Source organism: Brevibacterium sp. LAARM2_SD2 (assembly GCF_057364785.1).
This window is the reverse complement of sequence record NZ_JBNFOM010000011.1, coordinates 1-57,671: the sequence shown is the minus strand read 5'-3', so window position 1 is coordinate 57,671 and position 57,671 is coordinate 1. Positions and strand designations below refer to the sequence as shown.

The 57,671-nt window shown below is 68.6% G+C and carries 45 protein-coding genes and 3 pseudogenes (1 of these 48 running past the window's edge); 26 read left to right on the top strand and 22 right to left on the bottom strand.

Annotated elements, in window-relative coordinates:
* Both AC2W7K_RS08900 and AC2W7K_RS08895 read left to right on the top strand, forming a co-directional pair.
* A protein-coding gene (locus AC2W7K_RS08900; RefSeq protein WP_486006019.1) for a DUF3418 domain-containing protein crosses the window boundary here: on the top strand, positions 1 to 119 show its final stretch. The gene continues 208 nt to the left of window position 1, outside the view; 119 of the gene's 327 nt are visible here — the last part of the coding sequence; its start codon lies beyond the left edge, outside the window; it ends in the stop codon at positions 117 to 119.
* A 239-nt stretch (positions 120 to 358) separates the two neighbouring features.
* The gene (locus AC2W7K_RS08895) at positions 359 to 1,396 is read left to right on the top strand and encodes a protein kinase domain-containing protein (protein ID WP_198498277.1); all 1,038 of its coding nucleotides are present in this window, start codon (positions 359 to 361) and stop codon (positions 1,394 to 1,396) included.
* A gap of 285 nt (positions 1,397 to 1,681) precedes the next feature.
* Here the strand turns inward: AC2W7K_RS08895 and AC2W7K_RS08890 are convergent, their stop codons facing one another.
* Positions 1,682 to 2,062: a hypothetical protein gene (locus AC2W7K_RS08890; RefSeq protein WP_198498278.1), complete on the bottom strand. Its 381-nt coding sequence runs from the start codon at positions 2,060 to 2,062 to the stop codon at positions 1,682 to 1,684.
* A gap of 103 nt (positions 2,063 to 2,165) precedes the next feature.
* Here AC2W7K_RS08890 and AC2W7K_RS08885 point away from each other — a divergent pair.
* From AC2W7K_RS08885 to AC2W7K_RS08860, 6 genes and pseudogenes are all read left to right on the top strand, one after another.
* Positions 2,166 to 3,757, top strand: a pseudogene (locus tag AC2W7K_RS08885) (peptide chain release factor 3).
* A gap of 124 nt (positions 3,758 to 3,881) precedes the next feature.
* Positions 3,882 to 4,967: an inositol-3-phosphate synthase gene (locus AC2W7K_RS08880; protein WP_198498280.1), complete on the top strand. Its 1,086-nt coding sequence runs from the start codon at positions 3,882 to 3,884 to the stop codon at positions 4,965 to 4,967.
* A gap of 366 nt (positions 4,968 to 5,333) precedes the next feature.
* Complete coding sequence (locus tag AC2W7K_RS08875; RefSeq protein WP_198498281.1) at positions 5,334 to 6,917, top strand: AbgT family transporter; 1,584 nt, start codon at positions 5,334 to 5,336, stop codon at positions 6,915 to 6,917.
* A gap of 241 nt (positions 6,918 to 7,158) precedes the next feature.
* Complete coding sequence (locus tag AC2W7K_RS08870) at positions 7,159 to 7,944, top strand: Bax inhibitor-1/YccA family protein (protein ID WP_198500924.1); 786 nt, start codon at positions 7,159 to 7,161, stop codon at positions 7,942 to 7,944.
* A 36-nt stretch (positions 7,945 to 7,980) separates the two neighbouring features.
* Positions 7,981 to 8,310, top strand: a complete 330-nt coding sequence (locus AC2W7K_RS08865) for a hypothetical protein (protein ID WP_198498282.1) — start codon at positions 7,981 to 7,983, stop codon at positions 8,308 to 8,310.
* 3 nt (positions 8,311 to 8,313) lie between these two features.
* Positions 8,314 to 9,936, top strand: coding sequence for a molybdopterin-dependent oxidoreductase (locus AC2W7K_RS08860; protein WP_198498283.1), 1,623 nt, complete (start codon positions 8,314 to 8,316; stop codon positions 9,934 to 9,936).
* Between the two features lie 4 nt (positions 9,937 to 9,940).
* On the opposite strand, the gene AC2W7K_RS08855 is transcribed toward AC2W7K_RS08860, so the two are convergent.
* Complete coding sequence (locus AC2W7K_RS08855; protein ID WP_198498284.1) at positions 9,941 to 11,968, bottom strand: acetoacetate--CoA ligase; 2,028 nt, start codon at positions 11,966 to 11,968, stop codon at positions 9,941 to 9,943.
* Positions 11,969 to 12,100: 132 nt separating this feature from the next.
* Between AC2W7K_RS08855 and AC2W7K_RS08850 the strand changes: the two genes are divergently transcribed.
* From AC2W7K_RS08850 to AC2W7K_RS08835, 4 genes are all read left to right on the top strand, one after another.
* Positions 12,101 to 12,385, top strand: a complete 285-nt coding sequence (locus AC2W7K_RS08850) for a hypothetical protein (RefSeq protein WP_198501039.1) — start codon at positions 12,101 to 12,103, stop codon at positions 12,383 to 12,385.
* Positions 12,382 to 13,920, top strand: a complete 1,539-nt coding sequence (locus AC2W7K_RS08845) for a sodium/proline symporter (RefSeq protein ID WP_198498285.1) — start codon at positions 12,382 to 12,384, stop codon at positions 13,918 to 13,920. Before AC2W7K_RS08850 ends, AC2W7K_RS08845 begins: the two co-directional genes overlap by 4 nt.
* Positions 13,921 to 14,376: 456 nt before the next feature.
* On the top strand, positions 14,377 to 14,562 hold the full coding sequence (locus tag AC2W7K_RS08840) for a hypothetical protein (protein WP_486006018.1): 186 nt from the start codon (positions 14,377 to 14,379) through the stop codon (positions 14,560 to 14,562).
* Between the two features lie 157 nt (positions 14,563 to 14,719).
* Positions 14,720 to 15,868, top strand: a complete 1,149-nt coding sequence (locus AC2W7K_RS08835; RefSeq protein WP_198498287.1) for an AAA family ATPase — start codon at positions 14,720 to 14,722, stop codon at positions 15,866 to 15,868.
* A gap of 81 nt (positions 15,869 to 15,949) precedes the next feature.
* Here the strand turns inward: AC2W7K_RS08835 and AC2W7K_RS08830 are convergent, their stop codons facing one another.
* Positions 15,950 to 16,360, bottom strand: coding sequence for a VOC family protein (locus AC2W7K_RS08830; protein WP_232623537.1), 411 nt, complete (start codon positions 16,358 to 16,360; stop codon positions 15,950 to 15,952).
* Positions 16,361 to 16,474: 114 nt separating this feature from the next.
* On the opposite strand from AC2W7K_RS08830, the gene AC2W7K_RS08825 reads away from it, so the two are divergent.
* Positions 16,475 to 17,311: a helix-turn-helix domain-containing protein gene (locus AC2W7K_RS08825; RefSeq protein ID WP_232623538.1), complete on the top strand. Its 837-nt coding sequence runs from the start codon at positions 16,475 to 16,477 to the stop codon at positions 17,309 to 17,311.
* A gap of 2 nt (positions 17,312 to 17,313) precedes the next feature.
* Here AC2W7K_RS08825 and AC2W7K_RS08820 read toward each other — a convergent pair whose 3' ends face one another.
* Positions 17,314 to 18,876, bottom strand: a complete 1,563-nt coding sequence (locus tag AC2W7K_RS08820) for a malate:quinone oxidoreductase (protein WP_198498289.1) — start codon at positions 18,874 to 18,876, stop codon at positions 17,314 to 17,316.
* A gap of 108 nt (positions 18,877 to 18,984) precedes the next feature.
* Between AC2W7K_RS08820 and AC2W7K_RS08815 the strand changes: the two genes are divergently transcribed.
* Positions 18,985 to 19,905, top strand: a complete 921-nt coding sequence (locus AC2W7K_RS08815) for a LysR family transcriptional regulator (protein ID WP_344251334.1) — start codon at positions 18,985 to 18,987, stop codon at positions 19,903 to 19,905.
* Here the strand turns inward: AC2W7K_RS08815 and AC2W7K_RS08810 are convergent.
* Positions 19,902 to 20,822: a LysR family transcriptional regulator gene (locus AC2W7K_RS08810; RefSeq protein WP_198498291.1), complete on the bottom strand. Its 921-nt coding sequence runs from the start codon at positions 20,820 to 20,822 to the stop codon at positions 19,902 to 19,904. The two genes, AC2W7K_RS08815 and AC2W7K_RS08810, sit on opposite strands and share 4 nt — an antisense overlap.
* Positions 20,823 to 20,989: 167 nt before the next feature.
* On the opposite strand from AC2W7K_RS08810, the gene AC2W7K_RS08805 reads away from it, so the two are divergent.
* The 5 genes from AC2W7K_RS08805 (at position 20,990) to AC2W7K_RS08785 (ending at position 27,702) form a co-directional block, all read left to right on the top strand.
* Complete coding sequence (locus AC2W7K_RS08805; protein WP_344251333.1) at positions 20,990 to 22,153, top strand: PrpF domain-containing protein; 1,164 nt, start codon at positions 20,990 to 20,992, stop codon at positions 22,151 to 22,153.
* 183 nt (positions 22,154 to 22,336) lie between these two features.
* The gene (locus AC2W7K_RS08800) at positions 22,337 to 23,704 is read left to right on the top strand and encodes an SLC13 family permease (protein ID WP_198498293.1); all 1,368 of its coding nucleotides are present in this window, start codon (positions 22,337 to 22,339) and stop codon (positions 23,702 to 23,704) included.
* Between the two features lie 226 nt (positions 23,705 to 23,930).
* Entirely contained in the window at positions 23,931 to 25,064 is a 1,134-nt protein-coding gene (locus AC2W7K_RS08795) for a metallophosphoesterase family protein (RefSeq protein ID WP_198498294.1), read from the top strand.
* The gene (locus AC2W7K_RS08790; protein WP_486006017.1) at positions 25,061 to 25,288 is read left to right on the top strand and encodes an ATP-binding protein; all 228 of its coding nucleotides are present in this window, start codon (positions 25,061 to 25,063) and stop codon (positions 25,286 to 25,288) included. The genes AC2W7K_RS08795 and AC2W7K_RS08790 overlap by 4 nt, the downstream gene beginning before the upstream one ends.
* Before the next feature lie 17 nt (positions 25,289 to 25,305).
* Complete coding sequence (locus AC2W7K_RS08785) at positions 25,306 to 27,702, top strand: AAA family ATPase (RefSeq protein ID WP_486006016.1); 2,397 nt, start codon at positions 25,306 to 25,308, stop codon at positions 27,700 to 27,702.
* 49 nt (positions 27,703 to 27,751) lie between these two features.
* On the opposite strand, the gene AC2W7K_RS08780 is transcribed toward AC2W7K_RS08785, so the two are convergent.
* From AC2W7K_RS08780 to xsc, 6 genes are all read right to left on the bottom strand, one after another.
* Positions 27,752 to 29,491, bottom strand: coding sequence for a class I adenylate-forming enzyme family protein (locus AC2W7K_RS08780; protein ID WP_198498296.1), 1,740 nt, complete (start codon positions 29,489 to 29,491; stop codon positions 27,752 to 27,754).
* Positions 29,492 to 29,671: 180 nt separating this feature from the next.
* A complete protein-coding gene (locus tag AC2W7K_RS08775) occupies positions 29,672 to 30,838 on the bottom strand; it encodes an acyl-CoA dehydrogenase family protein (protein WP_198498297.1) in 1,167 nt (388 codons plus the stop codon).
* Between the two features lie 144 nt (positions 30,839 to 30,982).
* Entirely contained in the window at positions 30,983 to 31,909 is a 927-nt protein-coding gene (locus AC2W7K_RS08770; protein ID WP_198498298.1) for a CobW family GTP-binding protein, read from the bottom strand.
* Positions 31,909 to 33,507: an amidohydrolase gene (locus AC2W7K_RS08765; protein WP_486006015.1), complete on the bottom strand. Its 1,599-nt coding sequence runs from the start codon at positions 33,505 to 33,507 to the stop codon at positions 31,909 to 31,911. The genes AC2W7K_RS08770 and AC2W7K_RS08765 overlap by 1 nt, the downstream gene beginning before the upstream one ends.
* 66 nt (positions 33,508 to 33,573) lie before the next feature.
* The gene (locus AC2W7K_RS08760) at positions 33,574 to 35,040 is read right to left on the bottom strand and encodes a sodium:solute symporter family protein (RefSeq protein WP_198498300.1); all 1,467 of its coding nucleotides are present in this window, start codon (positions 35,038 to 35,040) and stop codon (positions 33,574 to 33,576) included.
* Positions 35,041 to 35,100: 60 nt separating this feature from the next.
* The gene (gene xsc / locus AC2W7K_RS08755; protein ID WP_198498301.1) at positions 35,101 to 36,921 is read right to left on the bottom strand and encodes a sulfoacetaldehyde acetyltransferase; all 1,821 of its coding nucleotides are present in this window, start codon (positions 36,919 to 36,921) and stop codon (positions 35,101 to 35,103) included.
* A 145-nt stretch (positions 36,922 to 37,066) separates the two neighbouring features.
* Between xsc and AC2W7K_RS08750 the strand changes: the two genes are divergently transcribed.
* The 3 genes from AC2W7K_RS08750 to AC2W7K_RS08740 all read left to right on the top strand — a co-directional run bounded on the left by AC2W7K_RS08750 (position 37,067) and on the right by AC2W7K_RS08740 (position 40,752).
* Positions 37,067 to 37,915 (top strand): IclR family transcriptional regulator, encoded by an 849-nt coding sequence (locus AC2W7K_RS08750; protein WP_232623539.1) that lies wholly within the window; start codon positions 37,067 to 37,069, stop codon positions 37,913 to 37,915.
* A 103-nt stretch (positions 37,916 to 38,018) separates the two neighbouring features.
* On the top strand, positions 38,019 to 38,996 hold the full coding sequence (locus AC2W7K_RS08745) for an AAA family ATPase (RefSeq protein WP_198498302.1): 978 nt from the start codon (positions 38,019 to 38,021) through the stop codon (positions 38,994 to 38,996).
* 1 nt (position 38,997) lies between these two features.
* Positions 38,998 to 40,752 (top strand): cobaltochelatase CobT-related protein, encoded by a 1,755-nt coding sequence (locus AC2W7K_RS08740; RefSeq protein ID WP_486006014.1) that lies wholly within the window; start codon positions 38,998 to 39,000, stop codon positions 40,750 to 40,752.
* 53 nt (positions 40,753 to 40,805) lie between these two features.
* On the opposite strand, the gene AC2W7K_RS08735 is transcribed toward AC2W7K_RS08740, so the two are convergent.
* The 7 genes from AC2W7K_RS08735 to AC2W7K_RS08705 form a co-directional block, all read right to left on the bottom strand.
* Positions 40,806 to 42,392, bottom strand: coding sequence for an APC family permease (locus AC2W7K_RS08735; RefSeq protein WP_198498304.1), 1,587 nt, complete (start codon positions 42,390 to 42,392; stop codon positions 40,806 to 40,808).
* 16 nt (positions 42,393 to 42,408) lie between these two features.
* Positions 42,409 to 43,575 carry a phosphotransacetylase gene (locus AC2W7K_RS08730; protein WP_232623540.1) on the bottom strand — a complete coding sequence of 389 codons (1,167 nt, stop codon included), beginning with the start codon at positions 43,573 to 43,575 and terminating at the stop codon, positions 42,409 to 42,411.
* Positions 43,576 to 43,582: 7 nt separating this feature from the next.
* Positions 43,583 to 44,956 carry an aspartate aminotransferase family protein gene (locus tag AC2W7K_RS08725; RefSeq protein WP_232623541.1) on the bottom strand — a complete coding sequence of 458 codons (1,374 nt, stop codon included), beginning with the start codon at positions 44,954 to 44,956 and terminating at the stop codon, positions 43,583 to 43,585.
* Positions 44,957 to 45,127: 171 nt separating this feature from the next.
* A complete protein-coding gene (gene pdxR, locus AC2W7K_RS08720) occupies positions 45,128 to 46,645 on the bottom strand; it encodes a MocR-like pyridoxine biosynthesis transcription factor PdxR (protein WP_198498306.1) in 1,518 nt (505 codons plus the stop codon).
* A gap of 1 nt (position 46,646) precedes the next feature.
* On the bottom strand, positions 46,647 to 47,531 hold the full coding sequence (locus AC2W7K_RS08715; RefSeq protein WP_198498307.1) for a universal stress protein: 885 nt from the start codon (positions 47,529 to 47,531) through the stop codon (positions 46,647 to 46,649).
* A gap of 331 nt (positions 47,532 to 47,862) precedes the next feature.
* On the bottom strand, positions 47,863 to 48,705 hold the full coding sequence (locus AC2W7K_RS08710; protein ID WP_198498308.1) for a fumarylacetoacetate hydrolase family protein: 843 nt from the start codon (positions 48,703 to 48,705) through the stop codon (positions 47,863 to 47,865).
* A gap of 58 nt (positions 48,706 to 48,763) precedes the next feature.
* Positions 48,764 to 49,642: a VOC family protein gene (locus AC2W7K_RS08705; RefSeq protein ID WP_198498309.1), complete on the bottom strand. Its 879-nt coding sequence runs from the start codon at positions 49,640 to 49,642 to the stop codon at positions 48,764 to 48,766.
* Positions 49,643 to 49,739: 97 nt separating this feature from the next.
* Here AC2W7K_RS08705 and AC2W7K_RS08700 point away from each other — a divergent pair, with 97 nt between their 5' ends.
* Entirely contained in the window at positions 49,740 to 50,459 is a 720-nt protein-coding gene (locus AC2W7K_RS08700; protein WP_198498310.1) for a FadR/GntR family transcriptional regulator, read from the top strand.
* Here AC2W7K_RS08700 and AC2W7K_RS08695 read toward each other — a convergent pair.
* The gene (locus AC2W7K_RS08695; protein WP_486006013.1) at positions 50,449 to 51,459 is read right to left on the bottom strand and encodes an AraC-like ligand-binding domain-containing protein; all 1,011 of its coding nucleotides are present in this window, start codon (positions 51,457 to 51,459) and stop codon (positions 50,449 to 50,451) included. The two genes, AC2W7K_RS08700 and AC2W7K_RS08695, sit on opposite strands and share 11 nt — an antisense overlap.
* Positions 51,460 to 51,611: 152 nt before the next feature.
* Here AC2W7K_RS08695 and AC2W7K_RS08690 point away from each other — a divergent pair, with 152 nt between their 5' ends.
* The 3 genes and pseudogenes from AC2W7K_RS08690 (at position 51,612) to AC2W7K_RS08680 (ending at position 55,439) form a co-directional block, all read left to right on the top strand.
* Positions 51,612 to 53,441 carry an FAD-dependent oxidoreductase gene (locus AC2W7K_RS08690; protein ID WP_198498312.1) on the top strand — a complete coding sequence of 610 codons (1,830 nt, stop codon included), beginning with the start codon at positions 51,612 to 51,614 and terminating at the stop codon, positions 53,439 to 53,441.
* Positions 53,438 to 54,463 (top strand): annotated as a pseudogene (locus tag AC2W7K_RS08685) (maleylacetate reductase); the annotation flags it as partial. The gene AC2W7K_RS08690 and the pseudogene AC2W7K_RS08685, both read left to right, overlap by 4 nt.
* Before the next feature lie 69 nt (positions 54,464 to 54,532).
* A pseudogene (locus AC2W7K_RS08680) lies at positions 54,533 to 55,439 on the top strand (dioxygenase family protein).
* Between the two features lie 70 nt (positions 55,440 to 55,509).
* On the opposite strand, the gene AC2W7K_RS08675 reads toward AC2W7K_RS08680, so the two are convergent.
* From AC2W7K_RS08675 to AC2W7K_RS08665, 3 genes are all read right to left on the bottom strand, one after another.
* Positions 55,510 to 56,232 (bottom strand): DeoR/GlpR family DNA-binding transcription regulator, encoded by a 723-nt coding sequence (locus tag AC2W7K_RS08675; RefSeq protein WP_198498313.1) that lies wholly within the window; start codon positions 56,230 to 56,232, stop codon positions 55,510 to 55,512.
* Complete coding sequence (gene pdxA, locus AC2W7K_RS08670; RefSeq protein ID WP_344251329.1) at positions 56,232 to 57,278, bottom strand: 4-hydroxythreonine-4-phosphate dehydrogenase PdxA; 1,047 nt, start codon at positions 57,276 to 57,278, stop codon at positions 56,232 to 56,234. The genes AC2W7K_RS08675 and pdxA overlap by 1 nt, the downstream gene beginning before the upstream one ends.
* Before the next feature lie 44 nt (positions 57,279 to 57,322).
* Positions 57,323 to 57,671 (bottom strand): nucleotide-binding domain containing protein (locus AC2W7K_RS08665; protein WP_486006012.1); only part of this gene is annotated, 349 nt, incomplete at its 5' end.

The window sequence follows — 57,671 nt, the reverse complement described above, 5'->3', positions numbered from 1 at the left end:
AGTGGCGAGCGGTGCTCGTCCAGCTCGAGGAGCTGCGCGTCAGCCTCTACGCGAACGGCTTGGGCACCCCGCAGCCGGTCTCGGAGAAGCGCATCGCGAAGGCCCTGGCCCTGCTGTAGCCGGTCGCCGTTCGTCGTTCGCGGGTCGGCCTCAGTGAGCGACGGCGCTTCGGTGGTCGTGCGTCTCGGGGTCCTCTGGCCCCGGTGCGAGCGACCCATCCCGCACGTGGAGTTGCACACACACCGCGTGCACGGGGTGTGTGTCGTGCTCCGGGTAGTTCTCGCGAAGCTGCGCGGTGTGTGCGGAGCTCAGCGGTGTGCATCGCGCGCCGAGGTGGGTGTGGCGTTAGAGTGAAGTCGTGAGCGATCGTTTGACTCGAGCGAAGGCAATCGCCGATGAACTGGCTGCGCTGGACGACGAGGAAACGATGGACCTCCTCTACGGTTCACGAGTGGTCGGTGTCGGCATCGGAGGCACGACAAGGGTTGCGCAGTTTCGAGGGTCGAAGGTTTTCATCAAGCAGATGCCGCTCACCGCTGAGCAGAATCTCGCTCCCACTGCGACACGGAGCTGGCTCGATCTGCCTGTCACCAGTCACTACGGTCTCGTCAGTCCTTCGCACGGCGTCGGAAGAGAGCTGGCTGCTCATCAGCTCACCTCTGCTTGGGTGTGGGAACGCGAGGCCGACTTCTTCCCGCTGCTGCTGGACTGGCGCATTGCGGATGTCACTTGCGATGTCGACTTCAGTGAGTTCGATGTCGCAGAGGTCCGTCAACGGTGGGGGAGATATTGGCCGAAGATCCGAAGAGAGATCGATTCCCTCCGAGCGTCACGCAGCAGCCTGCTGCTCGTGCTCGAATATGTTCCAGAGACGTTGGCATCGTGGCTGCGCAGCAGCGTCGCCTCCCGGCGAGCAGGAACCATATTCTCCGACGCCGTCGCCCAAATCCTCGAGGCGACGACGTGGATGAAGTCGCGACATTTCCAGCACTTCGATCTGCATCCGGGCAACATTCTGGTTCGCGATGGCACGCTGCTATTCAGCGATTTCGGATTGGCTCTTCACTCATCCTTCGTTCTCAGCTCCGCAGAAGAGAACGCGATGTCCGCGCATGGCGACTTTGATCGTGACACCGCCCTCATGCACCTGTTCCACTGGCTGCTCTATGAAATGGGATTTGAATCGCGGGAGCAGAGGTTGAAGCTTCTGCGGTCATTTGCGAACGGTTCTCGGCAGATCGTGCCCGACCCGGTGCGCGAGGCGCTCGGCGACAGCGCGGGGCTCCTGATGGACCATGCACACACTGTTGTCGCCATGACGGACATGTACGACGCTCTGGTCGTCGATGTGACCGCGACAGACTACGGCCGAACGACCCGGGCGACGCGCTGGTGAAGCCGCAGGTGGCCTGTTGCGTCGGTGCGATCGACCCATCACGCACGTGGAGTTGCATGCACACCGCGTGCACGGGGTGCGTGTCGTGCTCAGGGTAGTTCTCGTGAAGCCGCGCGGTGTGTGTGGTGCTCAGCGGTGTGCATCGCGCGCCGAGGCGGGAGTGGAGCTCCGGGTGGCGTGTGACGCTTCGGGTAGTGCGCAGTGCGCCGCAGGCGTCCGGACGCCGCCGGGGTCCGAGCGCCGCAACGATCCCGACGTCGCGAGGCCTCCGGCGGTCCGCCGGAGCTACATCGGGGCGGGGTTGCCGGTGAGGTATCCGGCGAACAGCCACCACAGGGGCAGTGCCGCGGCGACGAGGAGCGCTGCGGCCGCCCAGGAGATCCGCCAGCGCCAGGTGCGGCGGCGCGAACCGATGAAGAGGAACGCGATCCACAGCAGCACGCAGAGGGCACCCGAGAGGCTGAGGAAGACGATTCCGACGACGTCCCACCCTGTGGTGCCGAGATCGAACATGAACTTCGCGATCTGCGCGATCGACAGGGAGAAGAGCACCGCCAGCGCGAGCAGCGGGACTCCGAGGACGCCGGCGATGATGAGCGGGGAGGCCTTGAGCCACCGCTCCTTCGGCTCCGACCGGCCGGCGTAGTCAACGTATTCCTCAGTCATCGCCACTCAGCCTAAGCGGACTCTCCGAAAGGAGCCTGGGATCACGGTCGACTGTGACTGATCGGACAGGGACTCCCAGCCCGATCGGCGGTAGGATATTTTGGTGACTTCTGGCCAATATTCTGACAAAGAGATCCGCACGCAGGCGGCGCGTCGCCGCACCTTCGCAGTGATCTCGCACCCGGACGCCGGCAAATCGACGACCACCGAGGCGCTCGCCCTCCACGCGAAGGCGATCGGTCAGGCCGGAGCCACCCACGGCAAGGCGGGCCGCCGCGCGACCGTCTCCGACTGGATGCAGATGGAGCAGGACCGCGGCATCTCGATCTCCTCGGCCGCCCTCCAGTTCGAGTATCGCGACGCGGTCTTCAACCTCGTCGACACCCCCGGCCACGCGGACTTCTCCGAGGACACCTACCGCGTCCTCTCCGCCGTCGACTGCGCGGTCATGCTCATCGACGCCGCGAAGGGCCTCGAGTCGCAGACGATGAAGCTCTTCGAAGTCTGCGCCCACCGCAACATCCCGATCATCACCGTCGTCAACAAGTGGGACCGCCCGGGCCTCGACCCGCTCGCCCTCATGGACGAGTCCACGAGCGCACCGGCCTCCTGCCGACGCCGATCACCTGGCCGGTCGGCCATTCCGGTGACTTCCGCGGCGTCCTCGACCGTGTCACCGGCGAGTACACGAAGTACACGCGCACCGACGGCGGCGCGACGATCGCCGGTGAGGAGACCCTGTCGGCAGACGCCGCCGCTGAGCTCGAAGGCGATGCGTGGACGACGGCGGTCGACGAATCCGAGCTCCTCGACATGGAGGACCAGAACCACGACCAGGCGACGTTCCTCGCCGGCAAGTCGACGCCGGTGATGTTCGCCTCGGCGGTGCTCAACTTCGGCATCCACAAGCTCCTCGACATGCTCGTCGATCTCGCTCCGGCCGCCGAGGCGCGCGAGGACAAGGACGACAACCCCCGTGACGTCGACGCCCCCTTCTCCGGGTTCGTCTTCAAGGTGCAGGCCGGCATGGATTCCAACCACCGCGACCGTCTCGCCTACATCCGGGTGTGCTCGGGCGTGTTCGAACGCGGCAGCGTGCTCACACATTCGGCCACCGGCAAGCCGTTCGCGACGAAGTACGCGCAGCAGGTCTTCGGCCGTGACCGCGACGTCGTCGACGAAGCGTTCCCCGGGGATGTCGTCGGCCTCGTCAACGCCAGCGCGCTGCGCGTCGGCGATTCGCTCTACCTCGACAAGAAGGTCGAGTTCCCCGGCATCCCGACGTTCTCGCCCGAGCACTTCATGGTCATCCGCGCCAAGGACTCCTCGAAGTACAAGCAGTTCCGGCGCGGCATCGAACAGCTCGACCACGAAGGCGTCATCCAGGTGCTGCGCTCGGACCTGCGCGGCGACCAGGCACCGGTCCTCGGGGCCGTCGGTCCGATGCAGTTCGAAGTCGCCGAGGACCGGATGAACAACGAGTTCAACGCCCCGTGCTCGCTCGAACGCCTCAACTTCTCCCTCGCCCGGCGCACCACCCCTGAGTGCGTGCCGACCCTGGCCCGGGAGCGCAACGTCGAGGTGCTCAGCCGCTCCGACGGCGAGCTGCTCGCGCTGTTCTCCGACCGCTGGCGCCTGCAGGGTGTGCAGAAGAACCACCCCGACCTCGTGCTCGAACCGCTCGTCGTCAGCTGACGAGGCCCCGGCGCGGACGGGTGCTCCGCGGTTTTGACGTGATCACTAAGATGGATATTCGGGTTCGCGCGCACGCGCAGCAGCCCGGACTGCGGGGAGACCCGAGAGGACAGAAGGAGAGTTCGTGGGAACGAAGAAGATTCGAGTCGCCATCGCCGGTCTCGGCAACTGTGCGTCGTCGCTGATCCAGGGTGTCGAGTACTACCGGGATGCTGCCCCCGGCACGAAGGTTCCCGGACTCATGCACGTGGAATTCGGCGACTATCACGTCGGTGATCTCGACTTCGTCGCCGCGTTCGACGTCGACGGCAAGAAGGTCGGCACCGACATCGCCGAGGCGATCACCGCGAGTGAGAACAACACGATCACCATCGCCGAGGTGCCCCCGACCGGTGTGACCGTCCAGCGCGGTCCCACGCTCGACGGCCTCGGACAGTACTACCGCGAGACGATCGTCGAGTCCGACACCGACCCCGTCGATGTCGCCCAGGCCCTGCGCGACGCCGAGGCCGACGTCCTCGTCTGCTACCTGCCCGTCGGCTCCCAGGAAGCCACCGAGTACTACGCCCAGGCCGCGATCGACGCGAAGGTTGCCTTCGTCAACGCCCTGCCCGTCTTCATCGCCGGGACGAAGGAATGGGACGAGAAGTTCCGCGCCGCCGGGGTGCCGATCGTCGGTGACGACATCAAGTCCCAGATCGGTGCGACGATCACCCACCGCGTCATGGCGAAGCTCTTCGAGGACCGCGGCGTCGTCCTCGACCGGACCTACCAGCTCAACGTCGGCGGCAACATGGACTTCAAGAACATGCTCGAACGCCAGCGCCTCGAGTCGAAGAAGATCTCGAAGACCCAGGCCGTGACCTCGAACACCCAGGCCGAGCTCTCCGCCCGCGACGTCCACATCGGCCCCAGCGACTACGTCGAATGGCTCGATGACCGCAAGTGGGCGTTCGTCCGCCTCGAGGGCCGCAACTTCGGCGACGCCCCCGTCTCCCTCGAATACAAGCTCGAGGTCTGGGACTCCCCGAACTCCGCCGGCGTCATCATCGACGCCGTGCGCGCCGCGAAGATCGGCCTCGACCGCGGTGTCGGCGGTGCGCTGATCTCAGCCTCGTCGTACTTCATGAAGTCCCCGCCGGAGCAGAAGAGCGACGACGCGGCGCATGAGGCCGTCGAAGCCTTCATCCGCGGAGACATCGAGCGCTGACCGTCCCGGCGCCGCACCGCGTCGCGTCGTACAGCACGGATGCCGGCTACCCCGCCAGGGTGGCCGGCATCCGTGCATCTGCTCGACAGCGTCCGACATCCGGCGCCCGGCGTCCCGCCCGCTCCGGCACGACGCCTGGCGCCCGACGTCCCCACCGTCTCCCGCACGACGCCTGGCGCCCGACGTCCCCACCTCCTCCGGCACGACCCCGGCCGAGCGGGCGGATCCGACCGCATGCGTCCCGGCAGTCAACCGAATCCTGGTATCTTGTCTCAGTGACTGCGCTCACAGGATGACGTCATCCGCCGAGTGCAGTCGGCCGCAGAGTGCCGCCGCGCGCACCGCCGACCCGAACCAGGAGACACCATGTCGACGAGAACAGCCGACACCGACACCCAGGCGCAGAGCCCCGACCGACTGAGCTGGCTGATGCGCGTGCTCGTCGTCATCGAGAAGGCCGGCAACAAGCTGCCGCATCCCTTCTGGCTCTTCCTCTCCCTCGCCGTCGTCGTCATGATCCTCTCGGCGATCTTCTCGGCCACCGGGCTCAGCGCCGTCAACCCGGCCACGGGGGAGACGGTGTCGGTGACGAACCTCTTCACGACGGAATCCCTGCGGGAGATCGTCGGCGGGGCCGTGATGAACTTCGTGACGTTCCCGCCCCTCGGGCTCGTCATCATCGTCCTCCTCGGCGTCGCCGTGGCCGAACAGTCCGGTCTCATCCCGGCGATGCTGCGCGGCACGATCGCCGGGGCCTCGCCGAAGTGGATCACCTTCATCGTCGCCCTCGCCGGCACCGCCTCGTCGATCGCCTCCGACGCCTCATACATGATCATGATCCCGCTCGGCGGACTCGCGTTCCGGGCCGTGGGCCGCAACCCGCTGCTCGGCTGCATCGTCGCCTACGCAGCGACCTCCGGCGGGTACTCGGCCGCACCGATGGTCAACGCGATGGACACCGTCCTCGGTGGTCTCTCCACCTCGGCGGCGCAGATCATCGACCCCGAATACGTCGTCAGCCCCGTCGCGAACTTCTACTTCAACTTCGTCTCGATGTTCGTCGTCGCCGGTGCCATCACCCTCGTCACCGAACTCCTCCTGTCCAAGCGCGCCGACGCGATGGTCCTCGACGAGCCCGATGAGAACGATCCGGACGTCTTCGACGTCAAGATGGCACTCGACGCCAAGGAGAAGCGCGGCGTCCTCTTCGCCGTCATCACGATCGTCGTCTGCGCGGTCATCCTCTTCCTCCTCGCCCTGCCCGCCGATTCGTTCCTCCGCGACGAAGCCGGCGGCTTCGGACCCGAATCCGGCCTCATGGCCGGCATCGCCGCGATCATCGGCTTCGGCTTCTTCATCGTCGGCATCGTCTACGGGTACGCGACCGGGTCGATCACGAAGGTCTCCGACATCCCGGAGATGATGGGCAAGGGGCTGCTGCCGTTCGTGCCCGTCATCGTCCTCTTCTTCGCCGCCAGCCAGTTCCTCGCCCTCTTCAAGATGTCGAGCCTCGGTGAGATCCTCGCGATCCGGGGAGCCGACCTCTTCGGCTCGCTCGAGACGAGCACCTTCGTCATCCTGCTCGGCGGCTGGCTGCTCGTCGCCCTCGGCGCGCTCTTCCTCACCTCCGGGTCGGGTCTGTGGACGCTCATGGCCCCGGTCCTCGTGCCGATGTTCATGCTCCTGTCGATCTCCCCGGAGACGACGCAGGCGCTCTACCGGATCGGCGATTCGACGACGAACATCATCTCCCCGATGTCGCCGTACTTCGTCGTCGTCCTCGGCTTCATCCAGCGGTACAAGAAGGACGCGGGCATCGGCACGCTGCTGTCGTTCACGATCCCGCTCTCGTTCACGATGTTCCTCTTCTGGGGTCTGCTCTTCTTCATCTGGTGGTTCACCGGCATCCCGTGGGGTCCCGGCGCGGCCATGGACTACTCGATGAACTGAGCCCCCACCTCGCCGAGGCGGTCCACCGCAGCCATTCGCGCGCCGGGGACGGCCGGGCGTCGTACCGGCAGCGGAATACCCGGGTCGGCAGAAGTGTTGCAATCATGCAACGCTCTGTCCCCGGACCCCGCAGTCCTCAGTGACCGTCCAGGTGATCCGGCTAGACTGGCAAGCGACGTTCGACTCGCCAGACGGCGAGACCACTACTCAGATCGAAAGGATCTCGACCGTGAGTAACCCCATGATGGACCGCACCATCAGAGAAGGCGTCCAAGCCGGACGCAACCAGCAGCCGGTCATGTCCGACCAGCAGCTCAACGACCTGTTCAACCAGCCGGCAGCGCAGGAGCGCAACACCGGTCGTCCCGTCGACGACCGGGCGATGACGTACGACGACGTCATGATGAAGACGGGCATCCTCTTCGCGATCCTCCTCGCCGGCGCCGTCCTCGGATGGTTCGTGCCCGTGCTCGCCTTCCCGGCGATGCTCATCGGCCTCGTCCTCGGTCTCGTCAACGCGTTCAAGCGCGAACCGAACAAGGGCCTCATCATCGGCTACGCCGCGTTCCAGGGCGTGTTCCTCGGCGGCATCTCCGCGATCTTCGAAGCCCAGTGGGACGGCATCGTCCTCCAGGCCGTGCTCGCGACGCTGTCCGTCTTCGGTGTCATGCTCGCCCTCTTCAAGTTCAAGGGTGTGCGCTACGGCTCGAAGATGATGAAGTTCATGCTCATCGCCGTCGGCGGCTACGCCGTGTTCTCGCTCATCAACTTCGGCTTCGCCCTCTTCACCGGCACCGGCGGCGCCCGCTCGATCGAGATCTTCGGCATCCCGCTGGGCATCGTCATCGGCATCGTCGCGACCGTGCTCGCCGCGATGACCCTGATCATGGACTTCCAGATGATCGAGGAAGGCGTCAAGCAGCGCATTCCCGAGCGCTTCTCGTGGCTGTGCGCGTTCTCGCTCATGACCACGCTCGTCTGGCTCTACATCGAAATCCTGCGCCTCCTCTCCTACTTCAGGAACTGAGGCCTGCGCGCCGAATCCGGCGCGTAGGATGAGCACATGAACGACACGACGGCGGACCTCGACACCGAGGTCCGCCGTCTGCGTATCCGCATCATCGGCCTCACCCCCACCCAGCTCGTGCAGGTCGGGGAGTCCGCGGCGGGGACGCGGAGGCAGACCATCGCCGAGGCGCTCGCGGAGTTCTCGCGGATCGGCTCGGCGGGGCGCCCGGTGCCCGATATCGGCGACCACAGTCTCGCCGATCAGGTCGTCGTCCTCATCGACACCGGGATCGCCGCCGCGAAGACCCTGCCGCCCGCACGGGGGCAGGAGATGCTCGAGCGTCTCCACACCGCCGCCGTCGACCTCCGTCGGAACCTGGCCTAGACCATGGCCGGCCGCCGCACGCTCGTCTTCGCCACCGCCGGCGCGGTCGCCGCCCTCGTCTACTTCGGCGCCTCCGAGTTCCTCGCCGGGGTGCTCTCGACCGCCTCGGCGCCGCTGCTCGTCTTCGGGCAGACGCTCATCCCGCTCATGCCGACGGTGCTCATCAAGGCCGCCATCGCGGTGTTCGGGACGCATGACAAACTCGCCCTCATCATCACGATCGCCGCCGTCGGCGTCATCGTCGGCGGCCTCATCGGTCTGCTCGGGCGCACCCGGCGGGGACTCTCACTCGTCCTCCTCGCCGGTCTCGGGGTCCTCCCGATCGTGCTGCTCTTCACGACGGGCGGAACGCTGCTCGACTTCGCTCCCGCGCTCGGCGGCGTGCTGCTCGGCTGCGCCGTCTACCTCGGGCTGCTGCGCCTCGGCGCTCCGGAGCCGGCCCTGGTCGCGGCCGCGCCGGAGCAGACGCACCTCGTCGGGGTCGGTCCCGGCGGGACCGGTCTGTCCGACGCGGTTCCACCTGCCGGCGCCCCGCCGACCGACGCCGGGCCGGATCGGCGGATGTTCTTCGGCATCGCCGCGGGTCTGAGCGCCCTCGGCATCGCCGCGATCGCCGCCGGGCAGTCGGCGGCGGTGCTCGCACGGAATGCGGCAGGCACGGTCACCCGGCTCGTCCTGCCGCGCCCGGCCTCCTCGGCGCCTCCGGTCCCGGACGGTGCCGAGCTCGACATCGAGGACCTCGCGCCGATCGTCACCCCGAATGCGGAGTTCTACCGCATCGACACGGCCCTCGTCCCGCCCGCGGTCGCCGCGGATTCGTGGTCGCTGCGCATCCACGGCATGGTCGACCGGGAGGTGACGGTGACGATGGAGGAGCTCCTCGGCCTCCCGCTCGAAGAGCACTATGTGACGCTGACCTGCGTGTCGAACGAGGTCGGCGGCGACCTCATCGGGAACGCGAAATGGCTGGGCTACCCGATCCGCGAACTCCTCGCCCGGGCCGGTCCGCAGGCAGGCGCGGACATGGTGCTGTCGGGATCCGATGACGGCTTCACCGCCTCGACGCCGCTCGAGGTCCTCACCGACGACCGCGCCGCCCTGCTGGCCGTGGGGATGAATGGTGAGCCCCTGCCGCGCGACCACGGCTTTCCCGCCCGCCTCGTCGTGCCCGGGCTCTACGGGTTCGTGTCTGCGACGAAATGGGTGACGAGTCTCGAGGTCACTCGGTTCGCCGACAAGCAGGCGTACTGGACGACGCGCGGCTGGTCGACCCACGGACCCGTGCTCGTGGCCTCCCGCGTCGACGTGCCCCGGGCCGGGTCGACCGTGGCGGCACAGGACGGGCGAGTCGTGACCGCGGGCATGGCGTGGGCGCAGCATTCCGGGATCGAGCAGGTGCAGGTGCGCATCGACAACGGCGACTGGAACACCGCCGAACTCAGCGAGGAGCTCACCGTCGACACGTGGCGGCAGTGGCGGTTCGTCTTCACCGGAGTCGCACCCGGGTCGCACACGGTGACTGTGCGGGCGACGGACAAGGACGGCAACGTCCAGATCTCCGACCGCAGGCCGGCGATCCCCGGCAGTGCGACGGGTCTGCACGACCGGGACTTCCGCGTCGACTAGGACATCAGCCGGTGGGGTGGCGCTGCGCGACGTCGCGGGCGACGTCGACGTACCAGTCGACGATCGTCGGGTCGACCGCGGTCGTGCGATTGACGGCCGCCGGATCACCGCCCTGGATGACGCGTTTGATCGGCACCTCCATCGTCTTGCCCGTCCGCGTCTTCGGGATGCCGGGGGCCGCGATGATCTCATCGGGCACGTAGCGCGGGGACAGGCGGGAGCGGATCGCCTCGGTGATCGCGGATCTCAGGTCAGCGTCGACCTCCGTGCCCGGGTCGGGCACGACGAACAGCGGCATGAAGTACCCGCCGCCGGGCAGTTCGGCACCGAGGACCATCGATTCGGCGACACCGGGCACCTGATCGACGACGTGGGTGATGTCGGCCGAGCCCATGCGGATGCCGCCCCGATTGATCGTCGCGTCCGACCGGCCGTGGATGACGTATCCGCCGCCGGGGATCTTCGTCGCCCAATCGCCCTGCCGCCACAGGCCCGCGAAGTCGTCGAAGTACGCCGCCCGGTACTTCGACCCGTCCGGGTCGTTCCAGAACATCACGGGCATCGAGGGCATCGGGGCGGCGATGACGAGCTCGCCGACCTCTCCCTCGACGCTCTGCCCGTCGCCGTCGACGATGCGGGCGTCGACGCCGAGGTAGGGGCCCTGCAGCTCGCCGAGCCACACGGCACCGAGCGGGTTCGACCCGAGGATGCCCGAGGCGACGTCCGTGCCGCCGGAGTCGGAGCCGACGAGCATGTCGGCTCTGATCGCCTCGTACGCCCACGTCCAGGTCTCCGCCGGCAGGGGAGAGCCGGTCGAGATGATCGTGCGCAGGGATGTGAAGTCGAGGTCGTCCTTCGGCACCGCCCCGGCGCGGGCACCGATCGAGAGGACCGCGGCCCCCGCGCAGAAGAGGGTCGCACGCTCCGCGCTGCAGATCGCCAGATGTCGATCCGGTCGCTGCCAGGTCGGGGCGCCGTCGTAGGTGATGATCGTCGCCCCGCGCATCATCGCGTCGATCATGAGGTTCCAGACCATCCACGTCGTCGAGACCGCGAAGTGGACGCGGTCGCCGGGGCGGACGTCGTACTGGAGGGCATTGGCCTTGAGCGATTCGAGGACGACCCCGCCGTGGGAGTGGACGATGCCCTTGGGCCGGCCGGTCGTGCCGGAGGAGTAGAGCACCCAGAGCGGATGGGAGAAGTCGACCCGCTCGTACTGCGGCTGCGCCTCCTCGGCGATGATCTCGCTCCAGCGTGCGCTCGGCACCGTGAGGGAGGCGGCATCTGCGTCGCTGCCGGTGACTCCGCTGGCTTCGTGGTCGCCGGCAGCCTGCTGTGTGAGGGTGTCGACGAGGATGTGGTGGCGCACGGTCGGCAGGGCCTCGAGGACGGCCGGCAGCTGGGCCAGCTGGTCGCGGTGGGTGCCGCCGAACTCATGGGAGTCGACGGTGAAGAGGACGCGCGGTTCGATCTGGGCGAAGCGGTCGGCGATGCCGTCGACCCCGAAGTCGGTGTTGACGACCGACCAGATCGCGCCGAGGCTCGCCGTCGCGAGCAGGGCGACCGGGGTCTGGACGATGGCGGGCAGCACCGCGCACACGGTGTCGCCGGGACCGACGCCGAGGCGGCGCAGATGGGCGGCGAGCGAGGCGACTTGGGCGCGCAGCTGCGCCCACGTCAGGGTCTCCCGAGCACCGGTTTCGTGGAGGCCGACGACCGCCTCGGCGTCCGGGGTCGCCTCGGCCTGCCGGAGCAGGTTCTCCGCGTAGTTGAGGGCGGCGCCGGGGAACCAGCGGGTCGCGGAGATCGAATCGCCCTCCCGGACGGGACCGGTGCCGCGCTCGCCGATGACGTCGAAGTGGGACCAGATGGCCTCCCAGAACTCATCGAGGTGGGAGACGCTCCATGCGTGGAGGTCGGCGTAGTCGCGCGTCTGAACCCCGTGGGTGTCGGCGAGCCGGGCCATGAACGCCCGGAGCTGCGAGCCCTCGATGCGCTGCGGGCTCGGCTGCCAGAGTTCGGTCCTGTCCATGCGTGACTCCCATCGGTCGGTGAAGACGGTCGTGCACGGTCCCCGACCGCAGAGGCCGTCGCACCGCGCTGAGCTCGTCCTATCTTGTCACGACGAGGGGGCGGGTGAGACGCATGCTCGGGTTGCGCGGTAGTGTCGCAGACACAGACGCGCAGCGCGGAGCACGGTCTCCACCTGCTGCGCTCCGTCCCGCATCACAAAGAGGTGGTTCTCGTGTTCGGTCTGCCGACGACGACCGTCGTCATCATCTTCGGCATCCCCGCGCTCTGGGTGATCTACACCCTCGTCTTCGTGTTCCTCTCACGCCGCTGGGGTGCTGAGGACGCTGCCGACGGCGCACCCGGTCCCCTCACCGACGGACCGGGCGGACCCACCGGCACGGTCACCCCGACGCATGGATCCGGAGACCGGTCATGAATATCGAGACGTGGTTCCTCATCATCTACTTCATCGCCATGGCCGGAATCGGCGTGTGGACGATGCGGATCGGGTCCCAGGGTTCGGAGGGGTACCTCCTCGGTGGACGCAGCCTGGGACCGGCGGTCACGGCTCTGCGACTCCAGTCCTCATCGATGTCGGGGTACATGTTCCTCGGCGCCGGGTCCCTCGGCTACACGCAGGGGTACTTCTCGCTGTGGTACGCGATGGGGGACATCGGCGGCGGGGTGCTCAACCTCTCGATCCTCGGCCGGCGGATGCGCAAGCTCTCCCAGATCCTCGGGTCGCTGACGTCGATCGGCTATCTCGAACAGAGGTACCCGTCGAAGTGGATCCGGGCGATCGCCGCCCCCATCGCCCTGTTCTGCATCTTCTTCTACGTCATGAGCCAGTTCATCGCCGGCGGTCGCGGCCTCGAGATGGTCACTGGGATTCCGTACGCGTGGGCCCTCCTCGTCGCCGTCGGCGTCATCGTCTTCTACACCTTCCTCGGCGGGTACCTCGCGGTCGCCTATACGGACTTCGTCCAGGCGATCATCATGTGCGTGGGCATGGTGTGGATCCTCATCGGCACGCTCCAGGCCGTCGGCGGGTTCACCGCCGGCAATGAGGCGGTCGGCGAGATCAACCCGAATCTGCTCACGATGTGGGGCCCCGGCGGCTACGCCGATGTCCAATGGGGCGTCATCGTCGGCGCTGTGCTCGTCTTCTCGATCGGGTACATGGGGTGGCCGCACGTCAACGTCAGCCACATGGCGATGAAGAAGCCGTCGGTGGCAAGGGCCGCGAGCCTCTACGCGACCGGATTCAACCTGCTCTTCATCCCTGCGCCCTACATCGTCGGCATCATGGCGCTCATCATCCTGCCGGGCCTCGACAATCCGGAACTCGCCGTGTTCCAGGTCGCCGACGCCGTGCTGCCGAGCTTCGCCGTCGGCATCGTCATGGCAGGCATCATGGCCGCGATCATGTCGACCGCTGATGCCCTTTTGCTGCAGTCCGGGACGATCGCCAGTCAGGACCTCTTCCAGCGCTTCATCAAACGGGACATGAGCGAGCGTGCCTCCGTGTGGGTCTCACGCTTCACAGTCCTCATCCTCGCCGCGGGCGGCTACGTTGTGGCGGTGGGCGATCCGCCCGCAGTCGCCGAGGTGGTCATCTTCTCCACGACCGTGCTCGGTGCCGCGTTCGTCCCCGTCTACGTCGCCGCCGCGTGGTGGAGGAAGGCCAATGTGCCCGGGGCGATCGCCTCGATGGTCGCAGGGACTGTGTCCTCGGTGGGGTGGCAGCTCAGCGGACTCGTCGACGTCACCGGCATCGACCCGATGGGTGTCGGGATCGTGACCTCGACGCTGGCGATCATCGTCGTCTCCCTGGCCACGCAGCGGTCTCATCCGGTGCCTGCGCACATCGTCGAAGAGCTCGAGGAGACCGCGAAGATCGGTCCGATTCCCGCACGGATGCTCACCGGGCAGAACGCTGCGCTCTCCTCCCAGGTGCCCAAGGATGCGTGATCCGATGTCGTCTGCCGACTCCGCCGACCGGCCACCCGACACTGGGTGGCGGCCCGATCTCGATGAGGTCAGGTCCGACGCGCCCGAGTCGGGTGACGGTCGTCGGTCCGCTCGAATCCTCCGGCTGACGGCCCCGGTCACCGCCGCCGAGGCGGTCGCGGTGTTCCGGCGCAAGCTCCCGGGTGCTGAGGCTGAGGCCAGAGCCGTGGCCCACCCGTTCTGGTCGATTGCGATCGACGTGCGGACTCGAGGCGTTTTCTCTCGGCAGGGAAAGTCAGCCCACGGTGGCACCGTCCACGTCCTCGTCAACGCCACGACGGGGAGCGCCGCAATTGCCGACTTCAGTCCGCGGACCGAACCGTTGACGAGTTCGGATCGGCACAGCGCTTCAGCCTGGGCCCACCTCTCGGAGACGACGCTGGTCGGACCGACGCCGAGCGCGCGGCGCGCAACCTGGTGCGCACCAGCGTGACGCGGACCGTCAAGCTGGGCATGCGCATCGACCTCGAACAGGCGGGACAGGCCAAGTTCGTGCTCAAGCCGAATTTGGTGGTCACAGGCGCGAACTCGACGCACAGCGCGACGTTTCTCGTCGATGGTCTCGACGGGTCGCACTACATCGTGCGGGTTGCGAAGCGGTGATCGCGGGAGCGCTGATCGTCGCGACGCTCACCGGTAGTGAGGTGCGCGGAATCGGGAGCACCCGTGATGTCGGCATATACCTACGGCAAATACGGAATATACGGTAATGTACGGTCGAGAGTGAAGACCGCATCGTCACACGCACCTGGGGGTCCCGATGACCATTGTCATCCCGCCGTCGTCGGCGGCCAACGAGGAGTCGCCGTATCGGCCCGGATTCGGCACGACACCGCCTGTGGCGGTCGGTCGCCAACCGGAGGTCAACGCGTTCGCGCGGGCGCTCGATCAGCGCGGCGGCACGGGACGGACCGTGTTCGTCACCGGTCAGCGCGGTGTCGGCAAGACGGTGCTGCTCAACATCTTCGAAGACGTCGCGGAGTCACGGCAGTGGCTGACCGTCCGGGAGCAGGCGTCGCCGGGATTCGTCGACCGGCTCACGCAGGCCCGACTGCCCGAAGTGCTCGAGGCCCACGACGCCCATGAGACGACGAAGTCGAAGATCGTCGGCTTCACGCTGCCCGGCGGCGCCGGAGGTCTGACCACCCGGACGGAGACGACGAGCGCGCTGCAGCCGGACTTCCGGCACCACCTCATGTCCGTCCTCGAGATCCTCGATGCCCACGGCACCGGGCTCGTCATCGCCCTCGACGAGGTGCACCGGTCGAACATCGACGAGTTCCGGGCCGTCACCGACGCCGTGGCGTACGCGATGTCCCAGGAGGCGCCGCTCGCGTTCGTCGCCGCGGGGCTGCCGGCGAGCATCGACACGATCGTCAACGACGAGGTCTCGACCTTCCTCCGCCGGGCCGACCGGATCAACCTCGGCAGCTTCTCCGCTGAGGACACGAAGCTCGCTCTCCGGCTTCCCGCGGAGGAAGCGGGGAAGGGCTTCGACGAGGCGGCCCTCGACCTCGGGGCGCAAGTCTCGCTCGGCTACCCGTACATGGTCCAGATCATCGGGGATCTGGCCTGGCGCGCGGCGGGAGAGGCTGACCGCATCGCCCGCACCGACGTCGAATCGGTCGTCGACGAGGCCAAGCAGATCCTCATCCAGCAGATCTACGAACCGACGCTCGCCGCACTGACGCCCGGGGCGCGGAAGTACCTGGCGGCGATGGCCGACGACGAGGACATCTCGCACACCGGGGAGATCGCCGACCGCCTCGGCGCGAAGAAGCAGACCGCCAACGACTACCGCCGCATGCTCCTCGCCCACGGGGTCATCGAGGCGCCGGCGCACGGGGTCGTGCGCATCGTCATTCCGCACTTCCGGGAGTACGTGCGCGACCGCACCGGGGACCGCTGACCGCCGGGGCCCGCATCGGGCCCTCGATGTGCCGGCCGGTGCGAGCACCTGGTGATGCCCCGTCACCGAGGCGGCCGGCACTCAGCCCCAGGCCTTGGCGTCCGTGACGCAGAACGGATGACCGGCGGGGTCGAGGAGGACGACCCACGTGTCCCCGGGCTGCGGATCGGCCCGGGTGGCACCGAGCTCGACGATCTTCGCGGCCGCCGCCTCGACGTCGTCGGCGGCGAGGTCGAAGTGGAACTGCTTGCGTCCGTCGTCGGGCCAGTCCGGTCGCTGGTAGTCGGGGATCGTCCCGATGCCGAGCGCATTCGAAGGTCCGGTGAGCATCGCGTAGTTCTCGTCGGAATAGGAGATCGGCCAGCCGAGGACCGCCGACCAGAATTCGCCGAGTGACGCGGCGTCCGGAGCGTCGAGGGTGACCATCGCGAGCGCCGCGACGGGGGCCTGGGAGGTGTCGGTCGGGGTCGAGTTCGTCTCTGTGTCAGTCATGTCTGCCATTCTTGTGTCATGGACGACGGCGTCGCTAGGAAAAATCCGCCAAGTGCGCGTCCGGCGCGCTCGCGTGCGGCCGCGACCCGACCGCCGGATCACTGGCTGGGACGGGTGCTGCGTCCGAGGGAGCTCCTCGACCACGCGCGCTACGCCTCCGCGGTGCCCGACGAGGCGCTCAGCCCCTGGGTGGAGCGCTACTGGTCGGTGACCTGGGACCTCGGGCCGGGGGAGCGGTACCGTGCGACGACGGTGTCGGAACCGGCGATCAACCTCACCTCCGAGTGGGGTCGGCTGCGGCGGGCCGACACACCGGGGCCGGGGATGTGGGTGACCGGTCCGGTGACGCGCACGCGCTTCGACGTCGGACTGTCCGGCACCGGTGGGGTCGTCGGAGTGAAGTTCCGCCTCGGTGGGACGCTCGCCTTCGCCCGGGAGCGACCGGCGAGCATCCGCGACACGACGGTCCCCGCGGCACAGTGGTTTCCCAGCATCGATGAGGACCTTGAGGTGCCGCAGGATCTTCGGTCTGCCGCCGAGGTGCTCGACCGCTGGCTGCTCGCGCGCGCTCCCGTGCTCACCGACGGGTACTCCCGGGTGCGTCGCGCGCTCGCCCTCATGGCCGACCCCGCGACGACGAACCTCGGCAGGCTCGCCGCGGGTATGGCGATGAGCGAGCGCAGCCTGCAGCGTCTCTTCCTCGACCACTGCGGGGTCGGCGTCAAGCGGATCCTCATCAGGGCGCGGGTCAGCGACGCGGTGGCCGCGCTCGATCGCGGTTGGGACGGACCGCTCGGTGACCTGGCGAACGAGTTGGGCTGGTTCGACCAGTCGCACTTCACCACCGACTTCCTCCGCCACACCGGCTGCCGGCCCGCCGAGTACGCGGCGGCGTCCCCGCGTCACGCACCACAGTCTGAGGTCGGCAGAGGTGAGGAGGTCCGCCCGTGAGCTCAGCGCTCTGACCCGACCGCCCGCGACGGCGACCCCAACCCGAGCGCCCGATTCGTGGCGGCAGTGCTCGACGCCACCGCCTCGGCGTCCCAGGAATCTCGGTCGAGATCGGGAATCGCCCGTCCCATCGTCGCCTTCCACCGGCGGTGCCATGCGGCCGGGAACGCGCGGCGAAGCAGGTCGACCATGATCGGCACCGCCGTCGACGCGCCGGGCGAGGCGCCGAGGAGGCCGGCGATCGACCCGTCGGCGGTCACGACGAGCTCGGTGCCCTGCTGGAGCACACCGATCCGCTGCGGGTCCGGGGTGACGAGCTGGGCGCGCTGGCCGGCGGGGACGAGCTCCCACTCGTTCTGCCTCGCCCGCGGATAGTAGCGGCGCACCTGCGCGAACTTCCGCGCCGGACTCGCGGCGAGCTGCCCGATGAGGTATCGGACGAGGCCGAGGTTCTGCAGACCGGCAGCGGCGATGACAGGGAGGTTGTCGGGACGCAGCGTCGTGAAGAAGTCACTGAGCCGGCCGTTCTTCAGCAGTTTCGTGCTGAAGGTCGCGAACGGTCCGAACAGCAGGTGCTCCTCGCCGTCGATGATGCGCTTGTCGAGGTGCGGCACGGACATCGGCGGGGCGCCGACTTCGGCCTGACCGTAGACCTTCGCGTCGTGGCGGCGGACGACGGCCGGCGTCGAACAGCGGTAGAACGCGGCCCCAACCGGCAGCACCGCATACCCTCTGACCTCGGGGATCCTCGCCTTCTGCAACAGGCGCAGAGCGTACCCGCCGGCCCCGACGAACACCGTGCCGGCGCGCAGCGAGAAGCGACGCGAACCTCCATCGGAGTCCGTCGGGCGCGCAGTGCCCGTGACGACCCAGCCATCGCCGTCGCGACGCAGCCCGGTGACCTCGTGCCCGGTGAGCACCTCGCTCGCCGCGTCGTCGCGGTCCCGCTCAGTCCCACCGGCCCCGGTGATCACCGTCGTCAGCGCCGTCGTCAGCGCTCCGAAGTCGATGTCAGTGCCCCGCGGTGACCGGGCCGCGGCCATCGGCTCGTCCCCGACCCCTCTGCCGTCCATCGTCAGCGGCGCCCAGTCGGCGATGACCGCGGGGTCCTCGGTGTACTCCATGTCGGCGAAGAGGGGATCGGTGCGCAGCGTCGCCACGCGCGTGCGCAGGTAGTCGACGTCGCGGCGGCCGAAGACGAGATTGACGTGGGCCGCGGAGTGGATGAAGTCCCGCGGATCGATGAGACCCGCCTCGGCGAGGGAGGACCACCACTGGCGGCTGAGCTGGAACTGCTCGGCGATCGCCGCGGGCCTAGTGCCGTCCTGCGGATCGGGCATGTAGTTGAGCTCGCAGAAGCCTGAGTGCCCGGTCCCGGCGTTGTTCCACGGATCGCTGCTCTCCGCGGCGATGTCGGAGGCTTTCTCGAGCATGACGATGCGCCACGTCGGTTCGAGGACGGCGAGCATCGATCCGAGTGTCGCGGACATGATGCCGCCGCCGATGAGGACGACGTCGGCAGCGGCGAGATCGGCGGTCGAGTCCGACCGTGGGCGGGTGGTCATCGTGGTCTCCTCATGGTCGAGTGTGAGAACGGGCGGTGGGTTCTCCTCCACGATGCGCTCCGGCAGAATCATCCGTCCAATGAGCAGATCGATGGGTATGATCCGAATATGGATGAATTGGTCGATGCGCTCGTCCCGCAGCTGCGGGCCCTCGTCGAACTCGCCGATCAGGACGGCCATATGACCGATGCCGCTGCCGCGCTCGGGGTTCCCCAGTCGACGATGAGCCGGCGCATCCACGGTCTCGAGCGCCACCTCGGCGTGCCGCTCATCGTGCCCGCGGGGCGCGCGGTCGTCCTCACTGAGCAGGCGCGGACCCTTGTCGCAGAGATCCGCGGGCCCCTGGCGGAGATCGGAGGGGCTGTCACCGACCTCGCCGAGGCGGCCGATCCCGACCGCGGCGTCATCCGGTTCGGCTTCCCGCTGACGATGGGCGCCGGGGTCATCCCCGACCTGCTCGCGGCCTTCAGCGCCGAGCATCCCGGCATCCGCCTCGACCTCAAGCAGGCCCACGGCGCCGTTCTCGTCGACGATCTGCGCGGTGGACTGCTCGACGCTGCGATCATCATTCCGCCGCCGCGGCAGCTGCCCCATGTGGTGCTCGCGAATCAGCTCATCGTCGCTGTCGTCCCGGCCGGACACCGCCTGGCGCACCGGAGCACCGTGTCGCTGACCGAGCTGGCCGAGGAGCGCTTCATCGCGAATCCCGAGTCCTACAACCTCCGCACCCTCACCGATGCGTGGTGCCTGCAGGCCGGCTTCGCACCCCAGGTGAAGACCGAGGTCACCGAGTTCTCGACGATCCGCGAGTTCGTCAGCAGGGGCATGGGCGTGGCTCTCCTGCCGCGCAGCGTCCGCCCCGTCGACGGCCTCGCCGAGGTGGCCCTGCGCGGTTCCGGCTATGTGCGCGAGGTCGCCCTCGTCACCGCGGTGCGCCGACCCAGTCGGGTCGTCCAACGGCTCCACGACTTCATCGTCGACCGCGCAGGGGAGTGGACGGCCGCCGACGGGATCCGCGCGAGCTCCTAGCTGCGCCACTCCTTCGACCCGCTCACCGCGCGGAACGAGCGGACGAGAGCGAGCGTCGCCGGAGACTGAACGCGTTCAGCGAGCTTGGCGAGCAGGATCCGCCGCGGAGCCGGGTTGCCGCGCAGGGCGACGACCTTGACGTCGGGCCCATGCGAGCGCACAGCCAGGCGCGGGGCGATCGCGACGCCGAGCCCGGCGGCGACCATTCCGAGGAGCTCGGGGTAGTCATAGGCCTCGAAGACGACGCGCGGCTCGAACCCGGCGTCTCGGCAGATCCGACTGAGCACCGAGGCGACCGGATGCGACGAGCGGGTGATCCACGGATCGCTCGCCACCTCCTCGAGCTCGACGATGCGGCGGCGCGCGAGTCGGTGGGTGGCCGGCAGCAGAAGCATCGTCGGCTCCTGGACCAGCGTCGTCTGGACGGGGATGTCGGCGCTGATCGGCGCCCACGGATAGTCCCACAGCGTCGCGAGGTCGACCTCCCGCCGCTCGAGCGCCTCGGCGATCCGGTCGAGTCGGTAGCTCTTGACGGTCACCTCGATGTCGGGATGGAGGTCATGGAAGTGGAGGAGGACCTTCGGCATGATCGAGGCGGCGAACGTCGGGAACGTCGCGATCCTCACCTCACCGCGATCGAGCTGCGCGAACGCCGCCATATCGTTCTTCGCCGCGGCGAGCGCATTGTCGATCGTCATCGCATGCGCGCAGAGCTTGATGCCGGCGTCGGTGAGCCGCATGCCCTTGGGGTGCCGGACGACGAGCGGAAGCCCGACCTCGCGTTCGAGTTTGCTCATCTGCTGGGAGACCGCCGAGGTCGACAGGGCCAGCTCGTCGGCGGCCGCGGAGAGGCTGCCTGTCCGATAGACGAGAAGCAGGAGGAGGAGCCGGTCGACGTTGTACGGCGCTGAACTCATGGTTTAAGCGTAGCTTAGATCAAGTGAACTAAGTATTGATTGAACTTAATCAGCACCCGTGACACCTTGATTCCCATGCACCGCTGCAGTCCCCGCACTGCAGACGAACAGCCGAACAGACAGTTGCCGGCACCGCAGCCGGGTCAAGACGAATCGAGGACATCCAGGTGGACAGCCAACTCCACGGACAGTGGTACCGAGGCGGCACATCGAAGTGCTGGCTCTTCTCCGGCGACGAGATGCCGGCCGACCGCGCGCAGATCGCACTCGCCCTCACCGCGGCCTTCGGCTCCGGTGACGACCGCCAGCTCAACGGCATCGGCGGGGCCTCCTCGACGACGTCGAAGGCGGCGATCATCTCGCCCTCGGCGATCCCCGGCATCGACATCAGCTACCTCTTCGCGCAGGTCGGCATCGGGGCGACCGCCGTCGAATTCACCTCGAACTGCGGCAACTGCGCCTCCGCCGTCGCGCTCTACGCGATCCAGAACGGACTCGTCCGCCCCACCGGGGACCGCACGAGCGTGCGCATGATCAACGAGAACACCCGGTCGGTGCTCGTCGCCGAGGTGGCCACCCCCGACCGCCGGATCCCCACCGACGGACTCGAGACCATTCCCGGCAGCGCGATGCCGGGCGTGCCCGTCAACGTCTTCTTCGAGAACGTCGACGGCGTCTCGACCGGGGAGCTCCTGCCGCTCGGCCAGGCGACGTCGAGGCTCGACGTCGGCACCCGCACGGTGACGGTCAGTGCGATCGACGCCGGGGCGCCGGCCTGCTTCATCGCGGCAGAATCGCTGGGGATGACCGGCATCGAGACCCTGCCCGAGGTGCGTCTGCGCCTGCCGGAGCTGCTCGCCGTGCGCACCGCGGCCTCCCCGGCGATGGGGCTGAGCATCGAAGGAGAGGAGGCGAGTCCGGCCGTGCCGAAGATCGGCATCGTCGCCGCCCCGCAGGACTACGTGACGACGACGGGGGAGCGGATCGCCGCCGGCGACTGCGACATCCTCGTGCGGATGGTCTCGATGTTCGATCCGCACCCGGCGATCGGCATCACCTCGGCGATCGCCATCGCCCGCGACGCCTTCGTCGAGGGCAGCCTCGTCCACGACATCCTCGGCGCCGACCACCCCGCGCACGACACCCCCACCGACGACGACCAGGAGGTGAGCATCCGCATCGGCACCCCGGCCGGTGTCGTCACCTGCCGCGTCCAGCTCGACGCAGACGGCCGAGTCACGCGCCTCGGCGTGCGGCGCGTGGCCCGGCGGATCGCCAACGCGGCCATCGACCTGCCCGACGTCGACATCGCCCTGCCGCTCGTCGGCTGAGCGGAGCACCGGCGGCGGGCGGGCCACCGAAACCCGCACGACACCTCCGCACCAGCACCATCGACACCCGTCGCACACACGGTGACCGCCACGGTCACCTCGGTGCCCAGAGCCCGGACTGTTCGGGCGGCACCCAGCGTTTTCAGGCACGATCACACTGACAATGAAGTTGGAGGACACCTCATGACCCTCGTCCAGATTCTCATCCTTGTGGTACTGGTGGTGATGTTCATCGCCGCCACGAAATGGCCGATCAACATCGGGATCATGGGGTTCGTCGGCGCCTTCGTCTTCGGCACCTTCGTCTTCGGGATGGACGACAAGGAGATCCTCGAAGAGTTCCCGGCGAGCATCGTCCTCACGATCGTCGGCGTGACGTTCTTCTTCAGCATGGCCCAGCGCAACGGGACCATCAAGATCCTCGTCGACCTCGCGGTCAGGGCGGTGCGCGGACGGCTCGGCATCGTGCCGTGGATCTTCTTCGGCATCGCCTCGATCCTCACCTCGCTCGGCACGTTCTCCCCGGCCGCCGTCGCCCTGCTCGCCCCCGCCGCCATGGGATTCAGCGCGGCCTCGGGCTACAGCGGAGTCGTCATGGGCGCGATGATCATCAACGGCGCCCACGCCGGGGCCTTCTCGCCGATCTCGGTCTCGGGCATCATCGTCCGCGACATCGCGATGGAGAACGGGTTCGAGATCAACACCGGCGCCCTCTTCCTCGCCTCCTATGTCATCAACGTCATCGTCACGATCCTCACCGTCGTCGTCATGAAGGCCCTCGGCCGGCTGCGCACCACCCCCGAACCCGAGGCCGTCACCGACGGCACGGACGACAACCTCGGCGCCGGAAGCAGCGCACCCGGCACGGGACGCGACGGCAGCGCCGGTCCCGAGCGGACCGACGGGGGCGGCGGTCTCGCCCTCAAGGCACCGGAGCGGGTGCGCACCTCGACGCTGACCCCGCAGGTGTGGCTGACCCTCGGCCTCATCGGCGTCATGGTCATCGGCGCGGTCGGCTTCGAACTGCCCATCGGCTTCCTCGGGCTCACGTGCGGTCTCGTCCTCGCGTTCACCTCGATGCACCACGCGGACACGTTCGTCTCCGGGATCTCGTGGTCGACGGTGCTCCTCGTGTCGGGAATGATCGTCTACATCAGCCTCCTGACCAAGGCCGGAGTCATCGACTCGCTGTCGACGATGGCGGTCGCGCTCGGCGTGCCGCTGCTCGTCGCCGTCGTCCTCTGCTACGTCATCGGCATCAGCTCGGCGTTCGCCTCCTCGACGGCCCTGCTCACCGCGTTCATCCCGCTCTCGATCCCGTTGCTCGAGCAGAGCGATCTCAGCGCGACCGCGGTGATGGCGGCCCTGGCGATCTCCGCGACGATCGTCGACGTCTCCCCGTTCTCGACCAACGGCGCCCTCGTCATCGCCAATGCGAAGGGCACGGCGGCGAAGACGATCTGGCGCGACCTCATCATCTACGGGGCGATCGTCGTCGCCCTCGCCCCGCTGCTCACGTGGCTGCTCCTCGTCGTCACCGGCATCATGTGACGCGCGGCCAGCGCCGTCCCCCGCGGACAGCGCAGCGCACCGGAGGGGTCCGACCGAACGGTCGGGCCCCTCCTCGCGTCCAACCACCTCGGCCATCGCACCGGTGTTCGCCGAGGCGGCGGGACATGAGTCGCGTCCGTCATGACGTGCGTCACTGTCCGTGTCAGGCCCGTCCCGTAGCCTCGTGAGCGTACATAGGATTGAGGCGAACGTGAGGAGGGGACCGATGAGATTCATCGCCACCGGGGACTGGCAGCTGGGCATGACTGCCCACTTCCTCAGCGCCGAGGCGCGCCCCCGCTACCAGCGCGCCCGGCTCGACGCGATCCGCCGGATCGGTGAGCTCGCAGCCGAGCGCGACGTCGACTTCGTCCTCGTCTGCGGAGACGTCTTCGAATCCAACCAGCTCGACCGGGCCATCGTCTCCCGCACCTTCGACGTCCTCGCCGGCTTCACGGTCCCCGTCGTCCTCCTGCCCGGCAACCACGATCCCCTCGACGCGTCCTCGATCTACGACTCCCCGTCGTTCGTCTCCCGGCAGCCGGCCGTGGTCCGGGTGCTCCGGGACTCCACCCCCACCGAGGTGGTCCCCGGCGTCGAGGTCGTCGGCGCCCCGTGGTTCTCGAAGCGACCGCTGAATGATCTCGTCGCCGCTGCCACGGAGGACCTCGCCGAGGTGCCCGCCGGGCAGGTGCGCATCATCGCCGGCCACGGTGCCGTGAGTTCGCTCGACCCCGACCGCGATTCGCTGGCGACCATCGACGAGGCGGGGCTGGAGCGGCTGCTGGGAGAGGACCGCGCGCAGTTCGTCGCCCTCGGCGACCGGCACGCCACCTACTCCGCAGCCGAGCGGATCTGGTACCCCGGGTCGCCCGAGGTCACCTCGCGGCGTGAGGACGATCCCGGCAACGTCCTCCTCGTCGACATCGACGCCCAGACGCACGCCGTCGACGTCGAGAAGATCCCCGTCGGGCAGTGGGCGTTCACGGTCATCGAGGCCGACGTCGACTCCGATGATGATGTCGCGGCCCTGGAGACCCGCCTCGGGGAGATCCCGGAGAAGGATCGCACCGCGGTGTGGCTCATCCTCCGCGGCACCCTGTCGACGGCGGCGAAGGCCCGGCTCGACGAGGTGCTCGACCATGCCGGGGATCTCTTCGCGCTCGTGTCCGTGTGGGAGCGGCATTCGGACATCGCCGTGGTCGCCGCCGATGAGGACTTCGCCGGTCTCGGGCTGAGCGGGTACCTTGAGGATTCGCTCGACGAGCTCGCCGCACGCGCCACCGCGGAGGACCCCGCGGCGGCCACGGCGCAGGACGCTCTGGGCCTCCTCTACCGATTCGCGAGGAGCGGAGCATGAGACTGCACTCGATCAGACTGCAGAACTATCGCGGCATCACCGACGCGACCGTGGAGTTCTCTGCCGGTGTGACGATCGTCGAGGGCCCCAACGAAGTGGGCAAGTCCTCGATCCACGAGGCGATCACCCACCTGCGGGAGGACAAGGCGAGTTCGAAGAAGGCGAGCATCAAAGACCTCCAGCCCATCGGCGTCGACGCCGTCCCGAGGTCGAACTCCACCTGACCAGCGGCGACATCGAGATGACGTACGCGAAGCGGTGGCTGCGCGGCCCGTCGACGACGCTGTCGATCCTCCGGCCGCACCCCGAGCAGCTCTCCGGCGATGAGGCCCATGAGCGCTTCGCGGCGATCCTCGCCGACACCGTCGACGTCGACCTCCTCGTCGCCCTCGACGTCGCGCAGGGAGAGAGCCTCGCACAGGCGCCGATGGCCCAGATCAGTGCCCTGCAGTCGGCGCTCGGAGAGACGGGCGTCGAGGTCGCCGACCACGATGCGTTCCTCGAGAGGGTCGACGTCGAATACGCGAAGCACTTCACGAAGTCGGGCCGACCGACGGGGGAGTACGGTGAGCTGCAGAAGGCGGTGCCCCTGGCGGCCGAAGCACTCGCGTCCCTCGTCGACCGCAGCGAGAACCTTGACGCGCTCGTCGACCGGCATGCGCGGGCAACGGCCCGACTCGAGTCCGTCCGCGATGGTCTGGCCCGGGCGCTGAGTGAGCGTGAGGACGCCGACGCCGCGTTCGCCGCTGTCGCCGAGCTGCGCACCGCGGTCGACGCGGCCGAGGAGCGCACCGAGGCGGCTCGTCGGGAGGCCGCGCTCGCCGCCGATGCGGTGGAGCGGCGCACGACTCTCCTCGCCGAGGCCACCGCCGCCGAGACAGCGGTCGAGACAGCGCAGACCGCTGCGAGCGATCTCGAATCCTCGCACGCGCAGCGCGATGCGGCGTTCGAGGCCGCCCAGCAGCTCCTCGGTGAGCGGCGGACCGCGCTGGACGATGCCCGGGAGCGGACGAAGCGTGCCTCCCGCGATGTGGCACGTGCGAGGGCTCGCGGTGAGGTCACCTCCCTGCGGGCACGACTCGACGAGATCCGGACGCTCGAGGACACCCGGAACCGGGCACGCGCCGTCGTCGGATCGATCGCGGTTACGACCGCCGACGTCGACCGGCTCGTCGGACTCGACACCGAGGTGCGCATCGCGAGCGGTGCGAAGCGGTCGGCCGCTGCGCAGGTGCGGGTCACCCGCCTCGGTGAGACCCCCATCGCCGTCGACGGCGCCGACATCGCCGCCGAGGAGACGGGCGAGGTCGCCGTCGTCGACGACGTGCGCATCGCCATCACGGGCATCGCCGACATCACCGTGAGCCCGGGAGCGTCGCCGGTCGACCTCGATCGTGCCGTGACGACTGCCGAGCGCGCGCTCACCGCAGAGATGGAGCGTCTCGGTGTCGAGTCGCTCGACCAGGCGCGCGAGCAGGCGAATCGCCGGGCGGATGCCGAGGCGGTCGTCACCGAGACGACGGCGACGCTGACGGCGCTGCTCGGACGGGACAAACGCGACGACCTCGACGCGAAGCTCGCGCGCGCCGAGGCGCTCATCGCCGGTGACGGCTCGGCAGAGGATGCCCAGGCCGAGTCCGCCCGCGAGGAGCGGACTGCCGAGGACGCCGCATCGGTCGATGAACTCGAGGAGATCGTCGCGGAGGCCGACGCGGCAGCCGACGCAGCCCAGACCGCCGTCACCGAAGCCGAAGCCGACCTCGAGCGCACCCGCGCCGTCCGCGACGAATCGCGAGTCGACACGGTGCGCGCTCAGACGACCCTGCAGGAGGCTCGGACGCAGTCGGAGCGGTTGCAGGCGGCGGTGGCCGCCGCGCAGGCCGACCACTCCGATGAGAGTCTCGCCGCAGCCCTCGACGCGGCTCGGGCACGGGCCGAGGAGGCCGAGGCGGCGCTCGGCAAGGCGAGAGCCGCCTATGAGGCGGCCGACCCCGAGACGCTTGAGGCCAGGCGGGACAACGCCCGCAAGGTCGTCGCCGACAACGAGGCGCAGCAGACTGCGGACCGGCAGGAGGTCGACCAGCTCACGGCGCTCATCGACGATCGCCTCAGCGAGGGCATCTTCGAGAAGGTCGGGGCGGCACGGGAAACGCTCGAGACGGCGGAGGCGAGACTCGCGAGGGTCGAGCGGAGCGCGCAGGCGATCGCGCTGCTGCGCTCGACGGTCTACGCGCACAAGGCCGAAGCTCAGCGGAAGTATGTGGCGCCCTTCAAGGAGCAGATCGAGCGGCTGGGCCGAATGGTCTTCGGTCCGACGTTCGCCGTCGAGGTCTCCGAGGATCTCGAGATCGCCTCACGGACGCTCGACGGCACGACTGTGCCCTTCGATTCGCTCTCGGGCGGAACGAAGGAGCAGCTCTCCCTCATCGGGCGCCTCGCCGTGGCCGCCCTCGTCGACCCGCAGACCGGCGCCCCGGTCATCCTCGACGATGCCTTCGGATTCGCCGATCCCAAGCGCCTCGCCGCCCTCAACGTCATCCTCGGCCGGATCGGCGAGACCGCGCAGGTCGTGCTGCTCACCTGTCAGCCCGACCGTTTCGCCCGTGTCGGCGGGGCCTCCCGGGTGAGCCTGGGGTAGGTCGGTGCGCCCGGGGCGGTGCGATCTTATGGTCGGGCCGGACCGGGGATCACCCGGTGGCGGCTCCGCGGTCGCCTGAGGCTGCTGCCGTGGCAGCCGCGGCGGCATCGGCGCGGATCGTGCGGCGCAGGATCTTGCCCGAACTCGTCTTCGGCAGCTCGTCGATGAACGTCACCTGGTGAGGGGCCTTGAACGAGGCGAGACGGTCACGGCAGTAGGCGATGATCTCCTCAGGGGTCGCCTCGGCGCCGGGCTGCAAGGTGACGAACGCGGCGACATCCTCACCGCGGTACTCGTCGGGAACACCGACGACGGCAGCCTCCTGAACCGCCGGATGGGTGTAGAGGACATCCTCGACCTCACGCGGCCACACCTTGTAGCCGGAGGCGTTGATCATGTCCTTCTTCCGGTCGACGATGAAGAGCCACCCGTCCTCATTCATGTAGCCGACATCCCCGGTGCGCAGCTCTCCGGCGGGGATCTGATCGGACGTGGCCGTGGGGTTGTTGATGTACTCCGAGGCCACCTCGGGGCCTGAGATCGCGACCTCGCCGAGTTCGCCCGGGCCCACCGGCTCACCGGAGTCATCGAGGATCCGCACCATCGTGTCCGGCTGGGGGAGCCCGCACGAGAGGTTGCCACTGTCGGGATCGACCGGTGCCTGCAGCCCGAACGGGACGCTGACCGCCTGCCCCATCGTCTCCGTCAGTCCGTACCCCTGGCCGATGTCGATGCCGAGCTTCTCCTTGAACTTCGTGACGAGTCCCTCGGGCAGGGGCGCGCCACCGGACATGACGCGCTTGAACGAGGAGAAGTGGTCGGCGGTGACGGCGGGATGGGCGAGCATCGCCGTGTAGACGGTGGCCGGACCCGCCATGTACGTCGGCCGCTCCCTGACGATGAGCCCGAGGAACGACTCCGGTTCGAACCGGTAGTTGAGGATGAGGCGCGCGCCACCGGAGACCGCGGCGATGAACTGGCAGATGAACCCGGTGATGTGGAAGATCGGGGCGAGCGTGAGGTAGCCGTCGCCGGGCTCGAACCACGAATTGCGCATGTTGTAGCGGGAGTTGCTCGAGACCGCCGCATGCGTGCCCGACGCTCCCTTCGACCGACCCGAGGTTCCGGAGGTGTAGACGACGAGCGCTTCATCCTCGGGCGCGACGTCGACGGGCGTGAAGTCCGCATCGAGATAGGCGTCGACGACGGCTTGGAAGTCCGGCCCGCCGAGGTGGTCCGGCGCACCCGGTTCCGGGCTGACCCCGGGGGTGCCGGGAAGGGCGTCGAACAACGCGAAGAGCTTCTCGGGTCCGTCGACCTGGTAGCTGCGGTCATCGGCGAGCACGATGGTGGGAATGTCCGCGGCAAAGGGCCTGACGCGATCGAGATAGGCCGCTTTCGACACGACGAGCGCTCTGACCTCGGCGTCGGAGAACACGTGCTCGAGTTCTCCGCGGTACATCGGATTGAGGGGGACGACGACACCGCCGGCCTTCCAGATCCCGTAGGTCGCGATCATGAACGCCGGCGTGTTCTGGTCGTAGATGCCCACCCGGTCACCGGGTGTGATGCCTTGGTCGCTGAGGTAGGCGGCGAACGCCGTCGAATACCGGTCGAACTCCGCCCATGTCGGTGCGAACCCGAAGTACGTCAGCGCCACCTCGTCGCCGTGCGCCTCGACGGTCGCCGCGAGGTCCCGCAGCGTCGTCGACGTCTCGAGGACGTGCGGTGTCGGGGCGATGTCGCCCCACGTCGCCATCCACGGTCGGGTATCGAACCAAGAGCTCATCGCGTCATCGCCTCCAGCGTCGTCGGCGGCCGCGCACGCGCATCGTCGGTGATGAAGTCCGCGTCGACCCTCCGAGTGAACATTCGTTCAGTGCTCTTCACCCTATTGACGTCGACCGGGGTGCGTCAATGATTTTCTGTGATCGGCATCACAGGATGGCCGGGTCCCGGTGTCACGGCCTCAGCGTGTGCGGTGGCGCTGAGCGATGTCGCGGCCGATGAGCTCCTTCATCACTTCGTTGGCTCCGCCGAAGATCGCCTGGATCCGGTTGTCTTTGAACACGCGCGCGATGGGGTACTCGAGCATGTAGCCGTAGCCGCCGAAGAGCTGGAGGCAGCGGTTGACGACTTCGATCTCGAGGTCGGAGCCGAGGTATTTCGCCTTGGCGGCGTCGACTGCGGTGAGTTCGCCGGCGTTGAGGGCCAGCGCGCATCGGTCGATGAACGCCTCGAGCGCGTCGACACGGGTCTCGAGCTCGGCGAGTTCGAAGCGGGTGTTCTGGAAGTCCCCGATCGTCTGACCGAACGCCGGGCGGTCGAACACGTAGTCCGCCGTCCATGTCAGGGCGGCGCGCGCTGCGGCCAAGGTCCCCGAGCCGATGAGGAGGCGCTCGGTGGGGAGGTTGACCATGAGGTGGATGAAGCCGTTGTCGAGTTCGCCGAGGAGGGCGTCGGCCGGAACGCGGACGTCGGTGAACGAGAGCTCCGCGGTGTCCTGCGCCTCCATCCCGAGCTTCTTGAGCTTGCGTCCGCGCTCGAAGCCCGGAGCGTCGGCGTCGACGATGAAGAGCGATGTCCCGCGGGCGGCCTTGGCCTCGGGGTTCGTCCGGGCGACGACGATGACGAAGTCGGCGTGGATGCCGTTGGTGATGAAGGTCTTCGCGCCGTTGATGACCCACTCGTCGCCATCGCGCACGGCCTTCGTCGTGATGCCCTGGAGGTCCGAACCGGCATTCGGCTCGGTCATCGCGATCGCGCCGATCATCTCACCGGTCGCGAGGCCGGTGAGGTACTTCTCCTTCTGCGCCTGCGTGCCGAAGGCCATGAGGTAGCCGGGGACGATGCCGTCGGACACGCCCCACCCCGCGGTCACTCCGCCGACGCCTCGGCGCGCGATCTCCTCCGACCGGACCATCTCGAAGCGGAAGTCGTCGACGCCGGCGCCGCCGAACTCCTCGGGGATCGCGAGCCCGATGATGCCGGCCGCCGCGGCCTTCTCCCACATGCCCCTGTCGACGAGGTGGTTCTCCTCCCACTCCTCGACGTGCGGCACGACCTCCCGGTCGAGGAAGGCGCCGACGGTGTCGCGGAAGGCTTCATGGTCGTCGTCGTACAGGTTGCGCTTCACAGGGTTCGTCCTCCATTGGTGCCGTGAGCGGGCCGCCTCCGCCTCGTCGCGGAGCTCGTGACCACAGTCACTGATCGTTCGTTCAGTTTGGCACTCGCCGCGAGGGCGGTCAAGCAGGGGCGCGTCGCCGGCCGGGTGAATCCGTCAGCGCACCGCCGCCAGCGCAGACGCGACCGTCTCCACGGTCCTCTGCGCGTTGTCTCCGGCGGCGATGAGCACGATGGTGCCGAGTGCCGTGCCCGGCGGCGCAGATGATCGCGGCAGGGGGCGTGACTCAATGCGCCCGGACGCCAGATGCACCTCGTGCCAGCGTCCGTGACCGTCGCCGATGAAGCCCTTGGCGCGGGCGAGGAGGGCACGGTGGTCGGAGAGGATCGAGAGGATCGCGGCCGGATCCACGGTGTCGAGTCCGTCGACCGTGCGCGAACAGTGGACTCCACCTGCATCGGGTGCCGGCGCTGGGGCGCCGGGGAGCGTGCCCGCCCGGGGACTGACCTCGGTTCCGCAGAGCCGAGCAGGGAGGTGCGAAGGATCGGCATCGAGGATCTCGGCGTTCGGAGCCAACCGCAGACTCGCCTGTCGGGTCCATGCGATGTCCGCGGCGGAGGCACGGTCCGCTTTGGTCACGAGGACGATGTCGGCCCCGCCGATCTGGCGTTCGACGAGATCGGAGACGAACCGATCGGACAGCAGTGTGCGGAGATTCGTCGCATCGGCGCAGACGATGATCGGACCCGGTGCGAAGCCGGGAAAGCGCCGCCAGGCTCCGAGCACGGTGGGATCGCCGACCCCACTGACCTCGACGAGGACGTGGTCGACATCGTCACGGTCGGAGAAGGCGCGCATCGCGCGGCCGAGGTCATCGGTGATCTGACAGCAGATGCAGCCGTTGGTCAGTTCGACGGTGTCCTCGGTCTGTGATGCCACGAGGGAGGCATCGATGCTGATCTCCCCGAAATCATTGACGAGCACGGCCGTGCGTCCGAGGGTCCCCGCCGCCAGGAGGGCATTGATGAGCGTCGTCTTGCCGGAGCCGAGGTAGCCGCCGATGATGCTCAGGCGTGCGCTCATCAGCTGTCTGCAGGGGCGGCGATGCGGGAGTCGAAATGGCGGCCGCCGACGACGGTGCCGCGGACGTGGATATCGCCGATCCGGTCGGGGTCGACCTCGTACGGGTCGTCAGCGAGGATGGCGAAGTCGGCATACTTGCCTGCCTCGAGCGAACCCACCTCGTGGTCCATGTGGAGCATATGGGCCGCGCCCAGCGTCATCGCCCGCACGGCCTCGTCGACGCTGATCGCCTCGCCGTCGCCGACCACCCGTCCGGTCTGGCTCTTGCGCGTCACGGCGTGCGTGATCGTGCGCAGCGGTCCCAACGGGGTGACCGGCGAGTCCGAGTGCAGGGAGATCGGGACGCCCTCCCGCAGTGCGGTGGCGGCGGCGTCCATGCGTCGGGCGCGGTCGGGACCGAGGGTGATGTCCATGTGCTGATCGCCCCACGCGAAGATGTGATTGGCGAAGATGTTCGCGCAGGCGCCCAGCGCTGCCAGGCGCCGGTACTGGGCGGCCGTCGTCAGCTGGGAGTGCGTGCACGTGTGCCGGTGGTCCGGCCTGGGGGCTTCGGTGAGGACGCGCTGCAGGGTCTGGAGGAACAGCTCTGTGGCCTGGTCGCCGTTGCAGTGCACGTGGATGAGCAGTCCTGCGCGGTGGAAGACGCTGAACGCCGCATAGAACTCCTCGGGGGTGACGTTCCACAGCCCGTTGGGCTCGTCCCCGAAATAGCCCGGCGCCTCGAGTCGGGCGGTGAACCCCTGGATCGACCCGTCGAGCATGAGTTTGACGTTGCCCAGGCGCAGGTGCGCCGATGACTGTCCTGCGAGGTCGACGAGGCGCGCGGCATCATCGCTCAGTGACGGCCGCGGCGCTCCGACGCCCGCACCGAAATGGAAGACATTGAGGCGGGCCGGAAAGGTCTCGTCGACGACGCTGCGATAGAGGTCGACGCCGGCATCATCCATCAGCGTCAGCGACCCGAGATCGGTCAGCGTCGTCGTCCCGGTGTTCACCCCCTCCTGTCCGAAGGCCCGCAGCGCCGCGGCGTCGATGCTCAGCGGACCGGTGCCCTCGGTCAGGTCGCTGACCAGCGCCATCGCGGTGAATTCCCGCAGTTCGCCCGTCGGTGCTCCTGACGAGTCCTTGACCACGCCCGGCACCATCGTGTCTGCGCTGATGCCGTAGCGCGACATGACCGCGGAGTTGACCACGCACGCGTGCACGCTCGTGTGGATGACATGGATCGGTCGGTGCGGCGACACGGCGTCGAGGTCGGCTGCGGTGAATGCCTCCCCGGGGAAGTAGATGGGGTCGAATCCCCACGCGAGCAGCGGCTGCTGCGGATCGTCGAGCTCAGCTTCGGCGACTCTGAGCCGTTCGACGACCTCGTCGATGCTCGTGCAGCCGGGCCAGTGGCGCCCGCTGGGCTCGGTGCGGTCGAGGAATCCGACGTAGGTCTGCTTCCACACATTGCCGGTGCCGGCATGGGTGTGCGCTTCGACGAATCCCGGGAGGATGACGGCATCCCCGTAGCGCTCGTCGAGGACGGCACCCGGGTAGGTGAGCAGCTCCTCGACGATGCCGACCGCGCGGATCCGGTCACCGCGCACGGCCACGGCCTCAGCGACGGGGAACGACGGATCACCGGTGCGGATCCGCGCGCGGGGTAGACGATGGTGTCCTCAGGATTCATTGCTCAGTGTCCTCGATTCGTGGGCGTCGGTCGATTCGCCGGTCGGGGTCCCGCGTCCCTCCAGCGCGTAGGCGGTGACGGTCTCGTTGGCGGAGTGCCGAGACACAAGGCTGACGATCACCAGGGTAATCGCTGAGACGAGAAGTCCGGGGGCGATCTCGTGCAGACCGAAGGGAGTGCCTGCCAGCCTCCACAGCACGGCTGCGGCGGCAGCCGCCACCATGCTGACGATGACCCCGGTCGTCGTGGCTCGGCGCCAGAACATCGCCGCGAGGACGGGCATGACGAGCGTCGACGCGGTGAACGTCAGCGCCAGCTCGTAGATCGCGATGATGTCGTCGATGAGCAGGGCGATGACCAGTCCGAGCACCGCCATCGCACCGACCGACAGCCGCGAGACGACGAGGATCCGCTGGTCCCCGGCACCGGGGTTGACCCACCCCTGATAGATGTCCTTGGAGATGTTGATGGCCCCGCTGAGGAGAAACGAGGTGGCGCCGGTGAGCAGGGCGGCGACGAGGGAGACCATGAGCAGGCCTCCGAGCCACGGCGGGAAGATCTCGGAGATGAAGCTCGTGTAGACGAGGTCGGGTTTGGTGTCGGCGGGAAATCGCTGGAGGGCGGCGATGCCGATGAGGACGGCGACGACGCTGACGAGTCCGGACACGATGAAGCCGATCGTCACGGCCGAGTATCCGATCTTCGGCGTACTCGCGGCGGTCAGCCGCTGCCAGGTGGTCTGCCAGACGATGTAGAAGGGCCCGAAGATGAGGAACCAGTTGAGGAGTTCCATGCCGCCGATGCTGTCGAACTCGAGCAGCTGTGGGGGAGTGGCTGCCACGACCTCTGCCGGACCGCCGAGCGCGGCGATGCCGACGACGAGAGCGAGGACCACGCCGGCGAGGATGACGACGGTCTGGATCGCGTCCGTCCAGGCCACACTCGGCAGTCCGCCGATCATGGTGAAGGCGAGCGTGACGAGGAAGCCGAGGAGCACTCCCCAGAACGTCGGGATCGGTGTCACCGACGACAGCAGGGCCGCCATGCCGACCAGCTGCATCCCGAAGGTCGGGGTCATGTAGAGCAGTCCGGTGATGAGGGCGGGGATGAGGGCTGCGGCTCTGCCGAACCTGCGGGCGAAGAGCTCCGGCAGCGTGTAGAGCCGGAGCCTGCGGATCGTCGGGCCGAGGACGATGACGGTGGCGATGGTGAAGCCGACGAAGGCGAGGCTGGTGATGAGGTAGGAGACACCCAGGGTGAATCCCTTGCCGGCGGCGCCGATGAGGGCCGCGGAACCGGTGACGGTGGCGATCACCGATCCGCAGATGGGGAAGAAGCCGAGGCTGAAGTCGCCCATGACGTAGTTGTCGGCCGTCTTGACCGTCTTCGAGGAGCGGAGGCTGACGGCGAAGAGCAGGGCGAGGAACGCGAGTATCCAGACGATGTACCAGTTCAACGGAGTCTCCCTACGGCGAAGGGGCGCACGGCTTGCTGCCGCGCGCCCTGATCCTCTTCCTCAGACGAAGTCCTTGTATTTGTCGAGTGTGCGGACCGGCATCCGCAGTGCGTCGCGCCGGAACGGATCGCCGAGCTCCTTCGTGCACATGATCTCGATGACCGTGGTCCTGCCCTCGTTCATCTGCGCATCGACGGCCCGCTGCAGTGCAGGGCCGACGTCCTCGAGCCTGTCGACGACGATCCCATCGGCGCCCATGCTCTCTGCCATCGCCGCGAAGCTCTCCCCGTTGTCGAGCTCACCGGCGATGAAGCGGCGACCGTAGAACTCGACCTGGTTCTTCTTCTCCGCACCCCACTGGCGGTTGCGGAAGACGACCGCGGTGACGGGGATGTCATGGCGGACGGCGGTGAGGACCTCGACCATGCTCATCGCCCAAGCGCCGTCACCGGCATATGCGATGGCCGGGCGCTCCGGAGCGGCTCGCTTCGCGCCGATGATCGTCGGCAGCGCATAGCCGCAGTTGCCGAAGCTCATCGGGGCGAAGAAGCTGCGCGGACGCTCGAACCGCAGGTAGCTGTGCGCCACCGAGTTGATGTTGCCGATGTCCGTGGAGACCATGACGTCGGCGGGCATCGCCTTCTCGAGCTCACGCAGCACCTGACGCGGATGGAGCCAGTTGCCCTCCTCCTTCTCCGCTTCGTCGATGACGTCGAGGGAGAACTCGTCCTTCTCATGGGTCCAGGAATCGAGTTCGGCCTCCCAGGCCTCCTTCTCCGCGCGGATGAGATTCGCCCGCTCGTCCTTGGTGGCGTCGCTGATGACGGTCTTCTCGTTGAGGCGCCCGAGGAGCTCGGCGGCCACGGCCTTGGCATCGCCGCAGATGCCGACGTCGATCTTCTTCACCAGTCCGAGCATCTTGTGGTCGGCGTCGACCTGGATGATCTTCGCCTCCGTGGGCCAGTACTCGAACTGGTACTGCGGGAGCGTGCCGAACGGTCCGAGGCGGGTGCCGAGCGCGAGGACGACGTCGGCCTGATTGAGCAGGGTCATTCCCGCCTTCGACCCCTGGTAGCCCAGAGGGCCCGCCCACAGCGGATGGCTGGCGGGGAACGAATCGTTGTGCTGGTAGCTGTTGACCACGGGTGCGCCGAGGCGCTCGGCCAGGGCGATGCACTCCTCGACTCCGTCGGCCATGACGACTCCGCCGCCGGAGATGATCACCGGGTTCTTCGCCTGGGCCAGCAGCTCTGCGGCATCGTTGAGGCTCTGTTCGCCGCCCGCACCGCGATCGATGCGCTGGGGCTGCGGGATGTCGGGGGCCGCCTCGCCGTAGAAGTAGTCACGGGGGATGTTGAGCTGGGTGGGCCCGATCTCCGACTGGGCCCGGTCGAAGCAGCGGGCGGTGAACTCGGCCATCCGCGCGGGGTTCGTCACGTGGCCCTGGTACTTCGTGAACTCCTGGAACATCGGCAGCTGATTGGCTTCCTGGAATCCACCGAGCCCGATCGAGTTAGTGCCCGCTTCGGGCGTGACGATGACGACCGGGGAGTGCGCCCAGAAGGCCGCCGCGATCGCGGTCACGCAGTTCGAGATGCCGGGCCCGTTCTGCCCGATGACCACTCCGTGGCGGCCGGATGCCCGAGCGTATCCGTCGGCCATGTGGGCCGCGCCCTGTTCGTGGACGACCGGAACGAAGTCGATGCCGGCCGGCGCGAAGATGTCCATCGCGTCCATGAATGCCGATCCCATGATGCCGAACACATCGGTGACGCCGTTGGCCACCATGGTCTCGACGAATGCCTCCGAGGAGGTGATCTTCTGCGGTTTCGGAGCGTGTTCGGGTGCGTCGACCTCGGTCCGATCAGCGAGTTCTGTCATGCCAACTCCTCCTTGAGGTTGGGAAGACCACGTCTTCGAGGTCTCGTTTATTCGTTCAATTCGGATGAAAAAGTTGAACACTTAGAACACTAGGCGGTGGCGGGCGACCGCGTCAATACGTGTTCCGGTTATTATTCTGTTTGGTATGATTTTCCGAGACACCAAGGAGGGCGTGCTCATGGACAATCTCGCGGAACCGGGCCTCGGCGCCGAACTCTCGCTCGTCGGGGAGACGCCGGCGCTGCGCCTCATCTCGCTGCTCGAGCTGATCTCGACGCGCGACGAGATCTTCACCCTGCAGTCCCTCGTCGTGCAGACCGGACTGCCCAAGCCCACGCTTCACCGCATGCTCCAGCAGCTCGAGGGCGCCGGTCTCATCACCCGGCACAGCGACGGCCGGCATTATGGAACGGGTGCGCGCCTGCGGCGCATGGCCGAGGACATTCTGCTCAACGACACACGGCACGGGGCTCGTCGCGCGATCCTGGCCCAGCTCGCCGAGGATGTCGAGGAGAGCTGCAACCTCACGACGGTCGCCGGCAGCGACGTCATCTACCTCGACCGCGTCGAGACTCAGCACCCCCTGCGGGTCCACCTCGAAGCGGGAGCCCGCGTGCCGATCCACGCATCGGCCAGCGGGAAGATGATCATGTCCCAGTACGGTGAGACTCAGCGCCGCCGTCTGCTGGCCGGGTCGCAGCTGCCGGCCTTCACCCCACACACGATGACCGATCCGGACCGCATCGACGCGGAGCTCACCGAGATCAGGGAGCAGGGATTCGCCGTCGACCGCCAGGAGTACCTCGACGGACTCGTGTGCCTGGCCGTGCTCGTCCCCGGAGAAGCGGGGAGGTCGAATCAGTGCGTGGCCATTCAGGCCCCGGTGCTGCGGAAGTCCGAGGACGATCTCGTCGCTCTCCTGCCGCTGGTGCAGGCCGCAGCCGAGAAGATCTCCCGCATCGACGACATCGACCGCAGCACCGAGATCGCCTGATACGACCACGAATGCGTCGCCGGAGCGGACCGCCTCTCGCCTCGGGGAACGCCAGACGAAGGGAGCGCCGACCATGCGCACCGCCACGGATCCGCTCAGCACCATGTCCGACCCCACGCCGGCCGGGGACTCGATCACCTGGGAATCCGCCCGTCGGCTCTTCGGCCTCGACAGCGACCTGCAGGTGCCGCGGCTGACCGGCGACGACAGCCTCGTCCCGGACATCGATCCGAACTACCGCTTCGACCCGGAGGTGACCCGGGCCGTCCTCGCGGGGTTCATCCACAATTCGCGCGTCCTCATCCAGGGTCTGCACGGCACGGGAAAGTCCACGCACATCGAACAGGTCGCGGCACGGCTCAACTGGCCGGTCATGCGGATCAACCTCGACGGTCAGATCTCCCGCACCGATCTCGTCGGCAAGGACCAGGTCGTCATCGAAGACGGCCATCCGCGCACCCGCTTCGAGGACGGCATCGTCCCGTTCGCCCTCGGCCGACCGATGGCGCTGATCTTCGACGAGTACGACGCAGGCAGGCCCGAGGTGATGTTCATCATCCAGCGGCTGCTCGAGCGGGAGGGTCTCTTCACGCTCACCGAACAGAACCGCGTCATCCGTCCGCACTCCCAGTTCCGGCTCTTCGCGACGGCGAACACCGTCGGACTGGGCAACCTCAACGGCCTCTACAGCGGCGTCAAGCGACTCAACCAGGCCCAGCTGGACCGGTGGGGCATCGTCGCGAAGCTCGACTATCTGACACCGCAGCGTGAGTACGAGGTCGTCACCGGCCAAGTGCCCGGGTTCGTCGAGCGGTTCGGGAGGGAGACGGCGGAGACCATGGTGTCCGTGGCGAACATGACCCGGACAGGTTTCGCCGCCGGCGATCTCTCCGCGCTCATGTCTCCGCGCACCGTCATCTCCTGGGCGCAGAATGCCCTGATCTTCAACGACGTCGAACTCGCCTTCAAGTTCTCCTTCGCCAACCGCTGCGACCCGTCCGAGCACGTTCTCCTCGGCGAATTCCTCCAACGCGGCTTCGGCACCGATCCCGCAGTGCTGACCTCGCTGTCGGTGGACTGAGATGGACCCGTCGACCCGACCGCGGGGACACCGCGATGTTGCCGACCGGTCCCGCTCGCGGGGCGCCGACGAGCAGCGACGCATCGACCGGACATTGGCAGGAGTGCTGCGGGCGCTGTCGGGAGACTCCGACCTCGACCGCTGGGGCGCCCGTCCGATCGACACCCACGGGAGACTTCCTCTCAACGCTCCGCACCTCTATCCCTCCTTGGCCGATGCCGGCCTCTCCTCCCTGCGCGGAGCCGCCGATGCGATGGCGCTGCGGATGCGCCACAGCGACCTCGGCGATCACAGGTCAGCCCTTCCGGACTCGACGGCGGAGCGGCTCGTCGTCGAGGTCCTCGAGCAGTTCCGATGCGAGGCGCTGGCGGACCTGCCCGGGGTGCGACAGAATCTCGCGCAGCGGCACACCGAGTGGTGCCGGGAGTTCCTCGGCTCGCGCCTGCACGAGACCCACCAGGGGATCCTTCTGCTCACGATCACGGTGGTCGCGCGCTCGACGCTCACCGGAGAGCCGATCAGCGAGGACTGCGTCGACCTCATCGAGGCGACCCGAGCCGATCTCGCCGCGGACATGGGTGAGCTGCTGGTCCGCCTGCGACGGACGCGGACGTCCCAGTCGGCGTTCCTTCCCGCCGCGCTCGACTTCGCCGCGTTCGTCGCGGCGCGCATGGCCGAGAACGAGGAGCAGTGGGGCCAGGGCACCCGACCGCGCCGCAGGGGTACCGCCTCGGCGTTCTCACTCGTGCTCGATGTCTCCGAGAGTCCCTTCGCCGCTCCCGGCGGGTCGCCGGAGTCGCCGGGATCGGCCGGCCGCGGCTATGCGATCTGGGACGCGAGCTTCGACAGCACCCGTCACATCTGTGACGTCGTCCGCCCGGCGCAGCTGCGCGATCTGCGTCGGCAGCTCGATGAGCAGACGCAGGACCGGCGAGCGCCGGTGGCGCCGATCATCAGCCGACTCCAGCCCGTCGTCGCCGCTCCGGTCGAGGTCTGCGACCTCGAGGACGGTGAATCCGGAGTCCTCGATCCGCGCCGACTCTCCCGCCTCATCACCTCACCGGGGGAGCGCCGTGTCTTCAGGGATGTGACGACGACGGGTCAGCCGGACACCGTGGTGACGTTCCTGCTCGACTGCTCGGTGTCGATGAAGCCCCACGCCGCCGGACTCGCCGCTCTCCTCGATGGTCTCGTCACGGCCCTCGACCGTCTCGATGTCGTCACCGAGGTCCTCGGCTTCACCACCGGCGCGTGGAACGGCGGACGACCGAAGAGGTCCTGGCAGAGGTCCGGGTCCCCGGCCGGCATCGGTCGACTCAACGAGGTCGACCACCTCGTCTTCAAGGACTCCGCCACCACTGCCCGCCGGGCCCGCTTCGCTCTCGCCGGCCTGCTCAAGCTCTCGCTCTACCGGGAAGGCGTCGACGGGGAAGCGGTGCGCTGGGCGCTCACGCGCCTCGACCGGGTCGATGCCGCGCGCACCGTGCTCGTCGTCGTCAGCGACGGCAGTCCGGCAGACGGGGCGACCGCGGAGGCCAACGACGAGGACTATCTGGCGAGGGACCTCGCTGCGACGATCGCGGCGGCGGCGCGTCCGGACCGTCACCTCATCGGAGTCGGCCTCGGATGCGACGTCTCCGACTTCTACCAGTCGGCGATCGCCCTTGAGCCGGAGACTCTCGGCGATCGCGCCTCGACCCGCGCGGTCGTCGAGGCCCTGAGGACCGCGCTGGGACGCCACGGCGGTCATGTCTGAGCGTTCCCCGGCTGACCGGGTGCTCAGGCATGACCGCCGTGGCGTGCGGACTCTCAGCCCTCGCGTGAGGTCTCGTCGTCGGGCTGCGGCAGTGCACCCTCACGGCGCAGCTGCGCGCGTTCCCTGAAGCGGGTCGGTGCCGGACGCTCGTTGCCGAGGACGAGCATGTCGACCTGAGCGTCGGTGAGGCGGCGGTTGTGCCGGATTCGGGAGACGAAGAAGACGATGCCGATGACGATCCAGACGGCCAGCGCGATGAGGGACTCCCTGCCCAGGGCTCCGGGTGACCCCGGAATGAGGAGCAGGCCCATGAAGAAGACCGCGATGACGGCTCCGAGACCGCTGAGGACCTTTTTCACCGTCGAGTAGGTGCCCGGCAGAGCATCCGCGGCCGGAGTCTCGCTGCTGGGGCGGAAGATCCGGAAGGCGCACAGACAGGTGTAGAGGTAGGCGATCGTCACGCCGATCGAGGACATGTCGACGACCCACGTGAGTGCGGCACGGCCGAACCATGGGCTGATGAGGCAGATGAGCATGACGGCGAGGATCCCGATGTGCGGGGTCTTGTACTTCGGGTGGAGACGGGCGAAGACCGGCGGAATCATCTGTGCCCGGCCCATCGCCAGGAGGATGCGACTGGCGGAGACGTAGAAGCCGTTGAGGCCGGTGCTCACCCCCATCGTGATGGCCACGGCCAACAGGAACAGACCGGAGCCGCCCATGATTCCGGTGACCGCCTCGGCGGTGCCCCACGCCGATCCGGACGTCGCGAGCTCCTGCCACGGTTCGGCGACCGCCACGGCGAAGACCATCGCCATGTAGAGGGCCGCGGCGGCGAGGATGGCGAGGATGATCAGCCGCATCGCCTTGCTCGGGGAGAAGTCGAACTCCTCTGCGGCTTGGGGGACGTTGTCGAATCCGATGAAGGCCCACGGGGCGATGGCGACGATGGCGAAGATCGCCGCCGACGGGTTGACACCGTCGGGCAGGCTCGGCGACATGTTCGCCATGACGGAGACCGGACTGGCGAGCACGGCGATGAGGATCGCGGCGACGGCGACCATCATGATCACGCAGGCCCAGAACTGGATGCGGCCGGAGATCGCGCTGCCGCGGATGTTGAGCAGGGCGAACACGACGAGCGCGGTGATCGAGATGAGGACCTCCGGCAGGTAGACGTCCCATCCGGCGACCGTGTAGAGATATCCGGTTTCGATGATCGAGGGCATGAGCGTGCGGAAGAGGAGAGCCAGCGCCGAGGCGTTGAGGGCGACGATGCAGATGTAGCCCAAGGTGAGGAACCATCCTGCGAAGAACGCCTGCACGCGACCGAAGCCGATGAGCGCGTAGGCGAGTTCGCCGCCGGAGACCGGGAAGGTGCGGATGAGGAAGCCGTAGCTGACCGCGATGACGATCATCAGCGCCGCACCGATGCCGAAGCCGGAGAGCACGCCCAGCGGTCCTCCGGTGGCGAGCCAGTCCGTGGGAAGGATGAACGCTCCCCACCCGACCGCCGAGCCGAGGGCGATGGCGAAGACCCATTGCGGTTTGAGCGTCTTCGCGAGCCGCTCGGGCTGATCGTGGTGTGCGGTCACGGCAGGTGCTGTCTGCGGGGTCGAATGCTCTGTTGACTCGGACATGGAACCTCTTCTTCAATCACGAACGTGTGATCGTTCGGCGCGGTGAATGGGAGCGCTGAGGGCGGGTGCCCGTGGCGCCGGTGCGCCGCGCGGCCGCACGTTGAGTGGGATCTGCGACGGAGCGCCGATCGCGGCTCTGCGTCGTCAGATGCTGGAGGGCGGTGATGAGGGCGACATTGACGATGTCGGTTGCGCTCGCCCCGCGGGACAGGTCGTTGACAGGCGAGGCCAGGCCCTGGAGCAGCGGCCCGAAGGCCTGCGCATGGGCGAGGCGCTCGGCGATCTTGTAGCCGATGTTGCCGGCGGCGAGATTGGGGAAGATGAGCACATTGGCGTGCCCCGCCACCGTCGACTCGGGCGCCTTGGCGCGCGCCACGGAGTCGATGAGCGCAGCGTCGAACTGGAGCTCCCCGTCGACCTCGAGATCGGGGTGCGCGGCGCTCAGAGCGGCTGTCGCCGAGCGGATGATCTCGAGGTCGGGGTGATCGGCCGAGCCGGCGGTGGAGAACGAGAGCATCGCCACTGCCGGCGACTCCCCGGTGATCGAGGTGAAGGTGTCCGCGGTGGCGCGGGCGATCGCGGCGAGCTGGGCAGCATCCGGGTTCGGCACCACGGCGCAGTCGCCGAACCCGAGATACCGGCCGTCGGCGAGCTTCATGAGGAACGATGAGCTCAGCAGCGCGGTGCCCGGTGCCAGACCGAGGATGCGCAGCGCCGAGCGGATGACGTCGGCCGTGGGGCGGGTCGCACCGGCGACGACGACGTCCCCGATGCCGGCCGCCGCTGCGGCCATTCCCAGGTGGACGGGATCGCTCAGCCAGGTGTCGGCCGCTCCCGCATGGCGTCCCACCGCCTTCGCCCGGATGACGGCGCCGGCCGCACCGTGGGCGAGGTCGGCCGCCTCGACCGTCGGGAGGACCGGCCGACGCGGACCGTCTGCGCGGAGGGCGCCGACGGTGCCCGCATCGCCGATGAGCACGGGGGCCAAGCCGAGGTCGGCGAGCACACCGGCCGCACGCACCACCCGCTCATCGTCCCCCTCGGGAAGGATGATCCGGGGTGCGGGCATCCCCGCACCCTCCTCGCGCACTCGCGTCACGAGCAGATCGTCGATGCCGTCCGGCATCGCGGTCGGCTCCCCGGCGAGGTCGGGCGCGGCGTCGGCGACCGGTGAGCTGCTCATCGCTGCCTCAGACCGCGGTGAGGAGTGAGGCGCCGAGGTGGGCGTCGACTGCGCTCATGACGTGGTCGACCTTCGTCAGCAGGTCGTCGAGGACGTCCTGGTCGGCAGTCAGCGGCGGGGAGAGCACGAGCATCGTCGCTCCGCGGTTGTCCGGCCGCGTGATGAGCTGAACCTCTCTCATCGCCGCGGGGATCACCTCGGTGAGGACGGTCTTCGACTCCTCCGGGGTGAGTTCGCGACCGGTCTCCCGATCGCCCATCATCTCGATGGCATAGAAGAATCCGGCCCCCCGATACTCCCTGATGCTGCGATGGTCCTCGACGATCCGGTCGAGGCCGTTCTGGAAGTAGGGTTCGAGGCTGCGGACATTGCCGAGCACGTTCTCGTTCTCCACGGCCGTCAGATTCGCCACGGCGACCGCGGTGCTCACGGGGTGTCCGCCCCAGGTGGCGCCGTGCGTGAACAGGCCCGCCTGCGGTGAGGACAGCACGGCTTCGGCCAGCGGTCTGCGGATGATGACCCCGCCCAGGGGCGCGTAGCCGGAGGTGGAGCCCTTGGCGAAGGTGATGAGATCGGGGACGACGTCGAACTTGATCGAGCCGAACCACTCGCCGAGGCGCCCGAATCCGGTGATCACCTCGTCGGCGACAAGCAGGATCCCGTGTTCGTCGCAGATCCTGCGCAGCTCCTGCCAGTAGCCGTCGGGAGGAACGAGAGCGCCGCGGGAGTTCTGCACGGGCTCGGCGAAGAGCGCGGCGAAGGTGTCGCCTCCCTCAGCCTCGATGAGCTCGCGGATGGCGCGGATCGAGGGAAGATCCGCGGCGGTGCCGCCCTCGGGGATCGTCTCGCCGAGGGTGTTGGGGACGTGGAAGACGCCCGGCATGAGATCGCCGAAGGGTGCCTTGTAGGCCGGGATCCCCGTGACGGCGAGGGCCCCGAGAGTCGTCCCGTGGTAGGCCATGTCGCGGGCGATGATCTTCGTGCGCTGCGGTTCACCCTGCGCGACGTGGTACTGGCGCGCGAACTTCACGGCTGACTCGACGGCTTCGGACCCCGAGTTGACGAAGAACACGGTCTCGAGGTCGCCCGGGGCGTGCTCGGCGATGAAGGTCGCCGCGTCGATGGCTGCCGGGTGGGCCGAGCCCCAGTTCGTCCAGTAGGCGAGCCGGCTCATCTGCTCGAACGCGGCCTGCGGGATGTCCGTGCGCCCGTGTCCGATGTTGACGCAGAAGAGGCCGGCCAGGCCGTCGAGGTAGCGGTCGCCGTTCTCGTCGGTGAGATAGCTTCCCTCACCGCCGACGATGATCGGCAGACTGTCGTCGTTCCACACCTTCCCGGTGGTGAAGTGGGGGAACAGGTGCTTCTGTGCACGGCTTCTCATATCCGAGTTCGTCACGCGACTCTCCAATCCTGCAGTCGTGGCCGCCACGACGGTGTGTGCGGCCGGGATCATCGATGGAAGTGATCCTGGTCTCACTCTGGTGTCGACGGGCCCGCGGCTGAAGCCCCAATCCGGTGGCATTTCTTTGGTACCAGCGCGGGGATCGGCATCTCAGCTGGTCAGAGGACTGCCGAGCAGGGATTCGAGCGCGAATCTCAGCTCCTTGACACCGGCGGGGATCGCCTCCAGTCCGATGACGGAGAAGCCGAGGCGGAAGTGGTTGCGCGAGCCCTGCGGATCGAGGAAGAACGCGTCACCGCCTTCGATGACGACCCCGCGGCGCAGGCATTCGGCGGCGAGGTCGCGGGCGTCGAGCTCGGGCGGACCGGCGATCCAGACGCTCACCCCGCCGGCCGGGAAGGGGATCGTCCACGGCAGCTCGGCCGTCAGCGCCTCGGTCAGGCGCAGCCATTTCTGCCGCAGGTGGGTGCGGCGGCGGACGACGGTGCGCTGGTACTGCCCGGATTCGATGAGCAGACCCATGGCGCGCTGGGTGTGCCCGGAGACGTGGCGGATGGAATAGCGGCGGTGGGTGCGCAGCCGTCGGATGAGCCCGGAATCGGCGACGATGTAGCCCAGCCGCAGACCGGGGGCGAGGAACTTGGAGAACGATCCGAGGTAGATGACGTGATCGGATCCCGACAGTGCTTTGAGTGCAGGGGTGGGCTTGCCGCGGTAGCGGAACTCCGAATCGTAGTCGTCCTCGATGATGAGCGAATCGGCGGTGCGCGTCTGCGCGAGGAGGTGTCGGCGCCGTGCCGAGTCGAGGGTGACGTTGCTCGGGCAGTGATGGCTGGGTGTGACGTAGAGGAGATCGGGCGGGCTGTCGGGCACGACCATTCCCCGGCGGTCGACGGGGATGCCCTCGAGGCTGCCTCCCATCCGGGCGAAGGAGTGCTTGGCATCCGGGTAGCCGGGGTCTTCGACTCCGACTCGCATCCCGGGGTGGATGAGCATCTGCGCGAGGAGATCGAGCCCCTGCTGCGAGCCGGCGGTGATGAGGACGTTCTCCGCGCCGACGTGGATGCCGCGCGCCGGCAGGATCCGCTGGCACAGCATGTCGACGAGCATCGGATCGTCCTCGTCGACGGCATCGCGCACGGAGTGCCAGAGATGTTCGGGATCCATCGCGGTGCGCAGCGCCTTCGCCCAGGCGAGGCGGGGAAACTCCTCGGGATCGATCTGGCCCGCCACGAAGGGGTACGGGCGGGAGCGCCAGTCCTTGGGCTTGACGATCTCCGGCAGTGCGGCGTCCGCCCCCACGCGCACCTTCGCGGCCCAGTCGATCGACTCCGCTCGATCCGGCACCGGCTCGGTCGCGTCCGTCTCTCCCTCGACGAGCTCGCGATTGACGAAGTGGCCGCTGCGCGACCGGGCTTCGACGAGCCCGCTGGCGACGAGTTCCTGGATCGCGGCGTTGACGGTGTTGCGGGAGACTCCGATCTCGCGCGCCAGCGTCCGGGACGACGGCAGGGGAGTGTCGAGGTTGAACGCTCCGGACATGATCTGATGCTCGAGAGCTTTTCGCAGCTGCCGGTAGAGGGGTTCATCGGCAGCGGCGCTGATCTCGATCGGCGATCGGATCTCGGTCCGGCGACGGTCGTGCTGATCGTCGGAAGTCGCGCTCATCTCAGATCGGCTGGGACGGACTGTCCGCACCGTCGAGGGGATGGTACCGGGGGATGACGACCATGGGCACGGGCAGACTGCGGAGCATCTTGTTGGCAGTGGTGCCGAGGAAGATCGTGTGGCGCTGCGCCAGTCGGCTCGATCCGATGAGGACGATCTCTCCCTCGCTCCAGTCGAGGCTCTCGATCGCGGCCTCCGTCGAGCGCCCGCGAGCGATGTCGACGGAGACGTCGACGGCGCCGTCGACGCTGGCCGATGCCTCCTCGAGCACGCGTTCGGCGTGCTTGTCGGGGGCGTTCGCCGCGGGGACGGCGTCGAGGGAGACGAGCGAGATGATCCGCAGAGGGACGCGATGGAGGACGGCGGAGTCGACGGCCACCTGGAGCACCGCCTCGGCGCCGGTCCGCGTGCCCAGCGCACACGTGATGCGGGTGAGATCGCTGGGCGGCAGGTAGCCTGCCGGAGCGAGGGCCACCGGGGCGGTGGCGGTGTGGAGAAGCGCATTGGCGACGGATCCCACGGTGAAGCGGCGGAACGGTCCGTGACTGGCCGCTCCGACGATGATGAGATCGGTGCGCCTGACAGCGGCCACCTCGAGGATCCCCTCCGCCATCGAGTCGGCGAAGTGGATCGTCGCGCGCGCCCGCAGGGTCTTCGGGATGAGGAAGAGGGACTTCGCCATCCACTCCTCGGCCTCGTCGGCCTTGAGGCGCTGGTACTCCCGCTCCTGAGGAGTGGCGGCATCGTCCGGGTGTGCGCCGCTGATGACGTGGACGAGATCGATCTCGACCGCACCGGGGTCGTCCAGCGACTGCGCCAGGGTCGTCGCCAGCGAGATCGCGTCGCGGCCCCGGCTGTCCTTCGTCAGTCCGACTACATAGCGCATGGCTCACCCTCCGGCAGGTCGAAACGAGTCGGCATCGAGAACGTCGGTGTTCGCGCCGATGCTCGTCACTATAGGGGCGAGGGCGAAGCGATCACAACCTCGTTCGGCATGAGAGATGAGCAAAGGCAACTTGGTTTCGAATTCTGCGGAGATTCTCCTCGCAGCGTTCCAGTTTTTCGAGAGAGCACGCACAGGTTTGTCGAGAGAGCACGCAGAAGGGGGCGGAGGCCTGCGCCTCCGCCCCCTCTCATGTCAGGACGAACCTCTGGAGTCAGGACGATCGTCTCGTATCAGGACGAACCCGGTGCCCCGACCCGATCGGACCCGGGACTCAGCCGACGAACTCCTGGCGGATCGTGCCGATGCCCTCGATCGTCGTCTCGAGGACCTGCCCCGGCTGGATGAGCTTCGGCGGTTCGCGCGTGAAGCCCACGCCCGACGGGGTGCCGGAGAAGATGACATCGCCGGGATGGAGGGTGAGGATCTCCGAGAGCTTCTCGACGAGCGAGGGCACGTCGAAGAGCATCTGGCTCGTGCGACCGTCCTGGACGACCTCGTCGTCGAGCTTATCGGAGATCGCGAGGTCGTCGCGGTTGGGCAGCTCGTCGGGGGTGACGAGCCACGGACCCGTCGGCGAGTAGCCGGGGTAGGACTTCCCGAGGCCGAACTGCGGGGCCGGTCCGTCGAGCTGGATCGCGCGCTCGGAGAGGTCCTGGCCGACGGTGACGCCGGCGACGTAGTCCCATCCGGTGCCCTCGGCGATGTCGTGGGCTTCGCGTCCGATGACGATGACGAGCTCGGCCTCCCAGTCGTTCCGTCCGTCGGCGACGAGCTTGACGGTCGTGAACGGACCGGTGAGCGAGGACTGGAACTTCGGGAACACCGGCGGCAGCTTCTCCGGGGTGTCGAAACCGCTCTCGGTGACGTGCTCGGCGTAGTTGAGTCCCACGCCCATCGACTGCAGCGGACGCGGGGAGACCGCGCCGAGCTGCTGCGGGTCGATGGTCACCGTCTCACCGGTCGCCTCGGGCGCCCAGGCGAGGAAGTCGTCCCACTGATCGTAGACATCCTGGATCTCGGGGCCGAACCGGCCGTCGCTGGCCGCGGCGACATCGATGCCCTGGTTGTCGCCGGTGACGATGACGGCGCGGGAGTTGTGGTTGGCGAGTTTCATGGGTGTCCTTCTCTGTTGGTGACAGGTTGAGCTGATGACAGGGTGGATGGGGCGGCGGTCAGCGCTGCCGGTTGGGGATCCCGTGGTCGAGGATGTCGGCGGGCACCTGACCGTCCCATTGGTTGATCCAGTAGAGGTCGTCGGGGTCCCAGTGCCGGGCGGGACGGTCCTTGTCGCGGATCGTCTCCATGTCGCAGTAGTACTCGATGACCGCACCGGTCGGTTCGACGTAGTAGACGGCGACGTTGTCGCCGGCCCCGTGGCGCACCGGTCCCCACGCCAGGCGCGCACCCCGCCGGGCGAGGCGGTCGCCGAGGCGGACGAGATCGTAGACGTTCCCGGCCTGCCATGCGTGGTGGTGGATTCCGGTCTTGTTCGACGTGAAGATCGCGACCCCGTGGTGATCGTTGTTGCACCGCAGGAAGAAGTGCTCGTTGCCGATCTGGTCGGAGACGGCGAAGTTGAAGACGTCCTTGAAGAACTCCGTCTGCGCCGGGGCGTCGAGGACCTGGATGTTCGTGTGCCCGAGGCGATCAGGAGCGGTCGTGCCCCGCTTGAGCATGCTGTAGTCGAGCTTCTCGGTGTAGATCTGCCAGGTGAAGCCCTCGGGGCCGACGAAGGCGAAGCCCTCCTCGATGTGGTCCTCGATCGGCTGCTCGGAGACGATCGTGTACCCGCCGCGGTCGACCTTCGCACGGATCGCCTCGAGCTCCGCGGAGTTCTCGACGACGAGCCCCTGGTGGTCCACGGCGTCCTGGTCGGACTGCGTGTAGACGAGCTCGTGGTGCTTGTTCTGCGCGGTGAGGAACGCCTTCTTCGCCGTCGACTCCGTCTCGACGAGACCGAAGACGTCGACGGCGTTGGAGATCGAGGCGTGGAGGTCCCTGGTGAGCAGGGAGACGTAGCCGATTTCCGAGATGGATCCTTGTGCGGTCATGCCGTACTCCTCATTGAGCTAATCGATATAATGATTATGATGATTACGATAGCAGTGAATCGTGGATAATCAAGGGTGACGTGACAAGGAGGTGGCGATGCCTGCGACGAAGCAGATCGCCGAGGCGGCGGCGACGTCCGCCGGGACAGCGGCGAGCCGCACGGAGACCGCGACGGCGATGATCATCGCGATCGCCCAGCGCCATGCGGCGGGCACGCGGCTGGGGACGAAGGAGACGCTGCGCACCGAATGCGGGGTGTCCGTCGGCACCTTCAACGAGGCGCTCGCGCTCGCCCAGGCACGCGGATACGTGACGATGAAGCCCGGACCCGGGGGCGGCATCTTCGTCGACGAGCAGTCCGCGATCGCCCGCCTCGGCAACGCGATGCTCGCCCTCGACACCGCCGAGCCCTCCGTCCCCGACGCCATCCGCATCCGCGACGCGCTCGACCCGCTGCTCATCGACGACGCCGTGACCTCCGCGCAGCCGGCCGACATCGCCGGCATGCGCGGGCAGCTGGAGAGGATGCGCGCGGCCCTCGACGCCGGCGAGCACCTCGAGTTCGCCCGGGCCAACTGGGCGCTCCACCGCGTCATCGCCGAGGCGTCGCCGAGCCAGATGCTGCGATCCGTCTACCTCGGCGTCCTCGGGCTGCTCGAGGACCACGCGGTGAGCATCGCCGGCAGCGCTGACGCCCCGCTGCCGGAGTACGTGCGGTCCCGCTACGACCTCCACGTCGAGATCGTCGACGCGATCGCGGCGCGCGACGGTGAGCGCGCCCGCGAGCTCATCGCCCTCCACAACCTCAACGGATGACACCTCGCTCACCGGCCGGGTCCCTGGTCAGCTGCCGGGCAGCTCGGCTGCGAGCTGTCGGCGGTGGCGCAGCGGGCTGATGCCGAAGCGGTCGCGGTAGGTGCGGGAGAACTGCGCCGCCGACCGGAAGCCGCTGGCCGCAGCGACCTCGGCCATGCTCAGGCCCGCGGCGCGCGGATCGGCGAAGCAGCCCGGCCGCCGTGTCGAGGCGGGCACCGAGCACGGCGCGGGGCACGCTCAGCCCCGCCTCGGCGAGGATGCGGGTCAGCTGCCGCTCCGAGACCCCGAGGTGCCCGGCGATGCGCGCGGCACCGAGATCGGGCTCGCGGTGATGATCGGCGATGACGGTGAGCGCCTCCTCGACGATGCTCCCGCCGGGGGAGGCCGCGGTGAGCACGCTGCCGAGCAGGTCGAGGAGCCGCCCCTCAAGCGGCGCACCCCCGCCGAGGCGTCGGTCGATGAGGCCCTCGGCCACCTCGGCGAAAGCCCTGCCCGGTGCGGTCGGGCTCGCGGAGTCGTCGAGGTCGAGGGCGGTCGGGGTCGGCCACGAGGACCGGCCGGTGAGATCGGTGAGCGTGCGGCGGGGAAGGCGGACGACGAGCTCGTCGACCCCCGGCCCCGAGGCCGCGCGCGACGCGGTGTCACCGTCGACGACGATGCCCCGGCCGGGTCCCAGCGTCAGCTGTCCCGCCCGATGGGCGAACGTGCTCGCACCCCGCAGCGGCAGATAGAGCAGGGCCCCGGACGCCGGGTGGCCGGCGATCTCGGCAGGCCCGCGCCGCACGGCATGCGGGGTGCCCGTGACCTTGGCGATGCGCACCTGCGGGAGGTCGAGGGTCGAGGTCACCGCGCGGAAGGCGGCGCCGCCGGCGGAGACGGTGCGCAGGCCCACGAGGGCCGCGGCATGGTAGGCCTCCCAGTCCTCGACGCGGCGCGCGGGAGGCGCGGCGTCGGTGGAGAACCGCGCGCGCACCGGTGGGTCTCCCGCGCTGGCGATCATGCCTCTCATCGTAGCCGTGACGGCGTGAGCCGGATCTCAGCTTTTTGACGATTTCGGCCACGATCACCTCGGCGAGATGACCCCGCGCACCGGCCCGTGCCACCCTCGAGGCCACGCGGAAACCACCGCACCACACGACAAGGAGAGTCACCATGGTCATCTTCGACGACGGAGTCGCAGAGACAGCCACCCCGGAGGGGGACATCGTCGACACCGACGTCCTCATCGTCGGTTCGGGTCCGGCGGGGGCGTCAGCGGCCCTGTTCCTCTCGACCCTCGGGATCCCCAACATCATGATCACGAAGTACCGGTGGACGGCGAACACCCCGCGGGCGCACATCACGAACCAGCGGACGATGGAGATCTTCCGCGACGTCGGCATCGAGGACCAGGTCCTCGCCGAGGCGACCCCGCACGAGATGATCGGCGACACCGTCTTCTGCACGTCCCTCGCCGGTGAGGAGATCGGACGGATCCTCACCTGGGGAAACCACCCGGCCCGGCACGCCGACTACGAACTCGCCTCCCCATCGCTCAACTGCGACATCCCGCAGACCCACCTCGAGCCGATCCTCGTGAGGAATGCGACGATGCGGGGCACGCAGGCCCGCTTCTCCGCCGAATACCTCTCCCACACCCAGCATCCCGACCACGTCGACGTCCAGGTCCTCGACCGCCTGACCGGCCGGGAGCTGACGATCCGCGCGAAGTACCTCATCGGCGCCGACGGCGCCCGGTCGAAGGTCGCCGCCGACATCGACCTGCCCATGGTCGGGGACATGGACATCGCCGGATCGATGAACATCACCTTCACCGCCGACCTCGAGACGCTCGTCGGGCACCGGCCCTCGGTCCTCTACTGGGTCATCCAGCCGGGATCGAACATCGGCGGCATCGGCGCGGGACTCGTTCGCATGGTCAGACCGTGGAACGAGTGGCTCATCGTCTGGGGCTTCGACATCGCGCAGGGACCGCCGGAGGTCACCGAGGCCGACGCGCTGCAGATCGTGCGCAACCTCATCGGCGACCCCGACCTCGAGGCGACGATCACCGGGATCTCCCTGTGGGGCAACAACGAACAGTATGCGAGCCGACTCCAGTCGGGCCGGGTGTTCTGCGCGGGGGACGCCGTGCACAAGCACCCGCCGTCGAACGGACTGGGATCGAACACCTCGATCCAGGACTCCTACAACCTCGCGTGGAAGATCGCGGCCGTCCTCCGCGGAGAGGCCGGAGAGGACCTGCTCGAGACCTACAGCGCCGAACGCGCCCCGGTCGCCGAGCAGATCGTCACCCGCGCGAACAAGTCCGGTCGTGAGTTCGCCCAGCTCTTCGACGCCCTCGGGCTCACCCCCGACCAGACCGAGGAGGAGATGAACGAGGCGATCGCCGCCCGCAAGGACGCCACCGCAGACGGCGCGGCCGTGCGGACGAAGGTGAGGGAGGCGATGGAGGTGAAGAACTACGAGTTCAACGCCCACGGCGTCGAACTCGGACAGCGCTACGTCTCCACGGCCGTCGTCGCCGACGACCGGGACCCGACGGAGAACCCGCGCGACCCCGAGCTCTACTACCAGGCCGGCACGGATCCCGGCGTGCGCCTGCCCCATGCCTGGGTCGGCAACTCGCGGGAGAAGCTCTCCACCCACGACCTCGCCCCGTACACCCGGTTCACCCTCATCACCGGGACGACCGGCGCCGGCTGGGAGGAGGCGGCGCAGGCGGCCGGGCAGCGCCTCGGCGTCGACATCGGCACCGTCGTCATCGGCCCCGACCGCGACGTCACCGACCTCTACTTCGACTGGGATCGCCTCCGCGACGTCGCCGAGGACGGTGCGATCCTCGTCCGTCCCGACAAGCATGTCGCGTGGCGGGTGCCGTCCCTGCCCGACGACGCCGCCGACCAGCTCACCTCAGCTCTCGCCGCTATCCTGGCGACGGGACCGGCAGACTCGAACGAAAGGCTCGGTGACATCGCATGACCTTCGATTTCACGCACACCACCCTCGGCCAGCGCGTCGTCTTAGGCACCGGGCAGGCCGCTGCCGCAGTCGCCGCGGAGGTCGAGCGCCTCGGGGCCGAACGGGTCATGGTCATCGTCTCCGGATCCGCCGCGGACAAGGTCACCGACTTCGCCGACCACTTCCCGGTCGCCCTGTGGCACCGGGAGGTCGTCATGCACGTGCCCGCCGAGGTGGCCGATCGTGCCGTGGCCGCCGCCGAGGTCGGCGACATCGACCTCGTCGTCAGCGTCGGTGGCGGTTCGGCAACGGGGCTGGCGAAGGCGGTCGCGCTGCAGACGCGGATCCCGGTCATCGCCGTGCCCACGACGTTCTCCGGCTCCGAGGCGACGAACGTGTGGGGGCGCACCGAGAACGGCCGCAAGCGCACCGGGGTCGATGATGCGGTGCTGCCGCGCACGGTCATCTACGACGCCGACCTCCTGCGCGACCTGCCCCACGACCTCGCCGTCGCCTCGGGCCTCAACGCCCTCGCCCACTGCATCGACTCGCTGTGGGCCCCGGCCGCCGACCCGATCAACCGGGCGCTCGCCCTCGAAGGCATCCGGGCGCTGCGCGAGGGTCTGCCGCAGCTCGGCGCGGAATCCTCCGCACTGACGGGGCTCGAGTCCACGCTCTACGGCGCCTACCTCGCCGCCGTCGCCTTCGCCTCGGCGGGATCGGGCATGCACCACAAGATCGCCCACGTCCTCGGCGGCACCTTCGACCTCCCGCACGCCCAGACCCATGCGATCGTCCTGCCCTACGTCCTCGCCTTCAACGCCCCCGCCGTGCCCGAGGCCGAGGCGCGGATGGCGGAGGCGTTCGGAGCCGAGACCGCGGTCGCCGGACTCCAGCGGCTGCGCGAGGCCGTCGGCGCCCCGCGGGCACTGTCGGAGCTCGGATTCGCATCCGGTGACATCGCCGAGGCGGTCGACCTCGCCCTCGAAGCGATCCCCGGCGACAACCCCCAGCCGGTGACGCGGGAGAACCTCACGGCGCTGCTCACCGCCGCCCGGCGCGGCGATGAGCCCCAGACCGTCGCCCCGCAGGGGTCGCCGGGCGGGACCGGCATCGCCGCCGAGGCGGCCGAGGACGCTGCCGGGCTCACCCCGGCCGAGGTCGAGGAGCGGCTCATCGACACGGTCATCGCCTCGTTCTCGGGCACCCCCGATGACCGCCTCCGGCAGCTGATGACCGCGGTCGTCACCCACCTCCACGGACTCATCCGCGACGTGCGGCTGACCGAGGACGAATGGAACCGGGCGATCGGCTTCCTCACCGACGTCGGACACATCACCGACGACCGCCGGCAGGAGTTCATCCTCCTCTCCGACGTCCTCGGCGCATCGATGCAGACGATCAACGTGAGCAACCAGCCCTACCGTGACGCCACCGAGGCGACGGTGTTCGGACCGTTCTTCGTCGACGACGCCCCCGCTCATCCCCGCCGGCGGGGACATCGCCGGGGGAGGAGTGGGAGAGCCGTGCTGGGTCGAAGGCGTCGTCCGCGACACCGACGGGGCTCCCGTGCCCGGGGCCCGCATCGAGGTCTGGGAAGCCGACGAGGACGGCCTCTACGACGTCCAGCACGATGACGACCGCGTCTACGGGCGGGCGCATCTGTTCTCCGACGACGACGGGTCGTTCCGGTTCTGGGGGCTCACCCCCACTCCGTACCCGATTCCCGACGACGGACCGGTGGGGCGGCTGCTGGCGGCGACGGGGCGCTCGCCGATGCGGGCGAGCCACCTCCACTTCATGGTCACGGCCCCGGGCCTGCGCACGCTCGTCACCCACATCTTCGTCTCCGGAGACGAACTGCTCACCAGCGATTCGGTCTTCGGCGTCAAGGACTCCCTCATCAAGGACTTCGCGCAGCAGCCGGCGGGCACCCCGACCCCCGACGGCCGCGACCTCGGTGACCTGCCGTGGTCGCGCACGCGCTTCGACATCGTGCTCGCTCCCGCAGGCGTCTGACGACGACCGGGCGACGACGACCGGGCAGATCGTCGAGTGACGACGCCGGGGCGTCAGGCGCCGCCGCTGCTCACCCGGTGGCTCGCGTGCCGGTCTCGTCGATCCAGATCCACCCGTCGGGCAGCGGCGCCCAGGCCGCGACCTCGCGACCGGACTTCGAGGAGTCGGCGAGGACGACGACGCTGCGGGCGCGCTCGGCGATGAGCTCCTTCGTCCTGGCCTCGGCGAGCGTCGGCTCCCCGATGCCGACGTCCGGGTCGACGGCGTCGGCGCCGAGGAACGCGACGTCGACGTGGACGCGTGCGAGCGCATGGTCGCTCAGCGCCCCCGTCGTCCCGTGCGAGAGGGTCGAGACCTCACCGCCGACCATGGTCACACGCGGACCGTTCGGGTGCGCGAGCGTCAGCGCGATCTCGAGTCCCCGGGTGATGACGGTGAGGTCGTCGCGGTCGCGGAGACGCTCGGCCACCCGCACGGTCGTCGATCCGGCGTCGAGGAAGATCGTGCGCACCTGCGCGCTTACGTGGCTCAGGGCGTGGGCGGCGATCGCGTCCTTCGCCTCGGCCTGCTGCTCCATCCGCTGACCGAGTGGGGGTTCGACGTACCCGGCGGCGGTCGCCCCGCCGATCGTGCGGATGACTTCACCGGCGTCGGCCAGCTCCCGCAGGTCCCGCCGGATCGTCGACTCCGAGGTTCCGAGCTCGGCGGCCAGGCGCGGGATCGACCACGCCCCCGACTTCAGCCGGGACCGGATGTCGTCGCGGCGCTTGGCCGTGCTGCTGCGGACGGCCATCACCGCGGCAGGTACTCCGCGCGGATGCCGTCGACGAAGGGCGCATAGCCGATCGCCGCACGGTAGGCCGAGCGCATCGTGCCGGCATCGGCGAGTCCCTGTCCGGCGATGTCGAATGCCGTGCCGTGGTCGACGGAGGTGCGCAGGATCGGCAGGCCCACGGTCACGGAGATCGTGCCGTCGAAGTCGTACGTCTTCGAGGCGATGTGCCCCTGGTCGTGGTACTGCGAGAGGATCCCGTCGAAACGCCCGGTCAGCCCCTGGTGGAAGACGGAGTCGGCGGGGATGGGTCCGGCGACGTCGAAGCGACCGGCGGCGTTGACGGCCTCGACGGCGGGGCGGAGGATCTCGATCTCCTCGTCCCCGAACGCCCCGTTCTCCCCGCCGTGCGGATTGAGGGCGGCGACGGCGAGCCGCGGCGCAGTGACCCCGTAGAGCTGCAGGGCGCGATGGGCGCGTTCGATCGAATCGATCTGCGTCTCGACGGACAGCGCGTCGATCGCCTTCCGCAGCGACATGTGCCGCGTGGCGAAGAAGATCTGGAGCTTGTGGTCGGGGACCTTCGCGTTCTCGACGACGAACATCGTGTCCTGCTTCGTCACCCCGGTGAGCTCGCCGAGCATCTCCGTGTGCCCGAGGTGCTCAGAGCCGGACTGCCACACGGCCTCCTTGTTGATCGGTCCGGTGACGATGCCGGCGATCTCCTCATCCATCGCCGCCCTGGTCGCGACTTCGATGGCCGTGACCGCGGCACGGCCGGCGCGCGCGTCGACGACGCCCCAGTCGGGCAGGTCGTCACCGAGCACGCCGATGTCGAAGACGTCGATGACGCCCTCTCCCGCCGAGGCGGTCGCGAAGTCGGTGATCGGGCGGAGTTCGACGTCGAGGCCGAGGACGTCGACGGCGCGTCTCATCACGGCGAGATCGGCGACGGCGACGCCGTGCTGGTCGTCGCGGGCGGAGAACTCCGCGAGCACCTGGGCGGTGATCTCCGGGCCGATCCCGACGGGGTCTCCCACGGTCACGGCGAGGATGGGTGCGGTCATGTCATACTCCTTCGGTGGTGCGGTCTCGGTGGTCGGCATCGGGCTCATCCCTGCCCGACCCGGGAGGTCGCCATGAGGTAGTCGAGGCAGAGGGCTGCCGTGTCGGAGTCGCCGATGAGACCGCCCTTCGTGACGATGGGCAGGCCGTCGGCGCGTCCGCCGACGAGGCGACCGCCGACGGCGAGCGGGATGATCTCCCGCTCGAGTTCCATCCCGACGGCGCCCACCGCGCGCATCACCGCTGCGGTGATGTCCCCGCCGGTGGTGTAGAGGCCGGTGACGGCCGGGGAGGTCATGATGAGCTCGGCGATGGCGGCGAGCCGGCGGGTCGTCTCCTCCGCGCGCGCGCGTGAGACTGCCGAGCAGCACAGGGGAGGCTGATCGGACGACGGT

Bases quoted from the DNA above. Each gene is read 5' to 3' on its own strand.
- AC2W7K_RS08770 (WP_198498298.1), bottom strand. From the start codon at position 31,909: ATGAGCGCACGCCTGAGCATCATCGGCGGCTACCTCGGCTCCGGCAAG.
- AC2W7K_RS08865 (WP_198498282.1), top strand. From the start codon at position 7,981: ATGAACGACACGACGGCGGACCTCGACACCGAGGTCCGCCGTCTGCGT.
- AC2W7K_RS08710 (WP_198498308.1), bottom strand. From the start codon at position 48,705: ATGAAACTCGCCAACCACAACTCCCGCGCCGTCATCGTCACCGGCGAC.
- xsc (WP_198498301.1), bottom strand. From the start codon at position 36,921: ATGACAGAACTCGCTGATCGGACCGAGGTCGACGCACCCGAACACGCT.
- AC2W7K_RS08860 (WP_198498283.1), top strand. From the start codon at position 8,314: ATGGCCGGCCGCCGCACGCTCGTCTTCGCCACCGCCGGCGCGGTCGCC.
- AC2W7K_RS08815 (WP_344251334.1), top strand. From the start codon at position 18,985: ATGGATGAATTGGTCGATGCGCTCGTCCCGCAGCTGCGGGCCCTCGTC.
- AC2W7K_RS08690 (WP_198498312.1), top strand. From the start codon at position 51,612: ATGGTCATCTTCGACGACGGAGTCGCAGAGACAGCCACCCCGGAGGGG.
- AC2W7K_RS08715 (WP_198498307.1), bottom strand. From the start codon at position 47,531: ATGCGCTATGTAGTCGGACTGACGAAGGACAGCCGGGGCCGCGACGCG.
- AC2W7K_RS08785 (WP_486006016.1), top strand. From the start codon at position 25,306: ATGACGTACGCGAAGCGGTGGCTGCGCGGCCCGTCGACGACGCTGTCG.
- AC2W7K_RS08810 (WP_198498291.1), bottom strand. From the start codon at position 20,822: ATGAGTTCAGCGCCGTACAACGTCGACCGGCTCCTCCTCCTGCTTCTC.
- AC2W7K_RS08700 (WP_198498310.1), top strand. From the start codon at position 49,740: ATGCCTGCGACGAAGCAGATCGCCGAGGCGGCGGCGACGTCCGCCGGG.
- AC2W7K_RS08705 (WP_198498309.1), bottom strand. From the start codon at position 49,642: ATGACCGCACAAGGATCCATCTCGGAAATCGGCTACGTCTCCCTGCTC.
- AC2W7K_RS08725 (WP_232623541.1), bottom strand. From the start codon at position 44,956: ATGAGAAGCCGTGCACAGAAGCACCTGTTCCCCCACTTCACCACCGGG.
- AC2W7K_RS08800 (WP_198498293.1), top strand. From the start codon at position 22,337: ATGACCCTCGTCCAGATTCTCATCCTTGTGGTACTGGTGGTGATGTTC.
- AC2W7K_RS08735 (WP_198498304.1), bottom strand. From the start codon at position 42,392: ATGTCCGAGTCAACAGAGCATTCGACCCCGCAGACAGCACCTGCCGTG.
- AC2W7K_RS08835 (WP_198498287.1), top strand. From the start codon at position 14,720: ATGACCATTGTCATCCCGCCGTCGTCGGCGGCCAACGAGGAGTCGCCG.
- AC2W7K_RS08845 (WP_198498285.1), top strand. From the start codon at position 12,382: ATGAATATCGAGACGTGGTTCCTCATCATCTACTTCATCGCCATGGCC.
- AC2W7K_RS08750 (WP_232623539.1), top strand. From the start codon at position 37,067: ATGATTTTCCGAGACACCAAGGAGGGCGTGCTCATGGACAATCTCGCG.
- AC2W7K_RS08795 (WP_198498294.1), top strand. From the start codon at position 23,931: ATGAGATTCATCGCCACCGGGGACTGGCAGCTGGGCATGACTGCCCAC.
- AC2W7K_RS08730 (WP_232623540.1), bottom strand. From the start codon at position 43,575: ATGAGCAGCTCACCGGTCGCCGACGCCGCGCCCGACCTCGCCGGGGAG.
- AC2W7K_RS08890 (WP_198498278.1), bottom strand. From the start codon at position 2,062: ATGACTGAGGAATACGTTGACTACGCCGGCCGGTCGGAGCCGAAGGAG.
- AC2W7K_RS08695 (WP_486006013.1), bottom strand. From the start codon at position 51,459: ATGATCGCCAGCGCGGGAGACCCACCGGTGCGCGCGCGGTTCTCCACC.
- AC2W7K_RS08780 (WP_198498296.1), bottom strand. From the start codon at position 29,491: ATGAGCTCTTGGTTCGATACCCGACCGTGGATGGCGACGTGGGGCGAC.
- pdxR (WP_198498306.1), bottom strand. From the start codon at position 46,645: ATGAGCGCGACTTCCGACGATCAGCACGACCGTCGCCGGACCGAGATC.
- AC2W7K_RS08870 (WP_198500924.1), top strand. From the start codon at position 7,159: ATGATGGACCGCACCATCAGAGAAGGCGTCCAAGCCGGACGCAACCAG.
- AC2W7K_RS08790 (WP_486006017.1), top strand. From the start codon at position 25,061: ATGAGACTGCACTCGATCAGACTGCAGAACTATCGCGGCATCACCGAC.
- AC2W7K_RS08745 (WP_198498302.1), top strand. From the start codon at position 38,019: ATGTCCGACCCCACGCCGGCCGGGGACTCGATCACCTGGGAATCCGCC.
- AC2W7K_RS08740 (WP_486006014.1), top strand. From the start codon at position 38,998: ATGGACCCGTCGACCCGACCGCGGGGACACCGCGATGTTGCCGACCGG.
- AC2W7K_RS08875 (WP_198498281.1), top strand. From the start codon at position 5,334: ATGTCGACGAGAACAGCCGACACCGACACCCAGGCGCAGAGCCCCGAC.
- AC2W7K_RS08675 (WP_198498313.1), bottom strand. From the start codon at position 56,232: ATGGCCGTCCGCAGCAGCACGGCCAAGCGCCGCGACGACATCCGGTCC.
- AC2W7K_RS08855 (WP_198498284.1), bottom strand. From the start codon at position 11,968: ATGGACAGGACCGAACTCTGGCAGCCGAGCCCGCAGCGCATCGAGGGC.
- AC2W7K_RS08820 (WP_198498289.1), bottom strand. From the start codon at position 18,876: ATGACCACCCGCCCACGGTCGGACTCGACCGCCGATCTCGCCGCTGCC.
- AC2W7K_RS08830 (WP_232623537.1), bottom strand. From the start codon at position 16,360: ATGACTGACACAGAGACGAACTCGACCCCGACCGACACCTCCCAGGCC.
- pdxA (WP_344251329.1), bottom strand. From the start codon at position 57,278: ATGACCGCACCCATCCTCGCCGTGACCGTGGGAGACCCCGTCGGGATC.